The 56,361-nt window shown below is 61.5% G+C and carries 55 protein-coding genes and 1 pseudogene (2 of these 56 cut by a window edge); 37 read left to right on the top strand and 19 right to left on the bottom strand.

All coding sequences use genetic code 11. From position 1 onward, the window contains the following. The 7 genes from rseP to lpxB form a co-directional block, all read left to right on the top strand. A protein-coding gene (rseP, locus tag LH464_RS06575; RefSeq protein WP_226785568.1) for an RIP metalloprotease RseP crosses the window boundary here: on the top strand, window positions 1-423 show its 3' portion. 702 nt of this gene lie to the left of the window's left edge; 423 of the gene's 1,125 nt are visible here — the last part of the coding sequence; its start codon lies beyond the left edge, outside the window; the stop codon is at window positions 421-423. A 187-nt stretch (window positions 424-610) separates the two neighbouring features. Then, window positions 611-2,941: an outer membrane protein assembly factor BamA gene (gene bamA / locus LH464_RS06570; RefSeq protein ID WP_226785567.1), complete on the top strand. Its 2,331-nt coding sequence runs from the start codon at window positions 611-613 to the stop codon at window positions 2,939-2,941. 52 nt (window positions 2,942-2,993) lie between these two features. After that, window positions 2,994-4,058 (top strand): UDP-3-O-(3-hydroxymyristoyl)glucosamine N-acyltransferase, encoded by a 1,065-nt coding sequence (gene lpxD / locus LH464_RS06565; protein ID WP_226785566.1) that lies wholly within the window; start codon window positions 2,994-2,996, stop codon window positions 4,056-4,058. Next, the gene (fabZ, locus tag LH464_RS06560; protein ID WP_226785565.1) at window positions 4,051-4,518 is read left to right on the top strand and encodes a 3-hydroxyacyl-ACP dehydratase FabZ; all 468 of its coding nucleotides are present in this window, start codon (window positions 4,051-4,053) and stop codon (window positions 4,516-4,518) included. The genes lpxD and fabZ overlap by 8 nt, the downstream gene beginning before the upstream one ends. Then, window positions 4,515-5,330: an acyl-ACP--UDP-N-acetylglucosamine O-acyltransferase gene (gene lpxA / locus LH464_RS06555; protein WP_226785564.1), complete on the top strand. Its 816-nt coding sequence runs from the start codon at window positions 4,515-4,517 to the stop codon at window positions 5,328-5,330. The genes fabZ and lpxA overlap by 4 nt, the downstream gene beginning before the upstream one ends. Before the next feature lie 4 nt (window positions 5,331-5,334). Next, window positions 5,335-6,216 (top strand): LpxI family protein, encoded by an 882-nt coding sequence (locus LH464_RS06550; protein WP_226785563.1) that lies wholly within the window; start codon window positions 5,335-5,337, stop codon window positions 6,214-6,216. Continuing rightward, window positions 6,216-7,409, top strand: a complete 1,194-nt coding sequence (gene lpxB / locus LH464_RS06545) for a lipid-A-disaccharide synthase (protein ID WP_226785562.1) — start codon at window positions 6,216-6,218, stop codon at window positions 7,407-7,409. Before LH464_RS06550 ends, lpxB begins: the two co-directional genes overlap by 1 nt. A 31-nt stretch (window positions 7,410-7,440) precedes the next feature. Here the strand turns inward: lpxB and gltA are convergent, their stop codons facing one another. Then, on the bottom strand, window positions 7,441-8,730 hold the full coding sequence (gltA, locus tag LH464_RS06540; RefSeq protein WP_226785561.1) for a citrate synthase: 1,290 nt from the start codon (window positions 8,728-8,730) through the stop codon (window positions 7,441-7,443). A 387-nt stretch (window positions 8,731-9,117) separates the two neighbouring features. Here gltA and LH464_RS06535 point away from each other — a divergent pair, with 387 nt between their 5' ends. After that, window positions 9,118-11,502 carry a ComEC/Rec2 family competence protein gene (locus LH464_RS06535; protein WP_226785560.1) on the top strand — a complete coding sequence of 795 codons (2,385 nt, stop codon included), beginning with the start codon at window positions 9,118-9,120 and terminating at the stop codon, window positions 11,500-11,502. Here the strand turns inward: LH464_RS06535 and lexA are convergent. Beyond that, a complete protein-coding gene (lexA, locus tag LH464_RS06530) occupies window positions 11,483-12,202 on the bottom strand; it encodes a transcriptional repressor LexA (protein ID WP_226785559.1) in 720 nt (239 codons plus the stop codon). The two genes, LH464_RS06535 and lexA, sit on opposite strands and share 20 nt — an antisense overlap. 214 nt (window positions 12,203-12,416) lie before the next feature. Between lexA and kdsA the strand changes: the two genes are divergently transcribed. From kdsA to LH464_RS06470, 12 genes are all read left to right on the top strand, one after another. Further along, window positions 12,417-13,259 (top strand): 3-deoxy-8-phosphooctulonate synthase, encoded by an 843-nt coding sequence (kdsA, locus tag LH464_RS06525; RefSeq protein WP_390624932.1) that lies wholly within the window; start codon window positions 12,417-12,419, stop codon window positions 13,257-13,259. A gap of 103 nt (window positions 13,260-13,362) precedes the next feature. Beyond that, a complete protein-coding gene (gene eno / locus LH464_RS06520) occupies window positions 13,363-14,637 on the top strand; it encodes a phosphopyruvate hydratase (protein ID WP_226785557.1) in 1,275 nt (424 codons plus the stop codon). Between the two features lie 229 nt (window positions 14,638-14,866). Then, window positions 14,867-15,184 carry an FtsB family cell division protein gene (locus tag LH464_RS06515; RefSeq protein ID WP_226785556.1) on the top strand — a complete coding sequence of 106 codons (318 nt, stop codon included), beginning with the start codon at window positions 14,867-14,869 and terminating at the stop codon, window positions 15,182-15,184. Between the two features lie 150 nt (window positions 15,185-15,334). After that, window positions 15,335-16,393 (top strand): pyruvate dehydrogenase (acetyl-transferring) E1 component subunit alpha, encoded by a 1,059-nt coding sequence (gene pdhA / locus LH464_RS06510; RefSeq protein WP_226785555.1) that lies wholly within the window; start codon window positions 15,335-15,337, stop codon window positions 16,391-16,393. 19 nt (window positions 16,394-16,412) lie between these two features. Continuing rightward, window positions 16,413-17,801 (top strand): pyruvate dehydrogenase complex E1 component subunit beta, encoded by a 1,389-nt coding sequence (locus LH464_RS06505; protein WP_226785554.1) that lies wholly within the window; start codon window positions 16,413-16,415, stop codon window positions 17,799-17,801. A gap of 15 nt (window positions 17,802-17,816) precedes the next feature. Next, window positions 17,817-19,145: a pyruvate dehydrogenase complex dihydrolipoamide acetyltransferase gene (locus LH464_RS06500; protein ID WP_226785553.1), complete on the top strand. Its 1,329-nt coding sequence runs from the start codon at window positions 17,817-17,819 to the stop codon at window positions 19,143-19,145. Between the two features lie 13 nt (window positions 19,146-19,158). After that, complete coding sequence (locus LH464_RS06495; protein WP_226785552.1) at window positions 19,159-19,800, top strand: SGNH/GDSL hydrolase family protein; 642 nt, start codon at window positions 19,159-19,161, stop codon at window positions 19,798-19,800. A 58-nt stretch (window positions 19,801-19,858) separates the two neighbouring features. Further along, window positions 19,859-21,304, top strand: a complete 1,446-nt coding sequence (gene lpdA / locus LH464_RS06490) for a dihydrolipoyl dehydrogenase (RefSeq protein ID WP_226785551.1) — start codon at window positions 19,859-19,861, stop codon at window positions 21,302-21,304. A gap of 98 nt (window positions 21,305-21,402) precedes the next feature. Beyond that, window positions 21,403-21,648 carry a GlsB/YeaQ/YmgE family stress response membrane protein gene (locus tag LH464_RS06485; RefSeq protein ID WP_226785550.1) on the top strand — a complete coding sequence of 82 codons (246 nt, stop codon included), beginning with the start codon at window positions 21,403-21,405 and terminating at the stop codon, window positions 21,646-21,648. Window positions 21,649-21,683: 35 nt separating this feature from the next. Continuing rightward, the gene (gene lipA, locus LH464_RS06480) at window positions 21,684-22,658 is read left to right on the top strand and encodes a lipoyl synthase (RefSeq protein ID WP_226785549.1); all 975 of its coding nucleotides are present in this window, start codon (window positions 21,684-21,686) and stop codon (window positions 22,656-22,658) included. Window positions 22,659-22,723: 65 nt separating this feature from the next. Next, entirely contained in the window at window positions 22,724-23,293 is a 570-nt protein-coding gene (locus LH464_RS06475; protein ID WP_226785548.1) for an AAA family ATPase, read from the top strand. A gap of 9 nt (window positions 23,294-23,302) precedes the next feature. Next, window positions 23,303-23,752, top strand: coding sequence for a type II toxin-antitoxin system RatA family toxin (locus LH464_RS06470; RefSeq protein ID WP_226785547.1), 450 nt, complete (start codon window positions 23,303-23,305; stop codon window positions 23,750-23,752). Here the strand turns inward: LH464_RS06470 and LH464_RS06465 are convergent. Further along, window positions 23,737-24,243 carry a CinA family protein gene (locus LH464_RS06465; RefSeq protein ID WP_226785546.1) on the bottom strand — a complete coding sequence of 169 codons (507 nt, stop codon included), beginning with the start codon at window positions 24,241-24,243 and terminating at the stop codon, window positions 23,737-23,739. The two genes, LH464_RS06470 and LH464_RS06465, sit on opposite strands and share 16 nt — an antisense overlap. Next, window positions 24,243-25,430, bottom strand: coding sequence for a bifunctional 2-C-methyl-D-erythritol 4-phosphate cytidylyltransferase/2-C-methyl-D-erythritol 2,4-cyclodiphosphate synthase (locus LH464_RS06460; RefSeq protein ID WP_226785545.1), 1,188 nt, complete (start codon window positions 25,428-25,430; stop codon window positions 24,243-24,245). The genes LH464_RS06465 and LH464_RS06460 overlap by 1 nt, the downstream gene beginning before the upstream one ends. Window positions 25,431-25,587: 157 nt before the next feature. Between LH464_RS06460 and dusB the strand changes: the two genes are divergently transcribed. The 9 genes from dusB to hflX all read left to right on the top strand — a co-directional run bounded on the left by dusB (window position 25,588) and on the right by hflX (window position 37,087). Next, window positions 25,588-26,607, top strand: coding sequence for a tRNA dihydrouridine synthase DusB (dusB, locus tag LH464_RS06455; protein ID WP_226785544.1), 1,020 nt, complete (start codon window positions 25,588-25,590; stop codon window positions 26,605-26,607). After that, complete coding sequence (locus LH464_RS06450; RefSeq protein WP_226785543.1) at window positions 26,604-27,779, top strand: two-component system sensor histidine kinase NtrB; 1,176 nt, start codon at window positions 26,604-26,606, stop codon at window positions 27,777-27,779. The genes dusB and LH464_RS06450 overlap by 4 nt, the downstream gene beginning before the upstream one ends. Continuing rightward, the gene (ntrC, locus tag LH464_RS06445; RefSeq protein WP_226785542.1) at window positions 27,776-29,227 is read left to right on the top strand and encodes a nitrogen regulation protein NR(I); all 1,452 of its coding nucleotides are present in this window, start codon (window positions 27,776-27,778) and stop codon (window positions 29,225-29,227) included. Before LH464_RS06450 ends, ntrC begins: the two co-directional genes overlap by 4 nt. Window positions 29,228-29,386: 159 nt before the next feature. Then, the gene (locus LH464_RS06440) at window positions 29,387-31,660 is read left to right on the top strand and encodes a sensor histidine kinase NtrY-like (RefSeq protein WP_226785541.1); all 2,274 of its coding nucleotides are present in this window, start codon (window positions 29,387-29,389) and stop codon (window positions 31,658-31,660) included. Next, entirely contained in the window at window positions 31,650-33,014 is a 1,365-nt protein-coding gene (gene ntrX / locus LH464_RS06435; protein WP_226785540.1) for a nitrogen assimilation response regulator NtrX, read from the top strand. The genes LH464_RS06440 and ntrX overlap by 11 nt, the downstream gene beginning before the upstream one ends. A 43-nt stretch (window positions 33,015-33,057) precedes the next feature. Then, entirely contained in the window at window positions 33,058-34,434 is a 1,377-nt protein-coding gene (gene trkA / locus LH464_RS06430) for a Trk system potassium transporter TrkA (protein ID WP_226785539.1), read from the top strand. A gap of 18 nt (window positions 34,435-34,452) precedes the next feature. Continuing rightward, a complete protein-coding gene (locus LH464_RS06425; RefSeq protein WP_226785538.1) occupies window positions 34,453-35,316 on the top strand; it encodes a D-amino-acid transaminase in 864 nt (287 codons plus the stop codon). A 110-nt stretch (window positions 35,317-35,426) separates the two neighbouring features. Further along, window positions 35,427-35,669, top strand: coding sequence for an RNA chaperone Hfq (gene hfq, locus LH464_RS06420; protein WP_029620765.1), 243 nt, complete (start codon window positions 35,427-35,429; stop codon window positions 35,667-35,669). Between the two features lie 44 nt (window positions 35,670-35,713). Next, on the top strand, window positions 35,714-37,087 hold the full coding sequence (gene hflX, locus LH464_RS06415) for a GTPase HflX (protein ID WP_226785537.1): 1,374 nt from the start codon (window positions 35,714-35,716) through the stop codon (window positions 37,085-37,087). Between the two features lie 123 nt (window positions 37,088-37,210). On the opposite strand, the gene LH464_RS06410 is transcribed toward hflX, so the two are convergent. From LH464_RS06410 to LH464_RS06395, 4 genes and pseudogenes are all read right to left on the bottom strand, one after another. Next, on the bottom strand, window positions 37,211-37,762 hold the full coding sequence (locus tag LH464_RS06410; protein ID WP_226785536.1) for an FAD-dependent monooxygenase: 552 nt from the start codon (window positions 37,760-37,762) through the stop codon (window positions 37,211-37,213). 209 nt (window positions 37,763-37,971) lie between these two features. After that, window positions 37,972-38,337: pseudogene (locus LH464_RS06405) on the bottom strand (FAD-dependent oxidoreductase); the annotation flags it as partial. A gap of 62 nt (window positions 38,338-38,399) precedes the next feature. Then, window positions 38,400-39,233, bottom strand: coding sequence for a nucleoside triphosphate pyrophosphohydrolase (gene mazG, locus LH464_RS06400; RefSeq protein WP_226785535.1), 834 nt, complete (start codon window positions 39,231-39,233; stop codon window positions 38,400-38,402). Between the two features lie 15 nt (window positions 39,234-39,248). Beyond that, window positions 39,249-39,827 carry a deaminase gene (locus tag LH464_RS06395; protein ID WP_226785534.1) on the bottom strand — a complete coding sequence of 193 codons (579 nt, stop codon included), beginning with the start codon at window positions 39,825-39,827 and terminating at the stop codon, window positions 39,249-39,251. Between the two features lie 190 nt (window positions 39,828-40,017). Here LH464_RS06395 and cysG point away from each other — a divergent pair, with 190 nt between their 5' ends. The 8 genes from cysG to LH464_RS06355 all read left to right on the top strand — a co-directional run bounded on the left by cysG (window position 40,018) and on the right by LH464_RS06355 (window position 47,902). Further along, entirely contained in the window at window positions 40,018-41,457 is a 1,440-nt protein-coding gene (gene cysG, locus LH464_RS06390) for a siroheme synthase CysG (protein WP_226785533.1), read from the top strand. Then, the gene (locus LH464_RS06385) at window positions 41,454-41,768 is read left to right on the top strand and encodes a DUF2849 domain-containing protein (protein WP_226785532.1); all 315 of its coding nucleotides are present in this window, start codon (window positions 41,454-41,456) and stop codon (window positions 41,766-41,768) included. The genes cysG and LH464_RS06385 overlap by 4 nt, the downstream gene beginning before the upstream one ends. Before the next feature lie 7 nt (window positions 41,769-41,775). After that, window positions 41,776-43,446, top strand: coding sequence for a nitrite/sulfite reductase (locus LH464_RS06380; protein ID WP_226785531.1), 1,671 nt, complete (start codon window positions 41,776-41,778; stop codon window positions 43,444-43,446). A gap of 13 nt (window positions 43,447-43,459) precedes the next feature. Further along, window positions 43,460-43,969: a DUF934 domain-containing protein gene (locus LH464_RS06375; RefSeq protein WP_226785530.1), complete on the top strand. Its 510-nt coding sequence runs from the start codon at window positions 43,460-43,462 to the stop codon at window positions 43,967-43,969. Window positions 43,970-44,102: 133 nt separating this feature from the next. Then, window positions 44,103-44,930, top strand: a complete 828-nt coding sequence (locus tag LH464_RS06370) for a ferredoxin--NADP reductase (RefSeq protein ID WP_226785529.1) — start codon at window positions 44,103-44,105, stop codon at window positions 44,928-44,930. A gap of 371 nt (window positions 44,931-45,301) precedes the next feature. Next, the gene (locus LH464_RS06365; protein ID WP_226785528.1) at window positions 45,302-46,114 is read left to right on the top strand and encodes a chromate resistance protein ChrB domain-containing protein; all 813 of its coding nucleotides are present in this window, start codon (window positions 45,302-45,304) and stop codon (window positions 46,112-46,114) included. A gap of 148 nt (window positions 46,115-46,262) precedes the next feature. Continuing rightward, the gene (locus LH464_RS06360; RefSeq protein WP_226785527.1) at window positions 46,263-46,727 is read left to right on the top strand and encodes a PACE efflux transporter; all 465 of its coding nucleotides are present in this window, start codon (window positions 46,263-46,265) and stop codon (window positions 46,725-46,727) included. Next, window positions 46,724-47,902: an MFS transporter gene (locus LH464_RS06355; RefSeq protein ID WP_226785526.1), complete on the top strand. Its 1,179-nt coding sequence runs from the start codon at window positions 46,724-46,726 to the stop codon at window positions 47,900-47,902. Before LH464_RS06360 ends, LH464_RS06355 begins: the two co-directional genes overlap by 4 nt. A 143-nt stretch (window positions 47,903-48,045) precedes the next feature. Here the strand turns inward: LH464_RS06355 and LH464_RS06350 are convergent, their stop codons facing one another. From LH464_RS06350 to gcvT, 11 genes are all read right to left on the bottom strand, one after another. Continuing rightward, window positions 48,046-48,372: a flagellar basal body rod C-terminal domain-containing protein gene (locus LH464_RS06350; protein WP_226785525.1), complete on the bottom strand. Its 327-nt coding sequence runs from the start codon at window positions 48,370-48,372 to the stop codon at window positions 48,046-48,048. A gap of 151 nt (window positions 48,373-48,523) precedes the next feature. After that, window positions 48,524-48,664, bottom strand: coding sequence for a hypothetical protein (locus tag LH464_RS06345; protein ID WP_226785524.1), 141 nt, complete (start codon window positions 48,662-48,664; stop codon window positions 48,524-48,526). Between the two features lie 92 nt (window positions 48,665-48,756). Beyond that, a complete protein-coding gene (locus LH464_RS06340; RefSeq protein ID WP_226785523.1) occupies window positions 48,757-49,290 on the bottom strand; it encodes an SRPBCC family protein in 534 nt (177 codons plus the stop codon). A 1-nt stretch (window position 49,291) separates the two neighbouring features. Next, window positions 49,292-49,726, bottom strand: a complete 435-nt coding sequence (locus LH464_RS06335; RefSeq protein WP_226785522.1) for an ArsR/SmtB family transcription factor — start codon at window positions 49,724-49,726, stop codon at window positions 49,292-49,294. Window positions 49,727-49,874: 148 nt separating this feature from the next. Further along, window positions 49,875-50,009, bottom strand: a complete 135-nt coding sequence (locus LH464_RS24515; RefSeq protein WP_255648278.1) for a hypothetical protein — start codon at window positions 50,007-50,009, stop codon at window positions 49,875-49,877. A 78-nt stretch (window positions 50,010-50,087) separates the two neighbouring features. Further along, window positions 50,088-50,300, bottom strand: coding sequence for a hypothetical protein (locus LH464_RS06330; protein ID WP_226785521.1), 213 nt, complete (start codon window positions 50,298-50,300; stop codon window positions 50,088-50,090). 63 nt (window positions 50,301-50,363) lie between these two features. Continuing rightward, a complete protein-coding gene (gene rpsU, locus LH464_RS06325) occupies window positions 50,364-50,606 on the bottom strand; it encodes a 30S ribosomal protein S21 (protein ID WP_226785520.1) in 243 nt (80 codons plus the stop codon). A 330-nt stretch (window positions 50,607-50,936) separates the two neighbouring features. Continuing rightward, on the bottom strand, window positions 50,937-52,271 hold the full coding sequence (locus LH464_RS06320) for a solute carrier family 23 protein (protein WP_226785519.1): 1,335 nt from the start codon (window positions 52,269-52,271) through the stop codon (window positions 50,937-50,939). Window positions 52,272-52,629: 358 nt separating this feature from the next. Further along, window positions 52,630-55,494, bottom strand: coding sequence for an aminomethyl-transferring glycine dehydrogenase (gene gcvP, locus LH464_RS06315; RefSeq protein WP_226785518.1), 2,865 nt, complete (start codon window positions 55,492-55,494; stop codon window positions 52,630-52,632). Beyond that, window positions 55,491-55,853 (bottom strand): glycine cleavage system protein GcvH, encoded by a 363-nt coding sequence (gene gcvH / locus LH464_RS06310; protein WP_226785517.1) that lies wholly within the window; start codon window positions 55,851-55,853, stop codon window positions 55,491-55,493. Before gcvH ends, gcvP begins: the two co-directional genes overlap by 4 nt. 19 nt (window positions 55,854-55,872) lie before the next feature. After that, window positions 55,873-56,361 carry the final stretch of a glycine cleavage system aminomethyltransferase GcvT gene (gcvT, locus tag LH464_RS06305; protein ID WP_226785516.1) on the bottom strand. The gene runs 642 nt beyond the window's last position, so 489 of the gene's 1,131 nt are visible here — the last part of the coding sequence; its start codon lies off the right edge, out of view; the stop codon is at window positions 55,873-55,875.

Raw genomic sequence — 56,361 nt, 5'->3', positions numbered from 1 at the left:
GGCAATTTCCGGCAGGAAACGTTCTCGCCGCTGCAGGCGGTTGCCGAAGGCGTTCGCGAGACAGGCCACATCATCAGCGGCACGTTCAGCTACCTCGGCAACATCTTCACCGGACGGATGAGCGCCGATCAGATCGGCGGACCTATTCGCATCGCCGAGACGACTGGACAGATGGCCAGCCTCGGCTTCGCGGCGGTGCTGAATTTCGCCGCGATCATCTCGGTTTCCCTCGGTCTGATGAACCTCTTCCCGATTCCCGTGCTTGATGGCGGCCATCTGCTCATGTACGCGTTGGAAGCGGTGAGGGGGCGTCCGCTGAGCCCGCGGGTTCAGGACGTTGTATTCCGTTTCGGCCTGGCGATGATCCTTACTCTGATGGTCTTCGCCACATGGAACGACACCTTTGGACGGTGGATGGGTTGAATTTTATGAAAACTGTTTGTTTACCGTGTTTTGAACTACGCGTGGCGATCAAGTCACGCCCCATAAGGAAGTAAACAGAATTTAACGTCGTACCTTGCTTGTAAGGCAAAAGAAGGTAAAACGACACACGTGTGGCCGGAGTCGGGCTCCACCCGCCGAGGGACAACGGGAAAAGGTAAGAATTGAAATGAAGGCTGGTTCAAGGTTTTTGAACGCAGTGTCGGCGTTTGCGCTGTCTGCTAGTGTTGTTGCATCGGGTGCGGGCGTATCGGTACTTGCCTCAGTAACTGTCGCGGAAGCGGCGGTTATCCGTAATGTTCAGGTTCGCGGAGCTGATCGTGCAGGGGAGGAAGCTGTTCGCTCCAATCTTACGATCCGCCCGGGTGTCAGCTTTACCAATGTCGACATCGATGAATCGGTGAAGCGTCTTTACTCGACGGGTTATTTTTCAGACGTTCGGATCAGTGTTTCCGGCAGCACCCTGGTGGTTAGTGTCAGCGAGAATCAGCTGGTCAACCAGGTCGTGTTCAACGGCAACCGCAAGATCAAGGACGACAAGCTTCAGGCCGTCGTGCAGACTCAGCCGCTAGGCCCCTACAGCCAGGAGCTGATCGACGCCGATATTCAGCGCATCAGCGAAGCCTATGCAGCGATCGGCCGTAGCGATATCGAGGTCACCACGCAGGTGGTTCCCGTCGGTGAAGGTCGCGTCAATCTCGCTTTCGTGATCAACGAGGGCGACCGCACCAAGATTGCGGACATCAATTTCGTGGGCAATCAGGCCTATGGCGACGGCCGTCTTCAGTCAGTGATTCTGACGAAGGAGTCGGGTCCGCTTTCCTTCCTGACCCGCAAGGACGTCTACAGCCAGGACAAGCTGCGCGCCGACGAAGATGCGCTGCGTCAGTTCTACTACAATCACGGCTACCCGGATTTCCGCGTCATTTCCTCTGAGGCGGTTCTGGACGAGGGCTCGAACAAGTACAACATCACCTTCACGGTGGAAGAAGGGCAGCGGTATGCCTTTGGCGACGTTGTGGTCGAGTCGACCGTCGAGGGTGTCGATTCCGAAGATCTTCGCGGCCTGGTCCGCACGAAGGCCGGCGCGACCTACGATGCTGCCGAAGTCCAGAAGTCGATGGAAGCCATCTCGCAGCGCGTTGCTTCTGCCGGCTATCCGTTTGCCCGCGTAACGCCGCGTGGTAACCGCAACTTCGAAAACCAGACCGTTGGAGTTTCGTATCTCGTCGATCAGGGTGAGCGCGCCTATGTCGAACGGATCGAGGTTCGCGGCAACACCCGCACGCGTGACTTTGTCATTCGTCGCGAGTTCGACTTCAGCGAAGGCGATGCTTTCAATCAGCAGATGGTTTCCCGTGCCAAGCGCCGCCTTGAGGCTCTTGGTTACTTCACGACCGTCAATATCTCGACCTCGCAGGGTTCGGCAGCCGACCGTGTGGTCGTTATTGTCGATGTAGAGGATCAGCCGACCGGTTCGTTCGGTATCGGTGCTGGCTATTCTGCCGGCGGCGACGGCCTCATTCTCGAAGCTTCGATCGAAGAGAAGAACTTCCTTGGCCGTGGCCAGTTCATCCGCGTCGCCGTTGGTGGCGGTCTGGATGATGCCCGTAGCTACTCGCTGTCGTTCACCGAGCCATACTTCCTCGGTTATCGCCTGGCGGCCGGCTTCGACATCTTCAAGAACCAGACCTCGTCGGAAGACTACTACGACTATGACGAGCAGGGCGTAACGCTGCGCGTGACGGCGCCGATCACCGAAGATCTGGCGACGACCTTCCGCTACACTTACAAGGAATTCAACTACGACGGTGAAGGCGACTGGGAGACCAATCTGTCCGAGCCATTCCTTGACCTAGTCAGGGGAGGTACATTCGTACAGTCGTCGATCTCGCAGACGCTGACGTATAATACTCTCGACAGCACGACGCTGGCCCGCGAAGGTCTCTATGCGACGTTGACGCATGAATATGCCGGCCTCGGCGGTGACTCTGAGTTCTACAAGATCTCCGGTCGCGCCCGGTATTTCCATCTTCTGTCGGATGAAGCCGATATCATAGGCTCGCTTGCGGCCGGTGCTGGTCATGTCATCGGTACGGGCGACAATCTGAATGTCTTCGACCAGTTCACGCTCGGCGGACGCCAGATTCGCGGCTTCGAGAACAACGGTATCGGTCCTCGCATGCCGAACGGCGATGCTTTGGGCGGAACCACCTATTTCACGGCTTCGGCTGAAGTGACCATGCCGATGCCGGCCTTCCCGGAAGACTTCGGTCTGCGCGCTGCATTGTTCGCCGATGCCGGCACGTTGTACGGCAATGATGTCGCCAACAGCGCGGGCGTTGAGGGCACGAGCATGTCCTGGCGTGCGTCTGTCGGCGCCGGCATTCAGTGGGCTTCGCCGTTCGGTTCGATCCGCTTCGATTACGCGGTGCCGGTGGTCAAGGAAGACTTCGACGAGACACAGGAATTCCGGTTCAGCATGGCGAACCAGTTCTGATCCTCACGGATCGGACCTGCGGTCAATATCTGTTCTGGAGCTGATTGGCCTGATGGATTTGAATGATTTCTTTCCGCCCCATGACGGGATAAGCCTTCGCGAGTTGGCTGCCCGTCTTGGGGCCGAACTGCTTGACGATGCGGCGGGTGACCGGCGCATCCGCTCTGTCGCGCCGGTCAACCGCGCGGGTGAGGGGCAGATCTGTTACCTTCTTTCTCGCAAGGCTCGTCATGAGCTCGACACGTGCAATGCGTCTGCGATCCTTTGTGATGCAGCCATCCGCTCGGTCATCCCTGATCATATCCCAGTCCTGCTGACACGAACGCCGCACACGGCGTTCGCGCAGGCCGGCGCTCTGCTGCATCCGCAAGCTTTGCGCCCGTCACCTGTCGTATCCGGGGCTGGTGGTGTACATGCGGCCGCCTTTGTTGATCCGACAGCGCACCTGGAACCCGATGTTGAAATCGAGCCCATGGCAGTCGTTGGCGCTCGTGCCGAGATCGGCTCGGGAACACGCATCGGAGCTGGTTGCATCATCGGCGCGGACGTGAAGATTGGCCGCGATTGCACCATTGCGCCTGGCGCTTCTGTCGTCGCGGCATTGATCGGGAATGGTGTCATTATCCATAATGGCGCACGCATCGGCCAGGATGGCTTTGGCTATGCCCCGGGTCCCGCTGGCATGCTAAAGATCGTCCAGGTCGGGCGCGTGATCATTCAGGACAATGTCGAGATAGGTGCCAACACGACAATCGATCGCGGCACGATGGACGATACCGTTATCGGCGAAGGCACGAAAATCGACAATCAGGTCCAGGTCGGCCACAACGTGCGGATCGGCCGTCACTGCGGCATCGTCGCAGGTGTTGGGATTGCCGGGTCCACGACCATCGGCAACGGTGTGATGATCGGTGGCGCCTCTGGCGTCAATGGCCATATCAAGATTGGCGACGGCGTCCAGATTGCTGCCATGAGCGGCGTTATAGCAGATGTACCGGCGGGGGCCCGTTATGGTGGCGTTCCCGCGCGACCGCTCAAGGACTTCCTGCGTGATGTCGCCGAGGCGATGACGCGCTCTGACGAGCGGGCAAAGCGTAGAGGAGACAAGAATGAGTGAAGTGACTGGCGCCACGCTTGGAGCAGCTGATATCCTCGAAATCATGAAGCTGCTGCCGCATCGGTACCCGTTTCTTCTCGTGGACCGCATCATCGAGATCGACGGTGACGATTCGGCGATTGGCATCAAGAATGTGACGGCAAACGAGCCGCACTTCACGGGTCATTTCCCTGAGCAGCCCATCATGCCGGGTGTACTGCTGATCGAAGGCATGGCCCAGACGGCCGGCGCGATCTGTGCCCGCAAGCAGGGCGAAGGCGGCAATCTCGTCTACTTCATGACCATAGACAATGCGCGGTTCCGCAAACCGGTCGTTCCCGGTGATCGGGTCGAGTTTCATGTCAAGAAGCAGAAGCAGCGCGGCAGCATCTGGAAGTTCCATTGCGATGCGATGGTGGACGGCGTACTTGTTGCCGAGGCGGATATTGGTGCGATGATCCGCCGTAAGGACGGCCAATGAGCACGATCGCAAACACCGCCAGAATCCATCCGACGACCATTGCCGAAGACGGCGCCGTCATCGGTGAAAACGTCCAGATCGGGCCGTTCTGCACGATCGGCAAGGACGTGGTCCTGAAGGATGGCGTGCAGATCGTTTCGCATGCCGTTGTGAGCGGAAAGACCGAGATCGGGCGCGACTGCCGAATCTTCCCTATGGCGGTGATTGGCGGCACATCCCAGAGTCTTCACGAAGCAGGCGAAGATTCGACGCTAACCATCGGTGACAACTGCACCATGCGTGAGGGCGTCACCATTAATACGGGCACTGTGGGCGGCGGCGGAAAGACGGTCGTCGGCAACAACTGCCTGCTTCTTGCCAATTCTCACGTTGCGCACGACTGCATCCTCGGCAACGGCATCATCATGTCCAACAACGTGATGCTGGCAGGGCACGTGAGGGTCGATGACAAGGCAATCCTTGGCGGCGGCTCGGCTGTCCACCAGTTTTGCCGCATCGGCCGTCATGCGTTCATCGGCGGCCTCTCTGGCGTGGCCTATGACGTTATTCCTTATGGCATGCTGAACGGAAATCCGGGCATTCTCGCCGGACTCAATGTGGTCGGCATGTCGCGCTCGGGTATCGAGCGTGCGACGATCCACAGGGTCCGTCGTGCTTTCAAGCAGATCTTTGAGGGCGAAAGCAACATCCGCAACAATGCGGCGGCCGTTCGTGAGGAATATGCCGATTGCGCGGAGGCGATGGAGATCCTGGATTTCATCGCGGCCGAAAGCGACCGCGCGATCTCGTCGCCATTCCGCGGCAAAGCCTGAGCGGATGAATACCCTCTCGCGGCCTGGGGGAACGGGGCGGCTTGCAATCGTCGCCGGATGGGGACATCTGCCCGTCTACCTGGCCGACGCTGCACGTGCTTCCGGCGAGGATCCGGTGATCATCGCCCTGGCCGATGAAGCCAATCATGCTTTCGACGACTTTGAAACCATGACGACCGGCGTCGGCGATCTCGCCGGCATCGAGCGGTATATCCGCCAGAAGGGCGTCGACCGCGTGGTCATGTCCGGGGCGGTCAAGCGTCGGCCGGATTGGCGCGACATTCGCCCCACCCTCCATACTCTCGCCCGGGTTCCTGCCGTCATCCGCACGCTTCTGTCGGGTGGCGACGATGCAGTCCTGCAGATGGTCATAAAGCTTTTTGAAGGCATGGGCTGCCGGGTCATCGGCGCGCACGAGATTGCGCCGGGCTTGCTTGCGAGGACCGGTGCCTTGACGCCGGCCGCACCATCCGCCGAGGATCTGCGGGACATCGAGCAGGGCATAAAGGCAGCGCTGGCGCTTGGCCAACTGGATGTCGGCCAGGGTGCCGTCAGCGTCGGAGGCCGGGTCGTCGCGCTCGAAGGCGTGGAAGGAACCGACGCCATGCTGGATCGGGTTGCAAAACTCCGGGAAGAAGGACGCATTTCGCCCCGGCGCAAAGGCGTGCTCGTAAAACTGTGCAAGCCGCAGCAGGATGTCAGGGCGGACCTGCCGGCGATCGGGCTCTCGACCGTCACGAATGCTGCCCGCGCGGGCTTGGCGGGCATCGCCGTCGAAGCGGGCAGGGCCTTGGTTCTGGATGAGCAGGCGGTGACCAAAGCCGCAGGAGACGCCGGGCTGTTCGTCTGCGGCATCGATACGAAGCTCCCCAGGGGAGGTCTGTGATGACCGGCCAGAAGCTGGAAGGCCAGGTGCTCAAGGTGGCCGTAGTTGCCGGAGAGGTTTCCGGCGATCTTCTCGGCGGAGACCTGATTTCGGCGTTAAAACGGGCACATGCCGGACCGGTTGATCTGGTGGGCGTGGGCGGCGACGCGCTGCAGGCGCAAGGCCTCACATCGCTGTTCGACTTCTCCGAGCTTTCGATCATGGGCTTCACGCAGGTCCTCAAGCGTCTTCCGCAGCTCATTCGCCGGATCGGCCAGACCGCCGATGCCATCATTGCAGCGCGTCCGGACGTGCTGGTCATCATAGACAGCCCCGATTTCACCCATCGGGTTGCCAAGCGGGTGAGGGCAGCGCTGCCGTACCTGCCGATCGTGAACTACGTGTGCCCCAGTGTCTGGGCATGGAAGGAATACCGCGCCAGGGCGATGGTGCCATACGTGGACCATGTGCTGGCCATATTGCCGTTTGAGCCGGAGGTCATGGAGCGGCTTCAAGGTCCGCCGACGACATTCGTCGGTCATCGGCTGACAAGTGACCCCGCTCTTCTCAAGGTCCGGGCGATCCGGAGCCAGATGCCTGTAAAGCAATCGGGCGAGCCAAAAACAGTCATGCTGCTGCCCGGTTCGCGCTCTGCCGAAATTCGCGCATTGCTTCCGATCTTCGGGGCGACAGCCGCCGCGTTCGTGGAACGTAATGGGCCGACTCGCTTTCTACTGCCGACCGTTCCGCGGCAGGAGGCCATGGTGCGCGAGATCGCACAAACCCTGCCGATCGCACCCGAGGTGACGGTAACGGCCGAGAGCAAATGGAACGCCTTCGCGCAGGCGGATGTAGCACTTGCAGCCTCCGGCACGGTTCTCCTCGAGCTTGGGCTGGCGGGCGTGCCCGCGGTCTCTGCCTACAAGGCCGACTGGCTGATCACGATGATGTCGAAGCGCATCAAGATCTGGTCGGCGGCTCTGCCGAACCTGATCTCCGATTGCCCGATAATCCCGGAATATATCAACGAGATGGTGCGCCCGGGCAGCCTCTGCCGTTGGGCCGAGAGGCTCTCGTCGGACACGCTTCAGCGTCGGGCGATGATGGAGGGGTTCGATCTCACCTGGCAACGCCTGCAGATGCCGGTACCGCCCGGCGAGGCTGCTGCCGGTATCGTCCTGCAGATGCTGGAAAGAAAAAAGCCCGGTCATTGACCGGGCTTTTCCTTTTCGGGATCGTCGTCGCTTAACGCTTGGAGATCGGCATGTAATCGCGCTGCGGTGCACCGGTATAGAGCTGGCGCGGGCGGCCGATACGCTGCTGCGGATCTTCGATCATCTCGGCCCACTGGGCGATCCAGCCGACGGTGCGGGCGAGTGCGAAGAGCACCGTGAACATCGTCGTCGGGAAGCCCATCGCCTTGAGCGTGATGCCGGAATAGAAGTCGATGTTCGGATAGAGCTTCTTCTCGATGAAGTACTCGTCCGTCAGAGCGATGCGCTCGAGTTCCATTGCGACCTGCAGCATCGGATCGTCCTTGTGGCCGAGCTCGGCCAGGACTTCGTGCGTCGTCTTCTGCATGATCTTCGCGCGCGGGTCGTAGTTCTTGTAGACGCGATGTCCGAAGCCCATCAGGCGGAACGGGTCATTCTTGTCCTTGGCGCGGGCAACGTATTCCGGAATGCGGTCAACGCTACCGATTTCCGCCAGCATGTTGAGCGCTGCTTCGTTGGCGCCGCCGTGAGCCGGACCCCACAGGCAGGCAATGCCGGCCGCGATGCAGGCAAACGGATTTGCGCCGGAAGAACCGGCCAGACGAACGGTCGAGGTCGAGGCGTTCTGCTCATGGTCGGCATGCAGGATGAAGATACGGTCCATGGCACGCGCCAGAACCGGGTTCACCTTGAATTCCTCGCAGGGAACCGCAAAGCACATGTGCAGGAAGTTCGACGCGTAATCGAGGTCGTTCTTCGGGTAAACGAAAGGCTGGCCGACATGGTACTTGTAGGCCATCGCAGCGATCGTCGGCATCTTGGCGATCATGCGCAGAGAAGCCACCATGCGCTGATGCGGATCGGTGATGTCGGTCGAGTCGTGGTAGAAGGCGGAAAGCGCGCCGACGCAGCCGCACATGACGGCCATCGGGTGGGCGTCGCGGCGGAAGCCTGTGAAGAATCGCGTCATCTGCTCATGCACCATGGTGTGGTGCGTGACGCGATAATCGAAGTCCTTCTTCTGCGCGGCAGACGGCAGTTCGCCGTACAGGAGCAGGTAGCAGGTCTCGAGGAAGTCGCCGTGTTCGGCAAGCTGCTCGATCGGATATCCGCGGTGCAGGAGCACGCCTGCGTCGCCGTCGATATAGGTAATCTTCGACTCGCACGATGCGGTCGAGGTGAAGCCCGGGTCGTAGGTGAAGGCGCCGGTTTGCTTGTACAATGAGCCGATATCGATGACATCCGGACCGATCGTGCCGGACTTGACCGCGAACTCGACGCCCTTGTCACCCAATACCAGATTTGCGCTCTTATCCGTCATGCTGATCCTCCAACCTGTTGGCGGTGTGGCGTATCAAAACGCCACAAGAGTTAAGAGTAATGTGTAGCTATATGATCCGACGGCCGCTGCCAAGCGCTGCTGACGCCTAATTGTGCACTGCCGAAATCACTTCGGCCTCCTGCCCGTAAATGAGGTTAAAAATCGGTCACGGGCCAGCAGTCGGCGAGGTTGGTGTCCGCTTGAGAACACAGGTAGGAGTTGCAATTTCCCGATGGCGGTTGCATTCTCGTCGTGGAACCGGGGCGGGCCGCGATGCCGCAGGAGGGGGTGTTTTTCGAGCGATCGGGGCCGGACGAGAAAGCCTCTGTCCGGGTGGCGCTGCATGTTCCAGTTCCCGAACCTGAGGGAAGGGGCGGAAGAGGCCTCGTGCCGACTATTCGCTCCGGCACGCCCCGCCTTCGCATGCTCTTCCCGGGTGTCGGGTTTCGTCGCGACGGTCTTCGAAAACGTCTGCGGAGAATGGTGGACGAGGAACTGGCTCATGGCCATGGCTTCCTGTTCGTGCCGGTGCTCGTGGGATTGGGGGCTGCCGTCTGGTTTGTGCTCCCGCGTGATCCGCCAGCCGCTGCCATTGCTATACCTCTCCTGCTGTTTACCGTGGCGACGATGCTCCACCGCTACCGCTCCGAGCGCACGCATCTTGCTCTTTTCGCCATAACGCTGGTCTTCGCGGGCTGCTTGCTGGCGCAGCTTGAGACATGGCGAAATTCGACGGTGATCCTCGACTCACCCGTGACCACCACCATTACCGGTGAAATCCATCGCCGTGAGCCGGCGGGTCAGGGCCGCTGGCGCTATTTTGTTGAGCTTTCGGCGACGGAGCAGCCGGTTATCAGGCGGCCGCCCCGCCAGGTCGTCCTGCTGGCGCGCTCCAGGCACACGCCGTTCGAGGCAGGAGAAACTGTGAGCGGCCGAGCTCGTCTTTCGCCGCCGTCCGGACCGGCGCTTCCGGGTCTCAATGACTTCGCCTTCCGTGCCTATCATGACGGCATCGGGGCCATGGGCTTCTTCTACGGTGCGCCTGCGCGGGTGGCGGGGCAGCAGCCCTCAGAAGAAAGAGCGCTCAACCTTGAGCGGCGCATCTTCGAACTGCGGGGAACGATTGCGGATCGCATCCGGAAAACCGTGCCGGGGGATGCCGGCGCATTCGCTGCGGCTATTGTCACCGACGAGAGACGTGCGATCTCGGAGGAAACGACGGAGGCGCTACGCGTTTCCGGTCTGGCGCATATCGTCGCGATCTCAGGGCTCAACATGGCGCTTGCCGCAGGGATATTCTTTGTCGGGCTGAGATGCTGCCTTGGGCTGTTTACGGGGTTTGCGCAGGCCTGGCCTGTCAAGAAGATTGCCGCCTTCGGGGCACTGCTCATGGCGACGGCCTACTACCTCATATCGGGTTTTGCCGTGTCTGCGGAACGCGCCTATCTGATGATGGCCGTGATGCTGATCGCTGTCTTCTTCGATCGCGCTGCCATCAGCCTGCGCAATGTGGCGCTCTCTGCATTGATTATCATCGCGGTCTCACCCTCGCAAATCATGGGGCCAAGCTTCCAGATGTCCTTTGCCGCTACCGCCGCGCTGGTCGCCGGCTACGCGATCTGGAGCAGCTACGCCGCGCAGCGAGAGCATGAACCTTTCCCCTTTACGAGCGGGCGGTTGGCGCCGCTGGTCACGGGGTGGCATTTCATGGCCGGCATCTTCGTCACCTCGCTGATCGGAGGGCTGTCGACCGCCATCTACTCGATGGAGCATTTCCACCGCCTGTCGGGCTACGGGCTTGCCGCCAATATCGCGGTGATGCCGCTCATTTCCTTCGTCGTCATGCCGGCGGGTCTTGTGGGGATGCTGCTGATGCCGTTCGGGCTCGATGCACCCTTCCTGAAGCTCATGGGGCTCGGGCTCGAAGCGGTCATCGCCGTGGCGAAACATGTAGCGGGATGGGGAGGCGATGTCGGCGCGGGCCGTCAGCATCCGTGGTTCCTTGGCGTCGCTTCGGCAGGCTTCGTGCTGCTGGCACTGTTGCGAACGCGGCTCCGTCTGGTCGGCGTGCCGCTCATGGGGTTGGCATTCCTGCTGAGCTGGCAGGCACAGCGAGTGCCGCTGCCAGATCTGCTGGTTTCAGAGGACGGAGCGCTTGTGGCGCTTCTCGGCGCACCGGTATCCACCAATCGCACTCGGCCGCCGGACTTCATCTTCGACCAATGGCAGCGGGCGCTTCTGCTCGATGAACCCATCAAACCCACCACGTCACCGCATGGTGAGATCTTGGCTGCAAGCCTACCCGACGTCCGAAGCGGCGTGTCACTGGATCCGCAGGTGTTGGCCGCGGTGCGCAAGGACATGGCGCAAGCGGCACTGGCTGCAGCGGATGCAATCGGGAAATTCCATTGCCGGCCGAAAGCCTGGTGCCTGGTCGTGACCGAGGAGGGCGTGACGGTTGCGGTTGTGGAAGACGGGCGTATCGCCGGCATTGGCTGCGAGGTAGCCCTGATCGTCATTGCGCCGCGAGCGGGGTTCGACGAGTGCCGCTCCGGCGCCTTGTTGGTCAACGGCAGGACTTTGAAGAGAACGGGATCCTTGGAGGTCCATCTGAACGGCACGGATGACGTCCGCCAATGGCGGGTCGCCGCGGCCATGGCAGATGAAGACCGTCCATGGACGAAGCACCGATTCTACGATTGGCGCAAAGACCGATTCGACCACTCGATCCCGGGGCCGGTCGCCCGGCTGATCAATGATAGCGGCGAATGAGGCCGACGAGCTTGCCTTGAACCTTGACGCGATCCGAGGGAAGGATGCGTGTTTCGTAAGCCGGGTTTGCGGCTTCGAGCGCGATGGAAGCGCCGCGGCGGCGGAAGCGCTTCAGCGTCGCTTCCTCGTCATCGACCAGCGCCACGACGATGTCGCCGGGATTGGCTGTATTGCTATTGCGGATGATGACCGTATCGCCGTCGAGAATGCCGGCTTCGACCATCGAGTCACCCTTTACTTCGAGCGCGTAGTGGTCACCCGATCCGAGCATTTCGACCGGAACGGCAATGTCGTGCGTGTTGTTCTGGATCGCCGAGATCGGTACGCCGGCAGCGATCCGACCCATGACCGGAACGGAGATGGCGCCGGAGAGTTCGTCATTCGCAGGTTTGACCGATGCCGCTGGAGCGGGCTTCGTCTTGCCCAGGCTTCCCTCGATGACGCTCGGCGAAAACCCCCGGCGTGGCTGCAGGCTGCTGCTGTATGCTTCAGGCAGCTTGATGACCTCGAGTGCACGGGCACGGTTGGGAAGGCGGCGGATGAAGCCACGTTCCTCCAATGCGGTGATCAACCGGTGAATGCCCGATTTCGACGCCAGATCGAGAGCATCCTTCATTTCGTCGAAGGATGGCGGCACGCCAGATTCCTTCATCCGTTCGTGAATGAAGAGAAGTAATTCCTGCTGTTTGCGCGTGAGCATGCCGTCGCTCCTGAAAATGAAACAAATCCAGAACGAACTCTATATGTTCCATATGTGTTCCGCAAGTCCCTAAATCTGTCCGGGCCGGATCTCGCCGTGACAGAGGCCATGCTTGCTGCTAATGACGTCCCGTTCCGGCGTCTGGCGCGCGATTTTCGATCCACCGGCGAGCGGACAGACGTGATGGTTGCCCTCGAGGAGTAATGCGATGGACATGAGCCCCAATTCCGAAGTCTATGTCGGCGAGGGTGAAGGCCGGGTGCTGTTCTCCCAGAAGGCGCGTTTCTCGCTGATCGCCGGCCCCTGCCAGATGGAGAGCCGCGACCATGCCTTCATGATCGCCGGCGCGCTGAAGGAACTCTGCGACAAGCTGGGCATCGGCCTCGTTTACAAATCCTCTTACGACAAGGCCAACCGCACGTCGCTCTCCGGCAAGCGCGGCATCGGGCTTGAAAACGCGATGGAAATATTTTCCGATCTCAAGAAGGAGTTCGGCTTTCCGGTTCTCACCGATATCCACACGGAAGAGCAGTGCGCTCTCGTCGCGCCGACCGTCGATATTCTGCAGATCCCGGCTTTTCTCAGCCGACAGACGGATCTTCTCATTGCCGCCGCGAAGACCGGCCGTGTCATCAACGTCAAGAAGGGTCAGTTCCTGGCGCCCTGGGACATGAAGAACGTGCTGGCCAAGTTCACTGCAAGCGGCAATCCCAATATCCTGCTCTGCGAGCGCGGGGCCTCCTTTGGCTATAACACGCTCGTCTCCGACATGCGGTCGCTGCCGATCATGGCGGCCATGGGCTCGCCGGTCGTGTTCGACGCGACTCACTCGGTCCAGCAGCCGGGCGGGCAGGGCGGTTCGTCGGGCGGCCAGCGCGAATTTGTCGAAACCCTGGCGCGGGCAGCCGTCGCCGTCGGCGTTGCCGGGCTTTTCATCGAGACGCACGAGGATCCGGACAATGCCCCGTCCGATGGCCCCAACATGGTGCATCTGAAGGACATGCCGAGGCTGCTGGAAAAGCTGCTCGCATTCGATGCCGTGTCGAAAACGGCCTGACCTGTCCCCAAAAAGCCGCGAAAAACGGCTCGATTGTAATTTTCGTGTCATTGAGTATGAGACATTTTCAGTGACCTCATGACGTCCAACAAGGGAGAGACCTTTGACCGCCATCACCGATATCATTGCCCGCGAGATCCTCGACAGCCGTGGCAATCCGACCGTTGAAGTGGATGTGTATCTCGAGGACGGGTCCATGGGCCGTGCGGCCGTTCCATCGGGTGCCTCCACCGGCGCGCATGAGGCAGTCGAGCTGCGTGACGGTGGCAAGCGCTACGGCGGCAAGGGTGTCGAGAAGGCCGTCGAGGCCGTCAACACCGAGATCTTCGATGCGATCGGCGGCTTTGATGCCGAGAGCCAGATCCATGTCGACAGGACGATGATCGCGCTGGACGGTACGCCGAACAAGTCGCGTCTGGGCGCCAACGCCATTCTCGGCGTCTCGCTTGCTGTCGCCAAGGCTGCGGCCGAGGCCTCCGGGCTGCCGCTTTATCGTTACGTCGGTGGTCCGAACGCCCATATCCTGCCGGTGCCGATGATGAACATCATCAATGGTGGCGCGCATGCCGACAATCCGATCGACTTCCAGGAGTTCATGATCATGCCGGTCGGCGCCGATACGTTTGGCGAAGCCGTCCGTATGGGCTCTGAAATCTTCCACGTCCTGAAGAAGGAACTGTCGAGCCAGGGCCACAACACCAATGTCGGCGACGAAGGCGGTTTTGCGCCAGGTCTGAAGAGCGCCCCGGAAGCGCTGGACTTCATCATGAAGTCGATCGAAAAGGCCGGCTACACGCCGGGCGACGATGTCTGCCTCGCACTCGACTGCGCTTCGACCGAGTTCTTCAAGAACGGCAAGTATGAGATGGAAGGCGAAGGCCGCACGCTCGAATCTGTCGCCATGGCCGAATACCTTGCCGAACTCGTGGCCAAGTATCCGATCATCTCGATCGAAGATGGCATGGCCGAGGACGATTGGGATGGCTGGAAGGCCCTGACCGACCTCGTCGGCAACAAGTGCCAGCTGGTCGGCGACGATCTGTTCGTCACCAATTCGGCGCGCCTGCGCGATGGCATCAAGATGGGGGTCGCCAATTCCATCCTCGTCAAGGTCAACCAGATCGGTACGCTCACTGAAACCCTCGATGCCGTCGAGACGGCGCACAAGGCTCGCTACACGGCCGTCATGTCGCATCGTTCCGGCGAAACCGAAGACTCGACGATTGCCGATCTCGCCGTCGCCACCAATTGCGGGCAGATCAAGACCGGTTCGCTGTCTCGTTCGGACCGGCTGGCCAAGTACAACCAGCTGATCCGCATCGAAGAGATGCTCGGTCCGCAGGCGGCTTACGCCGGTCGATCGATTATCCGCACGTAATCCAGCGCGCCGAACCTGTCTCTTCAAAGCCCGGCTTGTCCGGGCTTTTTTCATGTCTGCGGTTACGTGTGCGCGGACTGGCAGATGTGCCTGTCGCCGAGAGCGACCCTGACGAAAATCCCTCGGACAGCACCATTCCATCGGCCGGGAAGGCTTTAGGTCAACGATTGTTTAAGCATGTTCTGCGAGTTTGAGATGTCGTAATGCGTTACTGAGGATGTCACGGGGCATGTGGACCAAGCACCATAAAGAGAGAAAACTCGGCCGTTTCGTTCTCCCGCTGATCACCGTCGCGTTCCTTTCCTATTTCGGATATCATTCGGTGAACGGCGAGCTTGGCCTTATGGCAACCGAGAAGTTCGAGCGGCAGCGTGTGGAGCGGGCCGCCGATCTTGCAAAACTCACGGAAAGGCGTCAGGCGCTCGAGCGTCAGGTGCAGCTATTGAGCGACGGTTCCCTCGAGAAGGACATGCTGGACGAGATCGCTCGCTATCAGCTGAACGTCTCGCGCGACGACGAAATTGTCATATTCAACAATTACTTCTAGATTAACCGAATTCGGTTAATATGATTTTTGTTATTAATTTCATGCTCTTGCGTGGAATGTGAGCCATGCATTTATGGCATTGCTGGGGTGCTCTTTCTTCCCTATGGTAGCCTCCTGAAATTAGACATGCAGCACATAAGGGAGGGATGAATGGCGCCTAGAAAATCCGCGTCTGTATCCGGCCGCAAACCTGCGGCAAAAACCGCCGCCAGGACTGCCACCAAGGAATTTACCGGCAAGAATACGCCTGATTTCGGCAAGGACGAGGAGCTGCATGCTTATCGCGAAATGCTGTTGATCCGGCGTTTCGAGGAGAAGGCCGGCCAGCTTTACGGCATGGGCTTCATCGGCGGCTTCTGTCACCTTTACATCGGCCAGGAAGCTGTCGTCGTCGGCATGCAGATGGCGCAGAAGGAAGGTGATCAGGTCATTACCGCCTATCGTGACCACGGACACATGCTCGCTTGCGGCATGAGCGCACGTGGCGTCATGGCGGAACTGACCGGACGTCGGGGCGGCTATTCCAGGGGGAAGGGCGGCTCGATGCACATGTTCTCCAAGGAAAAGCACTTCTACGGCGGTCACGGCATCGTCGGAGCCCAGGTGTCGCTCGGCACTGGCCTCGCCTTCGCCAACAGGTATCGCAACAATGACAGCGTCTCGGTCGCCTATTTCGGTGATGGCGCGGCCAACCAGGGCCAGGTCTACGAGAGCTTCAACATGGCTGCTCTCTGGAAGCTGCCGATCGTCTATATCGTCGAGAACAACCGCTACGCCATGGGCACGTCCACGGCCCGCGCCACGGCGCAATCGAACTACTCGCTACGCGGTTCCGGCTTCGGCATCCCCGGCATTCAGGTCGATGGGATGGATGTTCGCGCCGTAAGGGCTGCAGCGGATGAGGCTCTCGAGCATTGCCGTTCCGGCAAAGGCCCGATCATTCTCGAGATGCTGACCTATCGCTACCGTGGTCATTCCATGTCCGACCCGGCAAAGTATCGCAGCAAGGACGAAGTGCAGAAGATGCGCTCCGAACATGATCCGATCGAGCAAGTCCGTCAGCGCCTGCTTGAGCAGGGCTGGGCCAGTGAGGACGATCTGAAGGCGATCGACAAGGACATCCGCGACATCGTCTCGGATAGCGCCGATTTCGCCCAGAACGATCCCGAGCCGGATGCGTCCGAGCTCTACACCGACATTCTGCTTTGATCGCCGGGAGGGAACTATAATGCCAATTGATATCCTTATGCCCGCCCTTTCGCCGACCATGGAAGAAGGTACGCTCAGCAAGTGGCTGAAAAACGAAGGTGACAAGGTCGCCTCCGGCGACGTGATCGCCGAAATCGAGACTGACAAGGCGACCATGGAAGTGGAAGCCGTCGATGAAGGCGTAATCGGCAAGCTGCTGGTTGCTGCAGGCACCGAAAACGTCAAGGTCAACACCAAGATCGCTGTCCTTTTGCAGGATGGCGAGAGCGCCGACTCGATCGGTTCTTCCGCGCCGGCGGCTGAAGCTCCCAAGGCTGATGCTCCGAAGGTGGAAGAACAGGAAAAGCCGACCTCTGCTTCCGCGCCGGTCCCGGCTCAGCCGAAGGTCGAAACCGCTGCCGACCCGGATATTCCGGAAGGCACCGAAATGGTCATGACGACGGTGCGCGAAGCGCTGCGTGACGCGATGGCCGAAGAAATGCGCCGCGACGAAGACGTCTTCGTCATGGGTGAGGAAGTCGCCGAATACCAGGGCGCCTACAAGATCACTCAAGGCTTGCTGCAGGAATTCGGCGCCCGTCGCGTGGTCGATACCCCGATCACCGAGCACGGCTTTGCCGGCGTCGGCGTTGGTGCCGCCATGGCGGGCCTGAAGCCCATCGTCGAGTTCATGACCTTCAACTTTGCCATGCAGGCGATCGACCAGATCATCAACTCCGCCGCCAAGACGCTCTATATGTCGGGTGGCCAGATGGGTGCTCCGATCGTCTTCCGCGGCCCGAATGGCGCGGCGGCCCGCGTCGGTGCACAACACAGCCAGGATTACGCGTCCTGGTACAGCCAGATCCCGGGCCTCAAGGTCGTCATGCCGTACACGGCAGCTGATGCGAAGGGTCTGCTCAAGGCTGCCATCCGGGATCCGAACCCGGTCGTCTTCCTCGAAAACGAGATCCTTTACGGTCAGTCCTTCGAAGTTCCGAAGATGGATGACTTCGTCCTGCCGATCGGCAAGGCGCGCATCCACAAGACCGGCAAGGATGTCACCATCGTTTCCTTCGGCATCGGCATGACCTATGCCGTGAAGGCGGTGGCGGAACTCGAGAAGGAAGGTATCGACGTCGAGCTGATCGATCTTCGTACCATCCGTCCGATGGATCTGCCGACGGTGATCGAATCCGTGAAGAAGACCGGCCGTCTCGTCACCGTCGAGGAAGGCTACCCGCAGAACTCGGTGGGCACCGAAATTGCCACCCGCGTCATGCAGCAGGCCTTCGACTATCTCGATGCACCCGTTCTGACGATTGCCGGCAAGGACGTTCCGATGCCTTACGCGGCGAACCTCGAAAAGCTGGCGCTGCCGAATGTCGGCGAAGTCGTCCAGGCGGTGAAGACCGTCTGCTACAAGTAAGGGAGGGCTTATCCGATGCCGATCAACATCACCATGCCCGCCCTTTCGCCGACCATGGAGGAGGGTAACCTCTCTAAGTGGCTGGTCAAGGAAGGCGACAAGGTCAAGTCCGGCGATGTCATCGCCGAGATCGAGACCGACAAGGCGACCATGGAAGTGGAAGCCGTCGATGAAGGAACTGTCGCCAAGCTCGTCGTCCCGGCCGGCACCGAGGCCGTTAAGGTCAACGCGCTGATTGCGATCCTTGCCGAAGAAGGCGAGGACGTATCCGCGGCGGCCGCTGGCGCTGGTTCAGCTCCGAAGGCTGAGGCTGCCAAGGCGGAAACCACATCCGAGGCTCCGAAGGCCGAAAAGCCGGTCACTGATGCCGCTCCGGCGCCATCCACCCCGGCTCCGAAGGCCGACGGCAAGCGTGTGTTTTCCTCGCCGCTCGCCCGTCGCCTTGCCAAGGAAGCAGGGATCGATCTTTCGGCCGTATCCGGCTCCGGCCCGCACGGCCGGGTCGTCAAGGCCGATGTCGAGAAGGCTGCGGCCTCTGGCGGAGCCAAGCCGACTGCCGCTGCTGCATCTGCGGCTCCTGCCATGGCAAAGGGTCCGTCGGACGACAACGTGCTCAAGCTGTTTGCGGAAGGCTCCTACGAGCTGCTGCCGCATGACGGCATGCGCAAGACGATCGCTTCGCGCCTGACCGAGTCCACACAGACGGTTCCGTCCTACACCGTCTCGATGGATTGCGAACTCGACGCAATGCTGAAGCTGCGCGCCGAAATCAATGCATCCGCTCCGGTGAAGAAGACCGAGAAGGGCGAGGTTCCGGCCTTCAAGCTTTCTGTCAACGACTTCATCATCAAGGCGATGGCGCTGGCACTTCGCGACGTTCCGATGGCGAATGCCTCCTGGACCTCGACCGCTCGTGTCCTGCACAAGCATGCCGATGTCGGCGTTGCCGTGTCTATCCCGGATGGCCTGATCACGCCGATCGTACGCAAGGCCGAGGAGAAGTCGCTGTCGGTCATCTCCAACGAGGTGAAGGACCTTGCGAAGCGGGCTCGCGACAAGAAGCTGAAGCCGGAGGAATACCAGGGCGGCACGACATCCGTGTCCAACCTCGGCATGTTCGGCGTCTCCTCGTTTACTTCGATCGTCAACCTGCCGCAGGCCTCGATCGTGTCGATCGGTGCCGGCGTCGAGAAGCCGATCGTCAAGAACGGCGAGATCAAGGTGGGCACGGTGATGACGGCGACGTTTGCCTTCGACCACCGCGTCATCGACGGCGCGCTCGGCGCGGAACTCGCGTCCGCCTTCAAGCGCTACATCGAAAACCCGATGGGAATGCTTGTCTAAGCAGGGGGACGGCATGGTGAAGTCCGTCCTCTGTTATGGCGACTCGCTCACGTGGGGTTACGATCCTGAAGGACCCGGCCGGCATCTATTCGAGGATCGCTGGCCGAGTGTCCTTGGCGCCGCCCTCGGACCGCAGGTGAACGTCATCGCCGAAGGCCTGAACGGCCGCACGACGGGTTATGACGATCATCTCGCCGACTGCGACCGCAACGGCGTGAAGAGCCTGCCGACTGTGCTTCATACGCACATGCCGCTGGATCTGGTCATCGTCATGCTCGGAACCAACGACATGAAGCCGGCAATCGCCGGGACGGCGATAGCGGCGAGGCAGGGCATCCATCGGCTGGTCGGGCTCATCCGGCGCCACGACTATTCGTTCGACTACGATGCGCCCGATATCCTGATTGTTTCGCCGCCGCCGCTTTGCGAAACGGGCGATCCGGTCTTCGCGGCGATCTTTACCGGCGGTGTGGAGCAATCCGCGATGCTTGCGTCGCTCTACCGGGATCTCGCCGATGAACTCGGCTGCGGGTTTTACGATGCGGCATCCGTGGCGCGGGTAAGCCCGCTCGACGGCGTGCATCTGACGGCGGAAAATACCCGGGCGATCGGGCGAGGGCTGGAGCCCATCGTCCGGGTCATGCTCGGTCTCTAGACAATTCGTACCAAGGGCATGCCGCTATCGCGCAGCCCGTTGAAAAGGCAGGACAGCAATGGCTCAATCCTACGACGTCATCATCATCGGCTCCGGCCCCGGCGGCTATATTGCCGCCATTCGTGCAGCCCAACTGGGTATGAAGGTCGCGGTGGTGGAGCGCGAACACCTTGCCGGCATCTGCTCCAACTGGGGCTGCATTCCGACCAAGGCGCTGCTGCGCTCGGCAGATGTCCTGCACACTGCCCAGCATAGCAAGGACTACGGACTGACGCTGGAAGGCACGATCACTCCGGATATTAAGGCAATCGTCGCCCGTTCGCGCGGCATTGCGCACCGGATGAACAACGGCGTCGGCTTCCTTTTCAAGAAGAACAAGGTCGACATCATCTGGGGGGAGGCGAAAATCACCAAGCCCGGCGAAGTTGTCGTCGGCAAGCCGACCAAGAAGGCCGTCGAGCCTGTCGGTCCGGTTCCCAAGAACACGCTGGGTGAAGGCACCTATACCGCCAAGCACATTATCATTGCGACCGGCGCCCGTCCGCGCGCGCTGCCCGGCATCGAGCCGGATGGCAAGCTGATCTGGACCTATTTCGAGGCGATGAAGCCGGAAGAAATGCCGAAGTCCCTGCTCGTCATGGGCTCGGGCGCCATCGGCATCGAATTCGCCAGCTTCTACCGCACGATGGGCGTCGACGTGACCGTGGTGGAAGTGATGAGCCAGGTCATGCCGGTCGAGGACGCGGAGATTTCCGCGCTGGCCAAGAAGCAGTTCGAGAAGCAGGGCATGAAGATCCTGCTCGACGCCAAGGTCTCCAAGGTCGAGAAGGGTACCAACTCGGTCACCGCGACCGTCGAGATGAAGGACGGCAAGACGCAACAGATCACCGCCGACCGCATGATCTCGGCCGTCGGCGTGCAGGCCAATGTCGAGGGGATCGGGCTCGATGCCGTCGGCGTGAAGACCGACCGCGGCTTCGTCGTCATCGATGGCTATGGCAAGACCAACGTGCCGGGCATCTATGCGATCGGCGACGTCGCCGGCCCTCCGATGCTCGCCCACAAGGCAGAGCACGAGGCGGTCATCTGCATCGAGAAGATTGCCGGCCTGCCGAACGTCCACGCCATGGACAAGCTGAAGATCCCGGGCTGCACCTACTGCAACCCGCAGGTAGCGTCGGTTGGACTGACCGAGGCCAAGGCGAAGGAACAGGGCCGCGAAGTCCGCGTCGGCCGTTTCCCGTTCGTCGCCAATGGCAAGGCGATTGCGCTTGGCGAAGACCAGGGCCTCGTCAAGACCGTTTTCGACAAGAAGACCGGCGAGCTGCTCGGTGCTCACATGGTCGGCGCTGAAGTCACCGAACTGATTCAGGGCTTCGTCGTCGCGATGAACCTGGAGACGACGGAGGAAGATCTGATGCACACCATCTTCCCGCATCCGACGATTTCCGAAACGATGAAGGAAAGCGTGCTCGACGCTTACGGTCGCGCGCTGAACGCCTGAGAGGGCAAGATCCGAGGCGCATGACATCTCGGATCCTGTTGCGAACGGATAGGTAACCTCCCATATCGTCTGGCAGGTTTTAGGTAACGGAGACTTACATGGGCGTGGGCTGGTTTGCGGCAATCATCATCGGCGGTCTGGCGGGCTGGCTCGCCGGCAAGCTGATGGATGTGCGCTTTGGCATATTCATGAACATCGTGATCGGCATTGTCGGGGCTGTCGTGGCGAACGCGGCCTTCGAAAGCGCCAACATCCATGTCGCAGACGGATGGCTGGGTTACCTGGTGACAGGTTTCATCGGCTCCTGTGTTCTGTTATTCCTCGCAAAACTCGTCCGTCGTTGACGACAGCCGCTTGATGCGGCGAAGGCAGGTATTTGATGGTCACCATTCTCGATAGAACCGAAGCAGACGAGGTGAAGCGCGTCCGGCATCCGGAAAAGGCGCACCGCCCGGATACCGAGGTGTTGCGCAAGCCCGAATGGATCCGGGTCAAGGCGCCGGTTTCCAAGGGCTACGCCGAGACGCGGTCGATCGTGAAAGAGAACAAGCTCGTCACCGTCTGCGAGGAGGCGGGCTGTCCAAATATCGGCGAATGCTGGGACAAGAAGCACGCCACGTTCATGATCATGGGCGAGATCTGTACCCGCGCCTGTGCCTTCTGCAACGTCACGACCGGCCGCCCGAATGTACTTGACATGGATGAGCCGGAAAACGTCGCGAAGGCCGTCAGGCAGATGGGGCTTTCCCACGTCGTGGTCACATCGGTCGACCGCGACGACCTCGATGACGGCGGCGCCGAGCACTTCGAAAAGGTGATCTGGGCGATCCGCGCGGCATCCCCCGCGACGACGATCGAAATCCTGACGCCGGACTTCCTGAAGAAGCCTGGTGCGCTGGAGCGCGTCGTTGCCGCGAAGCCTGACGTCTTCAACCACAACCTGGAAACCGTCCCCGGAAACTACCTGACGGTTCGTCCTGGCGCCCGGTACTTCCACTCTCTGCGCCTGCTGCAGCGGGTGAAGGAACTGGACCCCACCATGTTCACCAAGTCGGGCATCATGGTTGGCCTCGGCGAGGAACGGAATGAGGTTCTGCAGCTGATGGACGACCTTCGCACCGCCGACGTCGATTTCATCACGATCGGCCAGTACCTGCAGCCGACCCGCAAGCACCACAAGGTCGAGAAGTTCGTTACGCCGGAAGAGTTCAAGTCCTACGAAACGGTTGCCTATACCAAGGGCTTCCTGATGGTCTCTTCCAGCCCGCTGACGCGCTCCTCGCACCATGCCGGCGACGACTTCGCGCGGCTGAGAGCCAATCGCGAAAAGAAGCTCCTGCAGGCGGCGGAATAAGCCGCAACCTCTCGCCTTTTATGAAAACCGCGGCGATCTTCGGCGCGGTTTTTCTGTGAGATCCCATGGCACAGGTGGACGATATTGCAGCGGCTGCTACCGCGCTACGGAGAGCCGAGCGCGTCATGGTGATCGGCTGTTCCGGTGGTGGAAAGTCAACGCTGTCGCAGGAGTTGGCCGCCGGCCTGGATCTGCCGTACGTGCCGATGGACCGTGAATTCTTCTGGCTGCCGGGCTGGGTCAAACGCGACAAGGCGGAGGAGCGCCGACTGATTGCCCAGACCGTTGCGTCGGAGCGCTGGCTCATGGATGGCAGCGGGCCATCGTCGTTCGATTTGCGCCTGCCGCGCGCGCAACTGGTCATCTGGCTGCGCCTGCCGCGATGGCAATGCGTTCTCGGCGTGGTGAAGCGCGGGGTTCGCTACTTCGGCAGGACGCGCCCGGATATGGCACCCGGTTGCAACGAGCGTTTTCCCGATTTTGAGTTCCTCGCCTACATCTGGACGTTTGAGCAGAAGTTCGTTCCGGCAATTCTGCACAATATCAATTTGCACGGTGCGCATGTGCCGGTCGTCCAGTTGAAGTCGCGTGCTGAAATGCGCAAATTCCTTGATCTTGCGGGCTTGCCTGCTTAAGTCCGATTCATGCCAAAGTTTGAAACCCATCGTCCCGTAAAGCACTCGGCAGAGCAGATGTACAATCTGGTCGCCGACATCGAAAATTATCCGCAATTCCTGCCGCTCTGCGAGGCGCTCGCCATCCGTTCCCGAAAGGAACGTGACGGCAAGACGTTGCTGATCGCCGACATGACCGTCGGCTACAAGGCGATCCGCGAAACCTTTACGACGCAGGTGCTGCTCAATCCGGCCGAACTGGCGATCGACGTCAAATACATCGAGGGACCGTTCAAGTACCTCGACAACCGCTGGCGGTTCGAGTCTGTGGCGGACGGCTCCAAGGTGCACTTCTTCATCGACTACGAGTTCAAGAGCATGATCCTCGGTGCGCTGATGGGCTCGATGTTCGACCGCGCCTTCCGCATGTTCGCCGAAGCATTCGAGACCAGAGCCGACAAGGTCTACGCGGCGGCCTGAGCCGCTTCCATCAGCATGTCGAGAGCTGTCCGAACCGTTGCAAGCCGGATTTCGCTGCGGCCGATATCGCCGTAGAGCATCTCGCGGTGGATGAGGCGCCCCGATCTTGCCTTTGCCGCGACATGCACCAGTCCGACGGGTTTTTCGAGTGACCCGCCGGTGGGGCCGGCAATGCCCGTTACGGCAACCGCGACGTCCGCCCGCGATCGATAGAGCGCTCCGTGAACCATCTGCAGGGCGGTTTCCTTCGAGACGGCACCGAATGCATCGAGCGTTGCCGCCGAGACACCGATCAGCTCCGCCTTGGCCTCATTGGTATAGGTGACGAAGCCCCTGTCCACGACGGCCGAGGAACCGGCAATTTCCGTCAGCGCCCCGGCGATCAATCCGCCCGTGCAGGATTCGGCCGTGGACAGCATCAGCTGCCGCTCCTTGTAGTGTGCGATGATGCGGGCTGCCTTGTCTTCGATATCCACCGGAAAGAGGGTCATCATGCCCGCCCACGGTAGACGACCGTGGCCGTGGCGATCGCGGCAATGCCCTCGCGGCGGCCGACGAAGCCGATCATCTCGTTGGTGGTTGCCTTTACCGAACAACGATCCACCGTGATGCCGAGGATATCGGCCATCGTCTCGCGCATCGTCTGCCGGTGCGGCCCGATCTTCGGCGCTTCGGCAATCAGGGATACGTCGGCGTTCATGATCGTGCCGCCATTCTCACGGACGATCTCTGCTGCGCGCGCGAGGAAGATGCGGGAGGCGGCACCCTTCCATTGCGGGTCGGACGGGGGGAAGTGATCGCCGATATCTCCAGCGCCACAGGTGGCGAGCAGAGCATCCGTCAGCGCGTGCAGGCCGACGTCGGCATCCGAATGACCCTTGAGCGTCTGGTCGTGCGGAATCAAGACGCCGCAGAGCGTGACGCCGTCGCCGGGCTCCAGCTGGTGGACGTCATATCCGTTGCCCGTGCGCACGTCAGGCAGGTCGTGAGTGGACAGGCGTTCATCGGCCATGGCTATGTCTCGCTTTACGGTAAGTTTGATATTGTCTGTCGATCCCTCGGCAAGGGTGACGGGAATGGCCGCCCATTCGGCAATCGAGCAGTCGTCGGTGAAGTCGTTCCTTCCGGCCGCAGCCGCGCGCTCATGGGCGTCGAGGATCGGCGAGAGCCTGAAACTCTGCGGCGTCTGCGCGGCGTAGAGGTCGGCCCGTGCGACCGTCTCCTGCACGCGTCCCTCGGTGCCCCGTTTCAGCGTGTCGGCAACGGCAAGGGCCGGCAATACCGCCTCGTTGCCCGCCTCCAGCAGCGTTGCAACGCGCTCGAGGAGGGGATGGTCGATGAAAGGCCTTGCTGCGTCATGGATCATCACATGCGTGGCGCCCGTTCCGGCCATTACCTTGAGACCGGCCAGCACCGACTGCTGGCGCGTCGCGCCGCCGAAAGTCGTCGTCACCCGCTCAATTCCGGCTACGGCTGCGGTGGCTCCGTTGAACAACCCGACATCGTCCCGGTGGATCACCACGACCACAGGCCCCGTCTTTGGCCAGCTTAGAAAGGCGTCAAGCGTGCGGGCAATCACCGGCCGGCCGCCGATCATGCGATATTGCTTGGGGCCTTCGGAGGGAGTGCCGGCCCGTTCGCCCCGGCCGGCTGCGACGATGACGACGCCTATTTGCATGATTTGGAAGCCCAGTCTCGCATTTGACACATACGGTTGACACTCGAGCACTATAGACTCACAACGCATTTTGCCAGCCGCGTCCAGCAATTGCGCTTTCTGCTCGATGGCTCTTGTGATCCATCAAAAGTCTGTCTAAAAATAATGCATTAATTCCATGTGCCCGAAAGATCACCAATTGCCTGTTCCGCATCTTGCTACATCCTTCAGCATCGGGCCGGTTTCCATCCGAAACAGAGTTGTCCTGGCGCCGATGTCCGGGGTGACCGACCTGCCGTTTCGCGAGATCGCCTGGCGCTGGGGGGCTGGCCTTGTTGTCACGGAGATGATCGCGAGCCGCGAGCTGGTGCTCAGCCGCGGCGAATCCTGGGCACGCCTGAAGCGGGCTGGCCTTGGCCCGCATATGGTCCAGCTTGCCGGCCGCGAGCCACAGTCGATGGCGGAAGCCGCCCGCATCTCGGCGGATCAGGGTGCCGATATCATCGACATCAACATGGGCTGCCCCGCCAAGAAGGTGACGGGCGGCTATTCCGGTTCGGCGCTGATGCGTGATCCCGAACTTGCCCTGTCACTCATCGAGGCAACGGTGAAGGCGGTCGATGTGCCGGTGACGCTCAAGATGCGGCTGGGGTGGGACGAGAACTCGATCAATGCGCCGGAGATTGCCCGCCGGGCGGAAGATGCGGGCGTCCAGTTGATCACCATCCACGGACGCACCCGCATGCAATTCTACGAGGGTCGGGCGGACTGGGATGCCATCCGAAAGGTGCGCGACGTCATTTCGGTACCGTTGATCGCCAACGGCGATGTCCAATCCGCTGCGGACGCGCATGAGATCCTCGCCCGCTCCGGTGCCGATGCGGTCATGGCCGGGCGCGGCGCGCAGGGCCGTCCCTGGCACGCAGGCGCACTTGCCGGGCATGCCGGCCCTTCGCGGCACGAGCAGGTGGAAATCGTCATCGAACACTACCGGGCCATGCTGGATTTCTACGGACGCGAGGCGGGCTTGCGGCACGCCCGCAAGCATCTCGGCTGGTATCTGGATCGGCTGGCGCCCGATGCGCCGTCGGAAGACAAGGTGGCCGTGATGCGTTCAACCGATGTCGAGGACGTGATGAAGCGCATGGAAATCCTGCTGAGAAGCCACATCGAAACATCCGTCAGGGAAGCAGCATGAGCAACGTCATGTCTCCGGCAAGTGACAACGCGCTTGCGCTTGCCGTTCTCAATTCCGTTCAGAACCCCGTCATCCTGGTGGACCAGGAAGGCTTGGTCGCCTTCGCCAATTGGGAGGCGGAAGCGTTTTTCGGCGCAAGTGCCTCGCAGCTCGCCAAGCACACCATCTCCACGCTGATCCCCTTCGGCAGCCCGCTGCTCGCGCTGATCGATCAGGTCCGCGAGCGCCGCGCTCCGGTCAACGAATACAGGGTCGATCTGTCGTCGCCACGTCTCGGTCAGGAAAAGCTGGTGGACCTCTATGTGGCGCCCGCATCGGGTGAGCCGGGCTCGGTGGTGGTCGTGCTCCAAGAAAGGTCGATGGCCGACAAGATCGATCGGCAGTTGACCCACCGCGCCGCGGCCCGTTCGGTGACCGGTCTGGCTTCCATGCTGGCGCACGAGATCAAGAACCCGCTGTCGGGTATACGTGGCGCCGCACAGCTCCTTGAAACCTCGGTGCCGGACGAGGATCGTGCGCTGACACGCCTCATCTGCGACGAGACGGACCGCATAGTCTCCCTCGTCGACCGCATGGAAGTATTTTCCGATGAGCGGCCGGTCGACCGGCTGCCGATCAACATCCATTCGGTGCTCGACCATGTGAAGGCGATCGCCAAGGCCGGCTTCGGCCGCGCCATCAAGATCTCGGAGAACTACGATCCGTCGCTCCCGCCGGTCTATGCCAATCGCGACCAACTGGTGCAGGTGTTCCTGAACCTGGTGAAGAACGCAGCCGAAGCGGTTGGTGACCAGCAGGATGGCGAGATCATGCTGACGACGGCCTATCGACCCGGCATTCGCCTGTCGGTTGCCGGAACCCGCGAAAAAATCTCCCTGCCGCTCGAATTCTGCGTCATCGACAACGGTCCCGGGGTCCCGTCGGATCTCGTGCCGAATCTCTTTGATCCCTTCATCACCACCAAGACAAACGGATCCGGCCTGGGCCTCGCGCTGGTCGCCAAAATCATCGGTGCTCACGGCGGTATTGTCGAATGCGACAGCCAGAACCGCCGGACTATCTTCCGCGTGCTCATGCCGATGCACAAGGAAGAGAGCACATCCGCAACTGCTGGCCATATCACGACAGGCCAGACCACCACAGGCAAGACCACCACAGGAATGTCCAAATGACTGCCACGATCCTTGTCGCCGACGACGATGCGGCCATCCGCACGGTCCTGAACCAGGCACTGACGCGGGCCGGCTACGATGTCCGGATTACGTCCAACGCAGCGACCCTTTGGCGGTGGATTTCGGCGGGTGAGGGTGACCTCGTCGTTACCGACGTCATCATGCCGGACGAGAATGCTTTCGATCTCCTGCCGCGGATCAAGAAGGCACGGCCGGATCTGCCGGTCCTGGTCATGAGCGCGCAGAACACGTTCATGACGGCGATCAAGGCATCGGAAAAGGGTGCCTACGACTACCTGCCGAAGCCCTTCGACCTGACTGAGCTCATCGCCATCATCGGTAGGGCGCTTGCCGAGCCGAAGAAGAAGCCGGCACGGCTTGACGACGACACGCAGGACGGCATGCCGCTGGTTGGCCGTTCGGCGGCCATGCAGGAAATCTACCGCGTTCTCGCCCGCCTGATGCAGACGGACCTGACGCTGATGATCACCGGTGAATCGGGCACCGGCAAAGAACTGGTTGCCCGCGCGCTGCATGACTACGGCAAGCGTCGCAATGGTCCGTTCGTGGCGATCAACATGGCCGCCATCCCGCGTGACCTCATCGAATCCGAACTGTTCGGCCACGAGAAGGGAGCCTTTACCGGCGCCCAGAACCGCTCCACCGGCCGTTTCGAGCAGGCCGAAGGGGGCACGCTCTTCCTCGATGAGATCGGCGACATGCCGATGGATGCGCAGACCCGTCTTCTTCGCGTACTGCAGCAGGGTGAGTACACCACGGTGGGCGGCCGCACTCCGATCCGCACTGACGTTCGTATCGTTGCCGCTACCAACAAGGACCTGAAGCAGCTCATCAACCAGGGGCTCTTCCGCGAAGACCTCTACTACCGCCTCAATGTCGTGCCGCTGCGCCTGCCGCCACTGCGTGACCGTGCCGAGGACATTTCGGATCTCGTCCGCCATTTCATGCAGATGGGTGAGAAGGAAGGCCTCGACGTCAAGCGCTTTGATAGCGAGGCTCTCGACGTGATGAAGGCCTACGCCTGGCCCGGCAACGTCCGCGAGTTGGAAAACCTGATGCGTCGGCTGATGGCGCTCTATCCGCAGGAGGTCATCACCCGAGAGATCATCGAGGTGGAGTTGCGGTCGGATACGCCCGACAGCCCGATAGACAAAATGTCGCCACGCGGTGAGGCGCTGACCATTTCGCAAGCTGTCGAGGAAAACATGCGGGCCTATTTTTCTGGCTTCGGCGATGGCCTGCCGCCTGCGGGTCTTTACGACAGGGTGCTGCGCGAAATGGAATACCCGCTCATCTTGGCGGCCCTGACCGCGACACGTGGTAATCAGATCAAGGCTGCGGACCTGCTAGGTTTGAACCGGAACACGTTGCGCAAGAAGATCAGGGAACTCGGCGTGTCCGTCTACCGCAGCTCGCGCACGGCTTGATCGCAGCTTGACACCTGCAGTAGATTCGTTGCATTTTCGCCACAATGCGTTGCTTAAACGCCACGCATGTCAGCCGTAGGATTCGTCCGGCAAATCACTGGATTCCGGGCTGTATTCCAACGGCAGCGATAATCTCGGTCACGCAAGGAGTTTGATGCAATGGTCGAGGGCGTTATCTCGCCCGGGGAGGAAGCCGAGCAGGATCTTGCTGTGCAGGACCGTCGCGCATCCTTTGCATTGCCCGGCCTCCTGCTGGCTGGCGGAGCGCTGATCTGCGCCATCCTGACGCTTTTCGTGCTCCTGGGACTGACACCCATCGCACCTGCCACCAACGTGGTCATCGCCTCGGCTGTGCTGAATGGCGTCTTTGTCGTCGGTCTGATCTATCTGATCGCTCGGGAAATCAACCGCCTGTCGAAGGCGCGAACGCGCGGCCGCGCCGCGGCTCGTCTCCATATTCGCGTTGTCGTGCTGTTTTCGATCGTGGCGATCACGCCTGCGGTGCTTGTGGCGCTATTCGCGAGTATTACCCTCAGTGCCGGCCTCGATCGGTGGTTCTCGCTCCGCACGCAGTCCATCGTGCAGTCCTCGATCGACGTGGCGCAGGCCTACATGCTGGAAAATGCGAGCTATCTTCAAGGCCAGACGGTATCAATGGCCAATGACCTCGAGCAGAACCGCTCGATGTTCTATCTCGACCGTACCGGCTTTGTGGATCTCATGACCCGCCAGGCTCGGGGCAGGGGCATGCTCGGGGCATTCCTGGTCCGGGAGGATGGAGCGGCGATATCCCAGGCCGACATCAAGACGGAACGTCCGCTCCCCGCCATCCCGCAGGACGCGTTGCAGAAGGCGGCAGCGGGCCAGCCGACGCTTATTCCGCCCGGCGTCACGAACCTCGTGGGCGCCATCATCAAGCTCGATGCAGTGCCTGGGTCGTTCCTCTACACCATTCGGGCCGTCGATCCGAAGGTGATGGCGGCCATGCGTCTGATGGAGGACAACGCCGCGGAATACCAGGCGATGGAGGCAGGGCGCATGTCCCTGCAGGTTGCTTTTGCAATTCTCTATCTCGGTTTCGCGCTCATCGTCTTGCTGGCGGCAATATGGACCGCCATTGCGGTGGCGGATCGTATCGTCAGGCCGATACGCCTGCTGATCACCGCGGCCGACAGCGTGGCATCCGGTGATCTGAACGTCGTGGTTCCCGTCCGTGCTGCGGACGGCGATGTCGGCAGTCTGGCCCGCACCTTCAACAAGATGATCTCGGAAATCCGCAGCCAGCGGGATGAAATTCTCGAGGCCAAGGACGAGGTGGACGATCGCCGCCGCTTCATCGAGGCGGTTCTGTCGGGTGTGACCGCGGCCGTCATCGGCGTTGAGGACGATCGGCACATCACGATCGTCAATCCATCCGCGGAAGCTTTCCTCGGCATGCCCGCCGATCAGCTTATGGGGCGCAAGCTGGAGGAGGTTGTGCCGGAGATCGACGGCGTCCTCACCGAGGCCGCGTCCCGATCCCGCGCCGATTTCCGCAAGCAGGTCAACCTGATGCGCGGAGGCAAGGAGCGCACTTTGAGTGTTCAGGTGACACGCGAAGAGCAGAGTTCGGCAAGGGATTCCTACGTCATCACTCTCGACGACATCACCGATCTGGTGATTGCGCAGCGTTCCACGGCCTGGGCGGATGTAGCGCGCCGCATCGCCCACGAGATCAAGAACCCGCTCACCCCCATCCAGCTGTCCGCTGAACGGCTGAAGCGCCGCTACGGCAAGCAGATCGCCGACGACGACCGCGCTGTCTTCGATCAGTGCACGGATACGATCGTGCGGCAGGTCGGAGACATCGGTCGTATGGTCGATGAATTCTCCTCCTTTGCGCGCATGCCGAAGCCGTCGAAGGAAGTGACCGATCTGCGCGATATCCTTCGCGATGCCGTCTTCCTCAGGGAGATGGGGACAACCCATATCGACTTCATTCGTGATCTTGGGGACGCTCCGCTCCGCGGCATGTTCGATGCACGCATGCTGGGCCAGGCGTTCGGCAATCTCGTCAAGAATGCGGTGGAGGCGATCGAAGCCGTGCCGAGCGATCAGGAACGCGAAGGCCGCAAGGTCTGGGTGAGAGCAAATTACGAAGAGGGCAGCGACAGCTTCGTCGTCGATATCATCGACAACGGCAGCGGCCTGCCGGCGGAAAACCGGCACCGGATTCTCGAGCCCTACATGACCATGCGCGAGAAGGGCACGGGCCTCGGCCTGGCGATCGTCAAGAAAATCATCGAGGAGCACGGGGGGCAGCTCGAACTGCATGATGCACCCTCCGATTTCGATCATGGCCGCGGTGCCATGATCAGGGTGCTGCTGCCGCACGTGGTGTCGGCGGGCGGCTCGGGAACTGGAAACGATAAGGAACTCGCATATGGCGTCTGATATTCTGGTCGTGGACGACGAGGCTGATATCCGCGAGATCGTCTCTGGCATCCTGTCTGACGAAGGGCATGAAACCCGCACCGCGCATGACAGCGACAGCGCGCTCGCTGCCATTTCCGACCGCGTCCCGCGTCTCGTCTTTCTCGACATCTGGATGCAGGGTTCGAGGCTGGATGGGCTGGCGCTGCTGGATGAGGTCAAGAGCCGCCACCCGGATCTGCCGGTCGTCATGATTTCCGGACACGGCAACGTCGAAACGGCAGTTTCCGCCATCAAGCGCGGCGCCTTCGATTTCATCGAGAAGCCGTTCAAGGCTGATCGACTCATCCTGATCGCCGAGCGGGCGCTGGAGAACTCCAAGCTGAAGCGCGAGGTCAGCGACCTGAAGAGACGCAGCGGTGATGCGGTGGAGCTTGTCGGAACCTCGGTCGCGGTCTCGCAATTGCGCCAGACGATCGACAAGGTCGCGCCGACCAACAGCCGCGTCATGATCCTCGGTTCCTCCGGCTCCGGCAAGGAACTCGTGGCGCGGATGATCCACAAGAAGTCCGCCCGCGCCAACGGCCCCTTCGTCGCCCTCAACGCCGCCACCATCACACCGGACCGGATGGAGATCGCGCTGTTCGGAACCGAAGGCGGACCGGGGCAGGCGCGAAAGATCGGCGCTTTGGAAGAGGCTCATCAGGGCATGCTTTACCTTGACGAGGTCGGGGAAATGCCGCGCGAGACGCAGAACAAGATCCTGCGTGTACTCGTCGATCAGCAGTTCGAGCGGGTCGGCGGCTCGAAGCGCGTGAAAGTCGATGTCCGCATCATCTCGTCGACGGCCTACAATCTCGAAAATCTCATCTCCGAAGGCATATTCCGGGAGGACCTTTATCACCGTCTTGCCGTGGTTCCCGTGAAGGTGCCGGCGCTTGCCGAACGTCGTGAGGATATCCCGTTCCTCATCGACATGTTCATGCGTCAGATTGGGGAGCAGGCTGGTATTCGGCCGCGCAAGATCGGTGACGATGCCATGGCAGTGCTGCAGGCACACGACTGGCCGGGCAATATCCGCCAGCTGCGCAACAATATCGAGCGGCTAATGATCCTCGCGCGTACCGACGGCCCCGATGCGGCGATTTCTGCGGACATGCTGCCGGCGGATCTCGGCGACATGCTCCCGAAGGTGTCGTCCAAGGGTGACCATCACATCATGACCCTGCCGTTGCGCGAGGCGCGCGAGATGTTTGAGCGCGATTACCTGATCGCGCAGATCAATCGCTTCGGCGGCAACATTTCCCGCACGGCGGAATTCGTCGGCATGGAGCGGTCGGCGCTTCATCGCAAACTGAAGTCCCTTGGCGTCTAACAACTGAAGCTGTCCGGCTCCTGCCCGCGATGAAAGAATAACGATGAAAGTCATAATTTGCGGGGCGGGGCAGGTGGGCTACGGCATTGCCGAACGCCTGTCGCAGGAGGACAACGACGTCTCCGTGATCGACACCTCCGCCTCGCTGATCAATGCGATCACCGAGACGCTGGACGTTCGCGGGTATGTCGGACACGGCGCGCATCCTGATGTTCTCGCTAAGGCGGGCGCCGAGCAGGCGGACATGATCATCGCCGTTACACTCTACGACGAGGTGAATATCGTCGCCTGCGAGGTGGCGCACGCGCTTTTCAGCGTTCCGACGAAGATCGCGCGCATTCGTGCGCAGAGCTACCTGCAACCGGAATACGCCGATCTCTTCAGCCGCCAGAACATGTCAATCGACGTGACGATCTCGCCAGAGATCGAGGTCGGCAAGATGGTGTTGCGGCGCATCTCGTTCCCAGGCGCGACGGACATCGTCCGGTTTGCCGAAGACAGCATTGCGATGGTTGCCATCGAATGCATGGAAGACTGCCCGGTCATCAATACGCCGCTGCAACAGCTCAGCCATCTCTTCCCGGACCTGATGGCGACGGTCGTCGGGATATTCCGCGACGGTCGCGTGGCGGTCGCCCATTCCGCCGATCAGTTGCAGGTCGGCGACCTTGCCTATGTCATCTGCCAGCGCGAACACGTGCGCCGCACGCTCGGCCTCTTCGGTCACGAGGAGCAGGAGGCCCGGCGCATCATCATCGCCGGCGGTGGAAATATCGGCCAGTACGTTGCCCGGACCATCGAGGAGCATCAGCCGAAGACGCGCCTGAAGATCATCGAGAGCGACCGCGACCGGGCGGCCCTGATCTCGGAACAGTTGCGAAACACCGTCGTGCTGCATGGTTCGGCGCTGGACCAGAACATTCTCCAGCAGGCGGATGTCCAGGATGCCGATCTCATCGTCAGCCTGACCAACAGCGACCAGATCAACATCCTCGGCTCGGTGATGGCGAAGTCGCTCGGCTGCAAGTCGAACCTCGTCCTGATCAACAGTTCGTCGCTCAACCAGGTGACCGAATCCCTGGGCATTGACGCGCAGATCAATCCGAGGGCGGTAACGATCTCGCGCGTCCTGCAGCACGTCCGCAAGGGCCGCATCCGCTCCGTCTACGCGGTGCAGCAAGGTTCGGCGGAAGTCATCGAGGCAGAAGCACTGGAGACGTCGCCCCTGGTGGGCAGGCCGTTCCGGGAGCTTGACCTGCCCGACGGTATCCGCGTCGGCGCGATTTATCGGGGTGGGGCGGTCCTGCGCCCCAACGGCGACACCAGAATCAAGGCGCGCGACCGCGTCGTTCTCTTTTCGACCACGCAGGCGGTCCGGAATGTCGAGCAGATGTTCCGCGTCTCCATTCAATATTTCTAGCCGAAGCGGAAACAAGCCATGTCGAGAATAGCCTATGTCAACGGCCGCTACGTTCAGCACGCGGATGCTGCCATCCATATCGAGGATCGCGGTTTCCAGTTCGCCGACGGCGTCTATGAAGTGTGCGAGGTTCGCGGCGGCCTGATTGTCGATCTGACGCGCCACCTCGACCGGCTCGAGCGTTCTCTAGGTGAGCTTCGCATGAGGAGCCCGATGAGCCGCGAGGCGTTGAAGATCGTCATCCGTGAAGTGCTGCGTCGCAATCGCGTCCGGAACGGCCTGTTCTATCTCCAGGTCACCCGCGGCGTCGCGCGGCGCGACCATTTCTTCCCGTCGGAGGACACATCGCCAACGATCACCATCACGGCAAAGTCCGTGGACCCGACGCCGATGCTGCGCAAGTACGAATCCGGCATCAAGGTCATCACCGTGCCTGAAAATCGCTGGGACCGCGTCGATATCAAGACCGTGGGCCTGCTTCCGAATGTCCTGGTCAAGCAGCAGGCCAAGGAAGCGGGAGCGCAGGATGCGGTGTTCATCGACACGAATGGTAACGTCAAGGAGGCGGCATCCTCGAACGTCTGGATCGTGACCAGGGAGGGCGTCCTGGTGACGCGACCTGCCGAGCACGGTATCCTGAGGGGGATTACCCGCACGACACTGCTGGATGTCGCGGCCCACCTCGGTGTCGGCTTCGAGGAGCGGGAGTTTACGGTCGAGGAAATGATCGCGGCGCGGGAGGTTTTCCTGACGTCGGCCACCGGATCCTGCGTCCCGATCGTCGAGGTCGATGGCAGGCCTGTCGCCAACGGCCATCCGGGCAGCGTTTCTGCCAAACTCCGCGGCGCCTTTTTGGACGTTGCGGAAAAGACGACGATTTGATAACGAGGACGTGAGTGGGGGAGGGAAGCACGGGGGCGCTTCCTAATCATCTCAAGAAGCGTACTCAAATCATCCCGGCATATGCCGGCAAAAAAGAAAGAAGCGGCGCTATGGCGGAACGTTCTCAAAACTTGCAGGATCTATTCCTTAATACTGTCCGCAAGCAGAAGATTTCTTTGACTATTTTCCTTATCAACGGTGTGAAGCTGACGGGCGTTGTCACCTCGTTCGACAATTTCTGCGTTCTGCTGCGCCGTGACGGCCATTCGCAACTCGTGTATAAGCACGCGATCTCCACCATCATGCCGGGTCAACCCATGCAGATGTTCGAGAGCGAAGAGACGGCCGCTTAACAGGACAATTACAGATTACAAATCGCGATACCTCGAATGAGTCGATGATCCCGGAGACCGAACGTCACCGGGATCATATGCGTGCAGTGGTGATCGTGCCGGTGCTCAAGCAAAGCCGCGCCGCGCGTTCCACGCAGGCAGATGCATCCATCCCGGGTGCCCAACGGTCTGACGAGGCACGGCTGGAGGAGGCGATCGGCCTTGCCCGGGCAATCGACTTGACGATTGCGCGCGGGCTTGTCGTTTCCGTTTCTCAGCCCCGTCCGGCAACGTTGATGGGCAGCGGCAAGATCGAAGAGATCAAGGCGCTGCTCGATGAACACGACGCCGGCCTGGTCATCATCGACCATCCTCTGACGCCGGTACAGCAGCGCAATCTCGAGAAGGAATGGAACGCCAAGGTCATCGACCGTACGGGTCTGATCCTCGAGATTTTCGGCCGCCGCGCCTCCACCAAGGAAGGCACGCTGCAGGTCGATCTGGCGCATCTCAACTACCAGAAGGGCCGTCTGGTTCGCAGCTGGACCCACCTTGAACGCCAGCGCGGTGGCGCGGGTTTCATGGGTGGCCCGGGTGAAACCCAGATCGAAGCCGACCGCCGGTTGCTGCAGGACCGCATCGTCAAGCTGGAGCGCGAGCTCGAGCAGGTCGTGCGCACCCGCCAGCTTCATCGGGCCAAGCGCCGCAAGGTGCCGCATCCGATCGTGGCGCTGGTCGGCTATACCAACGCCGGGAAATCGACGCTCTTCAATAGCATCACCGGCGCCGGCGTGCTGGCCGAGGACATGCTGTTTGCGACGCTCGACCCGACGCTTCGCCGCATGAAACTGCCGCACGGTCGCACGGTCATCCTGTCGGATACCGTCGGCTTCATTTCGAACCTCCCGACCCACCTCGTTGCTGCCTTCCGCGCGACACTGGAAGAGGTGCTGGAGGCGGATCTCATCCTGCACGTCCGCGACCTGTCGGACCCCGACAACGCCGCGCAATCCGCGGATGTTCTGCGCATCCTCTCCGATCTCGGGATTGACGAGAAGGAACGGGACGAACGGATCATCGAGGTCTGGAACAAGATCGATCGCCTCGACCCGGAAGCGCATGATGCTATTGCCGAAAAAGCGGAGGGCCGTCCCAACGTGCTGGCCGTGTCGGCAATTACCGGTGAAGGCGTCGATCTGCTGATGGCGGAAATCGCCAGGCGCCTCTCCGGTGTGTTGACCGAAACCACGATCACCATTCCTACCGACAAGCTGGCACTGGTCTCATGGATCTATGAGAACGCCATCGTCGACGAGCGGAAGGATCAGGAAGACGGTTCGGTGGAACTCGACGTTCGGCTGTCGGAAAGCCAGGCCGTAGAACTGGAGCGCAAGCTCGGCAATGGACCGAAGCCCGGCAAGGAAGATTGGGAGCGATAGGGCGCCGCCCCCGGCGTGCCCGTCCTCCTCGGCCTTGGCGGCTGGGGCGCAGTTCCATTGAAACCAGGAAGCCGGACGCAGGCCTGCTTCAGCTTGCTTGAACATCTCGGTCTCGTATCTGGCCTACGCGTCAGCGCGTGGCAGGACCTGGTTGAAGCCGATCCGCCCCACCGGGTCCAGAAACTCTCCCGTGACCAGTCGGCTGACGATCTGCCGCACGAGAGGCAGCCGTGTTGCCGGTCCTATGGCGAAGTCGCGCAGCGAGGGCAGCACGAGACTGTCGGACTGGTAGAACGGCGTCAGGACGAGACTCAGAGTCTGGTAGAGCCGGATATGCATCTGCCGCTGGCGAAGATGCGCCGCAAACGCCAGCTCCACTGTTTCCGATCGTTGCAGAGCCAGGGCGAGCGACGCCGCGTCCAGAAGCGCCATGTTGGCACCCTGGCCAAGCTGCGGGCTGGTCGCGTGCCATGCGTCTCCAATACGGATAACCCGCCGCCCGAGGGTCGGCTTACGCGTATGATGGCGATAGCGCGCATGCACCGGCTCGGCGATTTCAGCAAAGGGAACCGTTTCCGGCCACAGTGCCGCAACCTCGTCGATCCAGGCGGCGCGCCCCGCCGCCTGCCAGCGGTCGTAGTCACGGTTGCGCAGGCTCCAGAAGAAGGTCGCCATTCTCGGTGCGCCGTACCGACCGGCAGGACACCGGCCATGCGGCTGGCGCTATGGTAGCGCTGTTCCAGTTCATGCGGATGGAAAGGACCATTCTCAGGCCAGGGCACAGTCGCCCACAGGGCCCCATAACTCAGTTCCTTCGCCGCGATGTGGCCGATCGGGGAATTGGTGCCCATGGCATCCACAACGAGATCGGCGGCTGGTGCTTTGCGGCCGTCCTGAAGAACGATGCTGGGTCGACTGCCGTCCACAATATCGGTCACCCGAGCGGTGGTCTCGAAGCTTACGCCGGCAGAGATCGCCGCATCGAGCAGGAGATCGAACAGCGCGACGCGCTGGATGGCGATCCCTTGGACTGTCTTCCCGTAGCCGATTTCCAGAACGGTCGTGTCGGTGTGGGTAAGCTTGCCGTGCATCCGGTTGATGAACGACCCACGTCGCTTCACCTGATCGAGAAGGCCCATGTGAGCCAGTACGGCAGAGCCGGTGGGTTGTAGGACGAAGCCGGAGCCGACCGGCTGCGGCGCCACCATCTGGTCGTAGACGGCCACCGTCGCGCCCTGACGGGCAAGCATGGTGGCGAGCGAGAGCCCGCCAATGCCTGCGCCGGCGATGGTAACACTAAGGCTGTCGAGCTTCACGTCACCAACCGCTCGATAGCCTTTGCCGCCTGCCAGAGATCTTCCATCTGTTCCAGCGTTGCGGCCTCCAGGGTTTCACCCGATTTCTGAAGTTCCGTCTCGATATGGCTGAACCTGCGCCGAAACTTCGTGTTCGTGCCGCGCAGCGCGTCTTCCGGGTCGGCATCCACATGCCGGCCGATGTTGACGAGCGCGAAGATCAGGTCGCCGAGTTCGTCGGCTACCTTGGCCTGCTGTCCGCTGCGCAATGCTTCGCGCAACTCGCCGACTTCTTCCTCGATCTTGTCGAGGATTGGCTCGGCCTCCGACCAGTCGAACCCCACTTTGGCTGCTCTTTGCTGCAGCTTCTGGGCTTCGGTCAGCGCCGGTTGGCTTCGATGCACGGTGCCGAGAAAGCCGTCGCCGAAATCCTCGGTAATTCCCCGGTTTGCCCGGCGTTCCGCCCGCTCAAGCTTTTCTTGCGCCTTGATCTCGTCCCACTGCATCTTGACGGCACCCGGTGTCGAGGCCTCCGACACGGCAAAGACATGCGGGTGGCGGCGGATCATCTTGTGGGTCACCGCGTGGACGACATCGCCGAAGGAGAATTCGCCGGCTTCCTCTGCCATGCGGGCGTGAAAGACGACCTGCAGCAGGAGGTCGCCCAGTTCTTCGCAAAGATCGTCTAGATCGTTCCGTTCGATCGCGTCGGCCACTTCATAGGCTTCCTCGATCGTATAGGGCTTGATGGACGCGAAATTCTGCTGGGTGTCCCAGGGGCACCCCGTCACAGGGTCCCGCAGCGCCGCCATGATCTCGATCAGGCGCGAAATGTCTCTAGAGGCTTCCATGGGTTTCCTGCTTGGTCAGCTGAGCGGGATGGCGTTGTCGCCCTTGCCGGATTGATAGGCATCGGACAGCCGATCGTAGACGGCCCGGATTCGTGCCGATTGCTCCCGAAGCGCCGTGCGCTCCGGATCCTCGTCGCCCTCAACGAGATCGGCAAGCGCATGGGAATGCCAGAAGCCGTTCTGCCGGCGGTATCCGCCCGGTTCGAGCCCGAAGACGTCCTTGAGGATCTTCAAGTCATGCGGGATCGCGAAGGCGTCGCGGCTGTCTTCGTGGCTGAAGAAATAGTAGAAATTGTCGAACCCGGCCCAGGTGATCGCCGACATGCACATGGTGCATGGTTCGTGCGTCGAGAGGAAGATCAGGTCCTTGGTGTCGGGCTTCTCGCCCATCTCGTAGAAGCGCTTCAACGTATGCACCTCGCCGTGCCAGAGCGGGTTTTCCAACTCGTTGTTCGTCTCGGCGACGACCAGGGACAGATCCGATTTTCTGAGGATAGCGGCACCGAACACCTTGTTCCCCGCTGCGACACCAGCTTCGGTCAGGGGCAGGATGTCATGTTCGATGACGTTGAGAAGGCGGGCGGCAAGGCTCATTCGATCGGTCCTGTTCCAGCGCCGCCGCGTAGAATCGCATAGACGGCAACGGTTGGTCTTCGGTGGCTTTTACTCAAGAAACCCGGTGAGCGAGAATAGAAATGTTCTGCTCCAAGCCAAGTCGCACAACGGTTTCTTCTGTTTTTAAGCCCAATCGGTGATATTGAGCAGCTGAGATTGGGTAATCCGCATGTCCAGTAATCGATTGACAACATTTCCGATTTTCTTCCGCGTCAGCAGCAGGAAGGTGGCCGTCTTTGGCAATGGCGATGAAGCCTATGCGAAGACTCGTCTTCTGTGCAATACGGACGCGCGGATCGTTGCCTATGCCGGCGACCCGGCGCCAGACTATCGTCACTTCCTCGCTTCGAATGCCATCGAGATTGTCGATGGCGGCTTTTCGGTCGAGCAATTGGAAGGTGCGGCACTGGTCTTTGCGGCCACCGGCGATGCTGTCGAGGATCAGGCCATCGTGCGGGCCGCTCGCGACCTCAAGATCCCCGCCAATGCCGTCGATCAGCCGGAGTTCTGCGATTTTCTCACGCCGGCTCTCGTCAATCGGGCACCGGTCGCGGTCGCGATCGGCACCGAAGGTGCAGGCCCGGTTCTGGCGCAGATGATCCGTGCGCGTATCGACCAGATGCTGTCGCCTTCGCTTGGACGTCTGGCTTCACTCGCTGTCGAGTATCGCGATGCTGCCGAGAACCTTTTGCCGAAAGGTGTGTCCCGCCGGGTCTTCTGGCGCCGGTTCTTTACGGGCGCCGTTTCCGATAGCATCGATGCCGGCGACCAGTCAGGTGCGCGTCGGGCCGCCAACGTGCTGCTTTCTTCCTCCTGTCTCGTCGAAGGCCATGTCTGGCTGGTCGGCGCCGGTCCGGGTGCGGAAGACCTGCTGACGCTGCGCGCCCAGCGGGTGCTGATGGAGGCCGACGTGATCGTCTATGATGCGCTCGTGCCCCAGGCGATCGTCGATATGGGCCGCCGCGATGCCGAACGTCTGTCGGTCGGCAAGCGCAAGAACTGCCATTCGAAGTCGCAGGACGAGATCAATCGTCTGCTCGTCCGGCTGGGCCGTGACGGCAAGCGCGTCGTGCGCCTGAAATCGGGCGATCCGCTGGTGTACGGCCGCGCCGGCGAGGAGATGGCGGCACTCCGGGAAGCCGGCATTTCCTACGAGATAGTGTCCGGCATCACCTCGGCCTTTGCCGCTGCTGCCGATTTCGACCTGCCGCTGACGCTCCGTGGCGTCGCCTCGTCGCTGATCTTTACCACTGGCCACGACCTGACCGGCGACGTGCTGCCCGACTGGGCGAGCCTTGCGGTTTCCGGCGCGACCATTGCCGTCTATATGGGTCGCACGGTTGCCGCCTCCGTCGCAGGCCGGCTGATGAATGCCGGGCTTTCGCCGGATACGACGGTTGCCGTCGTGGAGAATGCCAGCCGCGATGACCGCCGGCTTTTTCACGGCGTTTTGAAGGAGTTGCCGGATCTTGAGGCGAGGGAAGACCTTGCCGGTCCGGTTATGGTAATCATCGGCGAGGCCGTCGCCGGTGCGAATTTCGAACGATCCGAGCCGCTCTCCGCATGGACGGTGGTAGCAGCTCGCGAGGAAGTGGGAACCGAAAGATGACAGACAAGGTTTTGACCGCCAACCGCCTGGGCGACGGCATCGCCGTCTGGCTGAACGCCAATGGCGAATGGACGGAACGCCTGCAGGATGCGCTGGTCGCTCGCCATCCAGAAGCCGTCGCTGCGCTCGAAGCGATCGGCAAGCGCGATTTCGCCGCCAACCGCGTGGTTGACGTTGCTGTTGTCGATGTGCAGGAAATCAACGGCCAGCTATGGCCGATCCGTCTGCGCGAGCGTATTCGCGCCGCCGGCCCGACCATGGAATATGCGACCGGTTACCGCCCGGCCGACGCAGCCTTTATCGCAGTCTGAGGAAGTCATGTACCGTTACGACGAATTCGACCACGCTTTTGTTCATGGCCGCGTGGAGCAGTTCCGCGATCAGGTGGAGCGTCGCCTTTCCGGCGAACTGGCGGAAGACGCCTTCAAGCCGCTGCGTTTGATGAATGGCGTCTACCTGCAACTGCATGCCTACATGCTGCGTGTGGCCATTCCCTACGGCACGCTGAATTCGAAGCAGATGCGGATGCTGGCCCATATCGGTCGCAAGTACGACCGCGGCTACGGCCATTTCACGACGCGCCAGAACATCCAGTACAACTGGCCAAAGCTGTCGGACACCCCGGACATTCTTGCCGAGCTTGCCAGCGTCGAAATGCACGCGCTGCAGACTTCCGGCAACTGCATTAGAAACGTGACTGCAGACCATTTCGCCGGCGCTGCCGCCGACGAGGTTGCCGATCCGCGGCCCTATGCCGAAATCCTGCGCCAGTGGTCGTCGGTCCACCCGGAATTCTCCTTCCTGCCCAGAAAGTTCAAGATCGCCGTCACCGGTGCTGAGCGCGACCGCGCCGCGATCCAGGTGCACGACATCGGCCTGCACCTGAAGAAGAACGACAAGGGTGAACTGGGCTTTGCGGTCTATGTCGGTGGCGGGCAGGGACGTACGCCGCTGGTCGCCAAGAAGATCCGCGACTTTTTGCCGGAAGAGGATCTCCTGTCCTACACGACCGCGATCATCCGCGTGTACAACCTCCATGGCCGGCGCGACAACAAGTACAAGGCGCGCATCAAGATCCTCGTGCACGAGACGGGCGTCGAGGAACTGACGCGCCAGGTGGAGGAAGAATTCGGCCACCTGAAAGGTACAGAGCTCAGGCTTCCTGATGCCGACATCCAGGCGATTGCTCGCTACTTCGCCCCGCCGACGCTGCCGGAACGGGCCGAGGGCTGGGCGCAGCTTGCCGGCTGGAAGAAGCAGGATGCCGGCTTCGCCCGGTGGGTGGACCAGAACGTCCAGCCGCACAAGCATCCCGATTATGGCATGGTGACGATCTCGCTCAAGCCTATCGGCGGTATTCCCGGCGATGCCAACGACGAGCAGATGGACGCGATCGCCGACATCGCCGAGGAATATGCCTTCGACGAGATCCGCATCAGCCACGAGCAGAACGTCGTGCTGCCGCATGTGGCGCTGGCTGACCTTGAGCCGGTCTACCGGGCGCTGGTGGTGCAGGGCCTCGAGACCGCCAACGCAGGCCTTATCACCGACATGATTGCCTGTCCCGGGCTCGACTACTGCGCCTTGGCGAACGCCCGTTCGATCCCTGTGGCGCAGGAAATCTCGACCCGCTTCGGCGATCCGGAGCGTCAGGCGGAGATCGGCGAGCTGAAGATCAAGATCTCCGGCTGCATCAACGCCTGCGGCCACCACCATGTCGGCCATATCGGCCTGCTGGGTGTGGAGAAGAAGGGTGCCGAGCTCTACCAGATCACTCTGGGTGGTTCAGCCGACGAGAACACATCGATCGGCGAGATCATCGGCCGCGGCTTCGAGCCGTCCAAGGTGACGGATGCCATCGAGACCATCGTCGATACCTATCTTGGCCTTCGCCTGTCGAAGGAGGAGATCTTCCTCGATGCCTATCGCCGCGTCGGACCGCAGCCTTTCAAGGATGCGCTCTACGGTTCGGCGGCGGAAGCGGCCTGAAGGGATAGCTGAAATGACCAAGATCTGGAGAGAAACCGGTTTCGTCGAGAACGATCCGTGGGTGATCGAGACCGAGGAGAACCAGGCAACCGGCGAGCAGAAGCTGCTTCTGTCGCTCGACGCGCTGATCGAGAAGGCGGATGCCAGCAACGATGTCGGGCTGGGCGTGCTGATCAAGCCGGGCGACGACGTGCGGCGTCTCGAACCCTATCTCTATCGCCTCGAGATCGTGGCGGTGGAATTCCCGGCATTCAACGACGGCCGGGCCTTCAGTCATGCCTCGCTGTTGCGCGACCGGCTGGCCTACAAGAACGAGTTGCGCGCCGTCGGCGACGTGCTGATCGACCAGATTCCGCTGATGCTGCGGGTCGGGGTGGACAGCTTTGCCGTCACCAATGAGACCGCGCTCCGCAGGCTCTCGGAAGGCCGGCTGCCGGGGATCGCCGTCCACTACCAGCCTACCGCCCGGCCTGCGGATGAGGGGCCTGCCTATAGCTGGCGCCGCCGCACCGTCGCTTCCTGACGGATAAAAGCGGAGTTCCCTGCACATATTTTCTGGGCGATCCGCGGCATAAGAACGCGGATGCCTTCAAATGCGGGAGCGGATAGTATATTTCGCTCCAGCAGACACCAGGATCAAGCGAGACGCGACCAGCATGAACGCTCCAGCAAAGACGGACGAATTCGTTGCCCAGCCAGCCGCGGCAAAGGTGCCGGACGGTGTTTATGCCGAGACGGTGCTTGCCGTTGAGCATTACACCGACCACATGTTCCGCTTTCGCATGACGCGGCCGGCAGGCTTCCGCTTTCGCTCCGGCGAGTTCGCGATGATCGGCCTGATGGTCGGCGACAAGCCGGTCTACCGCGCCTATTCGATCGCCAGCCCGTCCTGGGACGAGGAACTGGAATTCTTCTCGATCAAGGTGCCGGACGGGCCGCTCACCTCGCACCTGCAGAAGATAAAGCCCGGCGACACGGTGCTGATGCGCAAGAAGCCGACCGGAACGCTGGTGCTTGATGCGCTGACCCCGGGCAAGCGCCTCTACATGTTTTCGACCGGCACGGGCATTGCGCCCTTTGCCAGCCTGATCCGCGACCCGGAGACCTACGAGAAGTTCGACGAGGTCATCCTCACCCATACCTGCCGTGAGATCGCCGAGCTGAAATACGGCTTCGACCTGATGGAAGAGATCAGGAACCACGAGTTCCTGGCCGAGATCGTCGGGGACAAGCTGAAGCATTATCCGACCGTCACCCGCGAGGAATACGCCTACCAGGGCCGCATCACCGACCTGATCGACAACGGCAAGCTGTTTGCCGATCTCGGCGTGCCGCCGCTCGACCCGGCGGTGGACCGCGGCATGATCTGCGGCTCCACGGCGATGCTGAAGGACACCAAGGAACGGCTCGAGAATGCCGGCCTGACCGAAGGTGCCAACAGCAAGCCGGCCGAATTCGTCATCGAACGGGCGTTCGTTGGGTGAGATGCGACGGGCACAGCCCGGCAAAACGCTCCAGTGGAGCGTTTTGAGCGTCGAACGCCCTGAGCCCAAGCGAAGGGCCGGGGAGGCGGTGAGGCATATGCGAGTCCTTCGCAGCCCCGTGCCGATTGCCGACAAGACCTAGCATGTGGTCAAGGCTCCCGGAATACTTATCGAGAACCCTTGGCTAGTGTTGTCTTCGCTTGGGATGGCGGCGGAAGCAATGCTGGCGTGACAAGGCACAGGCCTGCTCTTCAGGCGCTTGACAACATGATGGCTGAGGCAAAAACTGTGGCTATGGGGTTGCGATCACCCCACGAGGCTCCGGCCGAAGAATCGCGTCCTTTGAACCCGAGCAAACGGAGGGACGCGTCATGCCATCATATCTTGAAATCACACCTGACAAACTCGCCCGCATTATTGGCAGTCCGAAACAGCCCGCGATCATCGACGTGCGGAACAAGGAGGATTTTGGAAGCGATCCCCGGCTGATACCGGGATCGATCCGCCGGGACTTTGGTAACGTTACCGAATGGGGTCCTGAAACATCGAGTCCCGCTATCGTCTTCTGTCAGAAGGGACAGAAACTGAGTCATGGCGTTGCGGCTCACCTCCGGGCGATGGGAAAAGAAGCCGAGGTTCTGGAAGGTGGCTTTGAAGCCTGGCGTGACAGTCAGGGAATGCTCGTTCCCGCAGACAAGGTTCCTCCTCGGGACTCCAAAGGCCGCACGGTCTGGGTGACCCGAGCGCGGCCGAAGATCGACCGTATCGCCTGCCCTTGGCTGATCCGCCGCTTCGTCGATCCCACTGCGGTCTTTCTGTTCGTCCCCGCAACCGAGGTGGCGCTGGTTGGAGATCGCTTCAATGCGACGCCTTTCGACATAGAGGACGTCTATTGGAGCCATCGCGGTGAACTGTGCACCTTCGACGTCATGGTCGAGGAATTCGGTCTGAAAACAGAACCGATGCTTCATCTGGCAAGAATTGTTCGAGGAGCCGATACCGCAAGGCCAGATCTTGCTCCGGAAGTGCCCGGTCTCCTCGCGGCGTCGCTCGGTCTTTCCCGCATGTTCAACGATGATATCGAGCAGTTGGATGCAGGTATGACGCTTTATGATGCCTTCTATCGCTGGTGCCGGGATGCGACGGATGAGACCCACAACTGGCCCAATCCAAGGAAGGGATGAAGGCCCGCACAAAGACCGTCGCTTGCGAAGGGCTGGCAGTCCATTGCAATCGCCCCGGTCGGCTTATATGTTGGCCGCGTGAAGCGGGGACGACCTCCACCCTTGTCGGGTAAGTCACTCGGGACGACCCGAGTACGTTGGAGGTAGAATGCGTATCGTTGGCGACCGTATCCGTCACGCCATCAGCTTCGAGATCATCGGCCTCCTGTTGGTCGTACCGCTCGGGGCGTGGGTCTTCCACATGCCACTGCATGACATCGGCATGGTCGGCATCGTGAGTGCCACCATCGCGACTGCGTGGAATTTCGTCTACAATTACGTGTTCGACCTGTTTTTGCAGCGGACTGCCGGCACAACCGAGAAAAGCGGTTTGGCACGTGTCTGTCACGCGATCCTGTTCGAGGTCGGCCTGCTGGTTGTGCTCATGCCGTTCATTGCCTGGTATCTCGGCGTCTCGCTCTGGCAGGCGTTCGTGATGGACCTGTCTTTTGCGCTGTTCTACATGTTCTACGCATTCGGCTTCAACTGGGCCTATGACCGCATCTTTCCGCTCGCCGAGTGGAAGCCCCAATCCCAGGGCCAACTCCAGGGCCAACCCCAGGGAACGCAATGACCAGCGATCACGACGCCCTTGCTCGCGGCTCCGATGTCCGGTCGGCCAATGGGTCAGCCAGTCGATGGCCGCTGCTTCGCTGGTTCCTGTCCTCCGCCACGTTAAGCGTCCCGCAGGCAGCGGGGCCTGTCGCATTTTCACTGGTTGCCCTCAGCCTGACTGGCGAAACCAGTGGCGGCGCTGCCATGATCCTCGCAATGACCCTTGCCCAAGTGGTCGGCGCCATCCCGCTAACCCGGCTGGGCAGGAACCTGCCTTCGGCGACCGTGTTGAAGCTGCTGGTCACCTTTCGCACCCTGGCGCTCGCTTCAATTGTGCTGTGCGCAACATACGAAGTATCGTTCATATCGCTCATTTTGTGTGCGGCGATCGCAGGCTCGGTCAACGGCGCGGCTTATGGGTATCTTCGCTCCGTTCTCAACCAGTTTGCGCCGGCTTCGAAGTTGCCGCGAGCGCTCGGCATATCGGCCACGCTCAACGAGGTGACCTTCGTGTTGGCTCCGGTGGCCGCGTCGGGTCTGAGCATCGTCTCGCCCATCGCCGCGCTCCTGGCGCTCACCGTCCTTGGTGCAGTGCCGGCCTTGCTGGTCCCAAGTGCGGCCTCGATCCACATTGAGGACGTACACCATACGGGCGGCTCGGTCCTTAGCCCGGCCATCCTGTTGTGGCTTGCGTGTGCAGCCGCAGGTGGCGCCGCTGTTGCGGCCATCGAGATCGGCGCCGTCGCGCTGGCGCTGAACTTCGGTTATGAGCCCGTTCTGGCAATCCTGTTCACCGTTCCCCTGTGTCTGGCCTCGGTAGCGGGCGGCATATGGATCAGTGTGCGGAACCGCATGGCAACGCGGAAGGCCGTGCTCGTCCAGCTCTCCATCATGACCGTGGGAGCAGCCCTTGCTGCGCTCGATCACTCCATCACCATGACTGTTGTCGGAGCTGTGCTGATAGGTTCAGTTCTGGCACCTTTGGGCACGCATTACTCACTTGTCCTCGACACGCTTGCTCCTGCGCATCGACGACCGGAAGTGTTCGCCCTGCTGCGCACCGCAAACGCGGTGGGTGTCATCTTTGCAAGTGCGGTGCTGACCGTGGTTTCTCTGTCGATGGCGTTGATCGTCGTCACCGGTTTGATGCTCACCGTCACCTTGGCGGTTGCAATGGCATCTCTCAGGCGCTGAACGACCAGCGGCGGAAGTAGCGCCACGCAGATGGGTTCCGTTGCAGTGGAAGAAGGGCGTGCTGATCAGCCGCGATCAGCGACGCAGGGCATTTCTCACCCTCGTGATGACGGTCGCGGCTTGTGGGCTTGAGGTCTGAAAAGTCAGTCGCGGACGACGAGCTTCAAGATATCCCAGAGCTCGGCGCCGGTCTCGAATACCGCGGCATTGGCCTTGAAGGCGGTTGCGGTCGAGACGAGGTCAAGCGTCTCGCTCGCCATGTCGACATTGGAGGTTTCGGAGGATGTGGGCGCTCCCGAAGGCGCGGCGGAAGCGGAAACGCCGCCGCCGAAGAGGGATGTCGAGCGGGTCGCCAGACGGTCATAGCCCGGCGTCGAAGCATTGGCGATGTTGCTGGCGGTGGCGTGCGCGCCTTTGGCGGCTGCCTGCATGCCGGAAAGGGAATTCCCCATCATTGCTGAAATGCTCATGTCCCAAAATCCCCTCTGGATGAGACCAATACTACCCGTTCCGGTTGAACGAAGGGTGAAGCTTCAGGGTTAAGACGTGGTGCTCAGCCGTCAGGACCCGTGTCGGAATGGGATTGTCGTCGAACGATCCATGAGGGCGGGAGGCATGTTTTCAGCCTTTTCGCGTCCGGTAGTAGGAGCCGACGGCCACGCCCATCGCAATACCGAAGGCAACGCCAATGCCGATACTGTCGAAGACGGTGGTGCCGAGCGTCGAGCCGATCGCGACGCCGATTGCGATCCAGAGAGCCATGCGGAGAGGATGGCCAACGGGGATGGCGATTTTGCGGCCAGGCGGGAAACGAAGGGGAGGCGGGGCCGCTGCGACGGCTCCGCCTCCGTGGGTCAGGCAGGAATGCGGGTTTCGTATTCAGCGCGCAGGCGCTGCCAGCCGCTCCAGAAGTCGTCCGGCTTGCGACCGCCAAGCTTGGCGGCCATGATGTCGAGATGCATGTGCCAGCCGGCGCTGACCCCTAGCAGGTTCGGGCGGTCGGAAATGCGGCGGTGGACGATCGTCAGGAGAATGTCCGGCCCGACCTCCTTCAGGCGGAACGTGACCTCGCCATCCTTGCCCCAGACGAAGGACAGCGTCTTGCCTGGATCAAGTTCGGTGATGCGGCTCTGCATGCGGTCCTCTTCCGCAAAGCCATCCGGCCGCTTGGAGGGGGTGGCGTTGAGCTCGTCGTTGCGCCAGACGAGTTCGAAGGGCGCACCGACCGTGAGGTCCATGTCGCCGGCGGCAAGCCACTGGCGGCGCAGTTCGCTTTTCGTCAGCCAGTCCCAGACCCGCGATGCCGGGCCGGGCAGGAGGCGTTCGATCCTGATGGTGGCGGGTGCTATGACTTCGCCATAGGGGTCAATGGTCGTCATGTCGTTCATGTCACTTCTCCTCACTCTTTCTCTCGGGCGTTGAAGGCTTTGCGGGTTTGCCGGTCCCGGCAGGCTTTTTGGGCTTGCCGGCAGTGTCGGGCCGGGTGACGCGGGCCGCGTCTTCCTCGCGCAGCAGCTTTTCCAGCGCCGCGAGGCGGTCGTTCCAGAAGCGTTCGTAGAAGCTCAGCCACGCATGGGCGCTGGCGAGCGGGCCGGAATCGAGCCGGCAGACGTGGCTTCGGCCGCGCACCTCGCGCCGGATGAGGCCGGCCGTCTCCAGCACCTTGATGTGCTTCGAAGCGGCCGCCAGCGAGATCTCGAAGGGCTCCGCCAGTTCGCCGACCGTGCGCTCGCCACTCGCAAGAGCGTGCAGCATGCGCCGGCGCGTGCCGTCGCCGAGTGCGTGGAAGACCGTGTTCATCTGTTCTGCGTGTAATTCAACCATGTGGTTGAATATGCGCCTTGGGGATTTGATTGTCAACCGATTGGTTGAATGATTTTGGAGGCAAGGAAAATGGGTGCCGAAAAGCGAAAGGCCCGCGCGAGGCGGGCCTTTTCAATGCGGGCTGAAATGTCGGTCCGGTGGTGGTGGCCTATCCGAGCAGCCAGGACACTGCGCCGCCGATAACGACGAAGGCGACGACGAGGGCGATGAAGCGGCCGGTTCCCGCCTGCGAGTCGACGTCAAAGACCTTGTTCCAAAGCCCGTTCTTGTTATGGTTTTCCATCTGCTTCTCCTGTGCGTGCCGTGGCTCCGCAATAGACCGTCCGGCGCTGGTGTCAATGGAGATGCGAGATTGGCGCCCTCAGGTCGCTACAGCCGCCTTGCGGCCGCGCTTCTTCGGGGGCTCTTCGGCGACTGGCTGCGCCAGGCGCAGCGCCTTCAGCTTTTCAGTCTTCTTCTCGCGGGCTATTGCTTCCGCAGAGAGGATATCCTTGACGACCGTATTGGTCTGCTCGGCCTTGGCCTGGGCAGACATTTTGGCGGGCTTGAAGAATTCTTCCTTGGTGGCTGTCATGGGATGCTCCTCTCTAGTCTCACAAAGAAAACGCGGCCCGGAGACCGCGTTACACCAGCACCGTCAGCGAGCGGCGCCGAAGACCTTTTTCTTCGGAGCGGGCAGCAGGCCTTCGCGCTGCGCCTGCTTGCGTGCCATCTTGCGCGCGCGGCGGATGCCCTCGGCCTTCTCGCGAGCCCGCTTTTCCGACGGCTTTTCGTAGGCGCTGCGCGCACGCATTTCCCGGAACAGGCCTTCGCGCTGCATTTTCTTCTTCAGGACACGAAGGGCCTGATCGACGTTGTTGTCTCTGACGAGTACCTGCAAAAATATCTCCTTTCCGGCTTTCGGCCGGCAACTGCTTTATGTTGATTGCCTTCAAAACGACCGAGTGGCCGAGACAATGGATAGATGTCGCCGGCACGCTGGCGCGACCGCGAGGGTCGCCGAAACCATGCCGGATAGATAGTGCGGCGCCTGCGCCCCGAACGAGATCGAGGCGATGCGGCAGGTGCGGTCGTGCTCCGTGAGAGAGACTTGAAAGCCCGGGCGGGCTGCAAAGGCCGCAGGCGACGCATAGTAAGCCTAACATAGTGCGCGCACGCCGACAGGGCAAGGGCGGTGACGCAACCGCCGGTGCAAAGTGTGGCCGATCCCTTAACCGTTCTGCTCCGGCCTTTCGGCTGGCTTCGTCCACCCGAGTACGTGGTAGAGGACAATCGCCCCGATTGTCGCGGTGCCGATCCCGTCGAGCGTGAAGCCTGCGACGTCGAGCTTGAAGTTGCCGGCACCCAGTACGAGCGCGACGCCGACGGTGATGAGGTTGCGCGGCTCGGAAAAGTCAACCTTGTTCTCGACCCAGATGCGACCGGCGGTGGCCGCGATGAGGCCGAACACGACGATCGAAAGCCCGCCGAGAACGGGTCCCGGGATCGTCTGGATGACTGCGCCGAATTTAGGCGAGAAGCCGAGCAGGATTGCGATTGCGGCCGCGACGAGGAAGACGAGCGTGGAGAAGATGCGCGTTACCGCCATCACCCCCATGTTCTCCGCATAGGTCGTCATGCCCGTGCCGCCGAAGGCGCCGGAAAACATGGTCGCGACACCGTCGCCGATAAAGGCGCGACCGAGATAGGGGTCGAGATTGCGCCCCGTCATCGCGCCGATCGCCTTGATGTGTCCGAGGTTTTCCGCAACGAGGATGACAACGACGGGCGCGATCAGCGTGATCGCAGACGCCGAGAACACCGGCGTGGTGAAGGTGGGCCAGCCGAACCATGGTGCGGCCGCGACGCCGGAAAAGTCGATCGGCGCGCCGTAGCCTAAGCCGTTCGCCAGCACGAGATAGAGAATGTAGGCGAAGGCACCGCCGAGCAGGATCGGCAGGCGACGGGTCATACCCGGCGCATAGACGGCGACGAGGCCGACGGCCGCAACCGTGAGCATCGCTACCCAGCGCGACAGCTGGCTGCCGTCCGGGCTCGCCGAGCCAATGCCCGAGGCGCTGGCTATGGCGATCGGCGCAAGCACGAGGCCGATTGCGGCAACGATTGCGCCGGTGAGGACGGGCGGCATCAACCGTTCGATCCAGCGATGGCCGGCAGCCATGACGATGACGCCGATCAGCGCATAGATGGCACCTGCGGCGATGATACCGCCGAGCGCCAGCGCGATGTTCGGGTTAGGTGCACCGGCGGCGGCGGCCGTGGCCACGAGAACGGGGCCGATGAAGGCGAAGGAGGAGCCGAGATAGCTCGGCACGCGCCCGCCGACGGCGATGAAGAAAATCAGCGTCGAAAGGCCGGAAAACAGGATCGAGACGTTCGGATCGAACCCCATGAGGATGGGGGCAAGGACGGTGGAGCCGAACATGGCCACGACATGCTGGAGCCCGAGTACCATTGTCTGGCCCGCCGGCAGCCGCTCGTCGGGCAGGATACGCCCTTCCGTCTTCAGCTTCCAACGCGGAAAGTAGCCACCTGTATCGCCCATGATTCGCCCCATACCGTTCGATCCCGCCAGACCGACCTTGAGGAGTTCTCCCGCTACAGGTCGAAGGCGTGAAGTAAAATTGTCGGGTATCCGGGCACTTGAACGTCGCTAGGCTTCGATTCGTTTTCCCGGCTCACCCACGTCTTCGATATTGATATCGATTGCCGCTGTCATCGGGGCGGACGGCTTTCCCACAACACTCGATCACCGAATGATGCCGATCTTAGCTCTTCAAGTCTCAAAGAGGGGATGGAGGCCTCTCCCGACTGCCGGGAGAGGCTGTTGTTCGCGTCTGTCTCCTGCGTCCATTTCTCCGTCCATACGGGGAGAAGGTGCCGGCAGGCGAAGAGGGCGGACGTTACTCCGCTGCCTCGGCGTAATCTTCCAGCGGCGGGCAGGTGCAGATCAGGTTGCGATCGCCATAGACGTTGTCGATGCGGTTGACCGGCGACCAGTACTTGTCGACGCGGAAAGATCCGGGCGGGAAGCAGGCCTGCTCGCGGGAATACGGACGATCCCATTCGCCGACCAGGTCTTCCACCGTGTGCGGCGCGTTCTTGAGCGGGTTGTTGGTCTTGTCCATGCGGCCGTCCTCGATGGCGCGGGCTTCCTCGCGGATCGCCAGCATCGCATCGCAGAAGCGGTCGATTTCCGCTTTGGTCTCCGACTCGGTCGGCTCGATCATCAGCGTACCGGCAACCGGCCAGCTCATGGTCGGAGCATGGAAACCGCAATCCACCAGGCGCTTGGCAACATCGTCCACCGTGACGCCGGCCGAAGCGTTGAGCGGGCGCGTGTCGATGATGCATTCATGCGCCACGCGGCCGCTTGCCGACTTGTAGAGGACGTCATAGGCGCCCTTCAGCCGGGCGGCGATGTAGTTGGCGTTGAGGATCGCCACCTTCGTTGCCTGCGTCAGGCCTTCGCCGCCCATCATCAGGCAGTACGACCAGGAGATCGGCAAGATAGACGGCGAGCCGAACGGCGCGGCCGAAACTGCACCATCACGGCCGTCCCATTGCGGGTGGCCGGGCAGGTGGGTTGCCAGATGCGCCTTGACGCCGATCGGGCCCATGCCGGGACCGCCGCCGCCATGCGGAATGCAGAAAGTCTTGTGGAGGTTGAGGTGGGAGACGTCCGAGCCGATGTCGCCGGGGCGTGACAGGCCGACCATGGCGTTCATGTTGGCGCCGTCGAGATAGACCTGGCCACCATGGCTGTGGGTGATCTCGCAGATTTCCTTCACCGTTTCCTCGAACACGCCGTGCGTGGACGGGTAGGTGATCATGCACGCCGAGAGGTTTTCTGCGTACTGCTCTGCTTTTGCACGGAAGTCTTCCAGGTCGATGTCGCCGTTTTCACGGACCTTCACGACCACGACCTTCATGCCGACCATCTGAGCGGAGGCCGGGTTGGTGCCGTGCGCCGACGTCGGGATGAGGCATACGTCGCGATGGGCGTCGCCGTTGGCGATGTGGTAGTTGCGGATCGTGAGCAGGCCCGCATATTCCCCTTGAGCACCCGAATTCGGCTGCATGGAGAAGGCGTCGTAGCCGGTAATCTGGCAAAGCTTGGCCGACAGATCGTCGATCATCTCCTTGTAGCCGAGTGCCTGATCGGCGGGCACGAAGGGATGGATGTCGGAGAATTCCGGCCAGGTGATCGGCAGCATTTCGGCGGTGGCGTTCAGCTTCATGGTGCAGGAGCCGAGCGGGATCATTGCGCGGTCGAGCGCGAGATCGCGGTCCGACAGGCGGCGGATGTAGCGGGTCATCTCGCTTTCGGCGCGGTTCATGTGGAAAATCGGATGGGTCATGTAATCCGATTTCCGCAAGAGCGCGTTCGGCAGACGGTATTCCGGCTCGAAATCGGAGACCTTGAAATCGCCGCCAAAGGCGCGCCAAACGGCTTCCAGCGTCGCCGGACGGGTGCGCTCGTCGAGCGACATGCCGATCTTCGTGTTGCCGACCTTGCGCAGGTTGACGCCTTCCGCGACGGCTGCGCGCAGGATGAGGCCCTGCATGTGACCGACATCGACGGTGATCGTGTCGAAGAAGGTGTCGGGCTCTATTCGGTAGCCAAGCTTTTCGAGGCCCTTGGCCATCAGCACGGCCTTCTTGTGGACCTGCTGGGCGATGGCCTTCAACCCCTGAGGCCCATGGAACACGCCGTACATGGAGGCCATGACGGCGAGGAGGACCTGCGCGGTGCAGATGTTCGACGTCGCCTTTTCGCGGCGGATATGCTGTTCGCGGGTCTGCAGGCTCAAGCGATAGGCGCGGTTGCCGCGGGCATCGACGGAAACGCCGACGAGGCGGCCGGGCATGGCGCGCTTGTGGGCATCTTTGACAGCCATGTAGGCGGCGTGCGGACCGCCGTAGCCAACCGGAACGCCAAAACGCTGCGACGAGCCGATGGCAATATCGGCGCCCATTTCGCCGGGAGACTTCAGAAGAGTTAGCGCCAGAAGGTCGGCGGCGACGGCGGCGACCGCACCCGTCTGGTGCAGGCGGGAGATCAGGCCGGTGAAATCACGGACTTCGCCATGCGTGCCCGGATACTGGAATATCGCGCCGAACACGTCGACCGGGTCGAGATCGGTCATCGGGTCGCCGATGACGACACTCCAGCCGAGCGGTGCGGCGCGGGTTTCGATCAGCGCGATGGTCTGCGGGTGGCAGGCCTTGTCGACGAAGAAGGCGGTTGCCTTCGATTTTGCCTGACGCTGGCAGAGCGCCATGGCTTCGGCAGCCGCGGTCGCTTCATCGAGCAGCGAGGCGTTGGCGACGTCGAGGCCGGTCAGGTCCGTAATCATCGTCTGGAAGTTCAGGAGAGCTTCGAGACGGCCTTGCGAAATTTCCGGCTGGTAGGGCGTGTAGGCGGTGTACCAGGCGGGGTTTTCGAGGATGTTGCGCTGGATGACCGGCGGCGTGACGGTGCCGTAATAGCCCTGGCCGATCAGCGAGACGAGGACCTGATTCTTGTTGGCGGTCTCGCGCAGCTTGTCGAGCGCCTCGCGCTCGGTGAGTGCCGCACCCCATGTCAGCGGGTTCTGCTGACGGATCGAGGGCGGCACTGTGGCGTCGATCAGCGCATCGAGCGACTTGTAGCCGACGATCTTCAGCATATCCGTCATTTCGGCCGGCGAGGGGCCGATATGGCGACGGTTGGCGAAGTCGTAGGGCTGATAGTCGGTGAAATGGAAATCGGTGTTGTCGGTCATCCGATCAGGTCCTTGTAGGCGGATTCGTCAAGCAAGCCATCGGCATCGGATGGGTTCTTGAGCTTCAGCTTGAAGAACCAGCCCGCGCCCTGCGGATCCGAATTGACGACGGCTGGATCATCGACGATGGCCTGGTTGACTTCGGTCACTTCGCCGTCGAGCGGACAATAGACATCGGATGCGGCCTTGACGGATTCGACAGTGGCGGCATTGCCGTCCTTGGTCAGTTCCGCACCGACTTCCGGAAGCTCCACGAAGACGAGATCGCCGAGCTGCTCTGCGGCGTGGATGGTGATGCCGATGGTGGCGACATCGCCGTCAAGCTTCAGCCATTCGTGATCGGGTGTGAATTTCAACATGGTTCTCTCCGGAGGATTTTTAGCGTTTGTAGGTCGGCTTGATGAAGGGCAGGATGGCAATGGTGACGGGCAGGTACTTGCCGCGGACCTCCGCATAGATCTGTGTGCCGGGCTCGCGGTAGAAGCTTGGGACATAGCCCATGGCGACGGGGCCTTCGACGGATGGGCCGAACGTGCCGGACGTGACTTCGCCGATATGGCGCTGTCCCGCGGCATCGGCGAAGAGCTGCGCAGGGGCGCGAACCGGCGCCTTGCCTTCCGGCTTCAGGCCGACGCGATGGCGCGTGGTGCCGCTGTCAAGTTCCTCGAGGATACGGCCGGCCCCCGGAAAACCGCCGGCGCGCTCGCCGCCGGTGCGCCGGATCTTCTGGATGGCCCATTCGAGGGAGGCTTCGACCGGCGAGGTATCGGTATCGATGTCGTTGCCGTAGAGGCAGAGGCCGGCTTCCAGACGCAGGCTGTCACGGGCGCCGAGGCCGACGGGCTCGCAGTCAGGGTGGGCAAGGAG

It is taken from the genome of Pseudorhizobium xiangyangii, from assembly GCF_020531965.1.
GTDB classification, from domain to species: Bacteria; Pseudomonadota; Alphaproteobacteria; order Rhizobiales; family Rhizobiaceae; genus Neorhizobium; species Neorhizobium xiangyangii.
Note: the sequence above shows the minus strand (reverse complement) of the source record. Positions and strands in the feature narration are given on the sequence as shown.

What these genes read in the sequence shown, in the direction of transcription:
- LH464_RS06375 (WP_226785530.1), top strand. Translation starts at nt 43,460, where the DNA reads ATGACCAAGATCTGGAGAGAAACCGGTTTCGTCGAGAACGATCCGTGG.
- LH464_RS24515 (WP_255648278.1), bottom strand. Translation starts at nt 50,009, where the DNA reads ATGGAAAACCATAACAAGAACGGGCTTTGGAACAAGGTCTTTGACGTC.
- LH464_RS06465 (WP_226785546.1), bottom strand. Translation starts at nt 24,243, where the DNA reads ATGACCCTCTTTCCGGTGGATATCGAAGACAAGGCAGCCCGCATCATC.
- hflX (WP_226785537.1), top strand. Translation starts at nt 35,714, where the DNA reads ATGATCCCGGAGACCGAACGTCACCGGGATCATATGCGTGCAGTGGTG.
- ntrC (WP_226785542.1), top strand. Translation starts at nt 27,776, where the DNA reads ATGACTGCCACGATCCTTGTCGCCGACGACGATGCGGCCATCCGCACG.
- gltA (WP_226785561.1), bottom strand. Translation starts at nt 8,730, where the DNA reads ATGACGGATAAGAGCGCAAATCTGGTATTGGGTGACAAGGGCGTCGAG.
- LH464_RS06355 (WP_226785526.1), top strand. Translation starts at nt 46,724, where the DNA reads ATGACCAGCGATCACGACGCCCTTGCTCGCGGCTCCGATGTCCGGTCG.
- LH464_RS06365 (WP_226785528.1), top strand. Translation starts at nt 45,302, where the DNA reads ATGCCATCATATCTTGAAATCACACCTGACAAACTCGCCCGCATTATT.
- LH464_RS06320 (WP_226785519.1), bottom strand. Translation starts at nt 52,271, where the DNA reads ATGGGCGATACAGGTGGCTACTTTCCGCGTTGGAAGCTGAAGACGGAA.
- LH464_RS06345 (WP_226785524.1), bottom strand. Translation starts at nt 48,664, where the DNA reads ATGGCTCTCTGGATCGCAATCGGCGTCGCGATCGGCTCGACGCTCGGC.
- LH464_RS06335 (WP_226785522.1), bottom strand. Translation starts at nt 49,726, where the DNA reads ATGGTTGAATTACACGCAGAACAGATGAACACGGTCTTCCACGCACTC.
- fabZ (WP_226785565.1), top strand. Translation starts at nt 4,051, where the DNA reads ATGAGTGAAGTGACTGGCGCCACGCTTGGAGCAGCTGATATCCTCGAA.
- LH464_RS06385 (WP_226785532.1), top strand. Translation starts at nt 41,454, where the DNA reads ATGACAGACAAGGTTTTGACCGCCAACCGCCTGGGCGACGGCATCGCC.
- LH464_RS06395 (WP_226785534.1), bottom strand. Translation starts at nt 39,827, where the DNA reads ATGAGCCTTGCCGCCCGCCTTCTCAACGTCATCGAACATGACATCCTG.
- lpxB (WP_226785562.1), top strand. Translation starts at nt 6,216, where the DNA reads ATGACCGGCCAGAAGCTGGAAGGCCAGGTGCTCAAGGTGGCCGTAGTT.
- lpxD (WP_226785566.1), top strand. Translation starts at nt 2,994, where the DNA reads ATGGATTTGAATGATTTCTTTCCGCCCCATGACGGGATAAGCCTTCGC.
- lipA (WP_226785549.1), top strand. Translation starts at nt 21,684, where the DNA reads ATGGTCACCATTCTCGATAGAACCGAAGCAGACGAGGTGAAGCGCGTC.
- LH464_RS06460 (WP_226785545.1), bottom strand. Translation starts at nt 25,430, where the DNA reads ATGCAAATAGGCGTCGTCATCGTCGCAGCCGGCCGGGGCGAACGGGCC.
- lexA (WP_226785559.1), bottom strand. Translation starts at nt 12,202, where the DNA reads ATGCTCACGCGCAAACAGCAGGAATTACTTCTCTTCATTCACGAACGG.
- LH464_RS06380 (WP_226785531.1), top strand. Translation starts at nt 41,776, where the DNA reads ATGTACCGTTACGACGAATTCGACCACGCTTTTGTTCATGGCCGCGTG.
- gcvP (WP_226785518.1), bottom strand. Translation starts at nt 55,494, where the DNA reads ATGACCGACAACACCGATTTCCATTTCACCGACTATCAGCCCTACGAC.
- trkA (WP_226785539.1), top strand. Translation starts at nt 33,058, where the DNA reads ATGAAAGTCATAATTTGCGGGGCGGGGCAGGTGGGCTACGGCATTGCC.
- cysG (WP_226785533.1), top strand. Translation starts at nt 40,018, where the DNA reads ATGTCCAGTAATCGATTGACAACATTTCCGATTTTCTTCCGCGTCAGC.
- LH464_RS06340 (WP_226785523.1), bottom strand. Translation starts at nt 49,290, where the DNA reads ATGAACGACATGACGACCATTGACCCCTATGGCGAAGTCATAGCACCC.
- mazG (WP_226785535.1), bottom strand. Translation starts at nt 39,233, where the DNA reads ATGGAAGCCTCTAGAGACATTTCGCGCCTGATCGAGATCATGGCGGCG.
- gcvH (WP_226785517.1), bottom strand. Translation starts at nt 55,853, where the DNA reads ATGTTGAAATTCACACCCGATCACGAATGGCTGAAGCTTGACGGCGAT.
- LH464_RS06500 (WP_226785553.1), top strand. Translation starts at nt 17,817, where the DNA reads ATGCCGATCAACATCACCATGCCCGCCCTTTCGCCGACCATGGAGGAG.
- pdhA (WP_226785555.1), top strand. Translation starts at nt 15,335, where the DNA reads ATGGCGCCTAGAAAATCCGCGTCTGTATCCGGCCGCAAACCTGCGGCA.
- LH464_RS06370 (WP_226785529.1), top strand. Translation starts at nt 44,103, where the DNA reads ATGAACGCTCCAGCAAAGACGGACGAATTCGTTGCCCAGCCAGCCGCG.
- LH464_RS06475 (WP_226785548.1), top strand. Translation starts at nt 22,724, where the DNA reads ATGGCACAGGTGGACGATATTGCAGCGGCTGCTACCGCGCTACGGAGA.
- dusB (WP_226785544.1), top strand. Translation starts at nt 25,588, where the DNA reads ATGTGCCCGAAAGATCACCAATTGCCTGTTCCGCATCTTGCTACATCC.
- LH464_RS06425 (WP_226785538.1), top strand. Translation starts at nt 34,453, where the DNA reads ATGTCGAGAATAGCCTATGTCAACGGCCGCTACGTTCAGCACGCGGAT.
- LH464_RS06360 (WP_226785527.1), top strand. Translation starts at nt 46,263, where the DNA reads ATGCGTATCGTTGGCGACCGTATCCGTCACGCCATCAGCTTCGAGATC.
- LH464_RS06495 (WP_226785552.1), top strand. Translation starts at nt 19,159, where the DNA reads ATGGTGAAGTCCGTCCTCTGTTATGGCGACTCGCTCACGTGGGGTTAC.
- LH464_RS06515 (WP_226785556.1), top strand. Translation starts at nt 14,867, where the DNA reads ATGTGGACCAAGCACCATAAAGAGAGAAAACTCGGCCGTTTCGTTCTC.
- LH464_RS06440 (WP_226785541.1), top strand. Translation starts at nt 29,387, where the DNA reads ATGGTCGAGGGCGTTATCTCGCCCGGGGAGGAAGCCGAGCAGGATCTT.
- ntrX (WP_226785540.1), top strand. Translation starts at nt 31,650, where the DNA reads ATGGCGTCTGATATTCTGGTCGTGGACGACGAGGCTGATATCCGCGAG.
- LH464_RS06485 (WP_226785550.1), top strand. Translation starts at nt 21,403, where the DNA reads ATGGGCGTGGGCTGGTTTGCGGCAATCATCATCGGCGGTCTGGCGGGC.
- lpxA (WP_226785564.1), top strand. Translation starts at nt 4,515, where the DNA reads ATGAGCACGATCGCAAACACCGCCAGAATCCATCCGACGACCATTGCC.
- lpdA (WP_226785551.1), top strand. Translation starts at nt 19,859, where the DNA reads ATGGCTCAATCCTACGACGTCATCATCATCGGCTCCGGCCCCGGCGGC.
- kdsA (WP_390624932.1), top strand. Translation starts at nt 12,417, where the DNA reads ATGAGCCCCAATTCCGAAGTCTATGTCGGCGAGGGTGAAGGCCGGGTG.
- bamA (WP_226785567.1), top strand. Translation starts at nt 611, where the DNA reads ATGAAGGCTGGTTCAAGGTTTTTGAACGCAGTGTCGGCGTTTGCGCTG.
- LH464_RS06550 (WP_226785563.1), top strand. Translation starts at nt 5,335, where the DNA reads ATGAATACCCTCTCGCGGCCTGGGGGAACGGGGCGGCTTGCAATCGTC.
- hfq (WP_029620765.1), top strand. Translation starts at nt 35,427, where the DNA reads ATGGCGGAACGTTCTCAAAACTTGCAGGATCTATTCCTTAATACTGTC.
- LH464_RS06470 (WP_226785547.1), top strand. Translation starts at nt 23,303, where the DNA reads ATGCCAAAGTTTGAAACCCATCGTCCCGTAAAGCACTCGGCAGAGCAG.
- LH464_RS06505 (WP_226785554.1), top strand. Translation starts at nt 16,413, where the DNA reads ATGCCAATTGATATCCTTATGCCCGCCCTTTCGCCGACCATGGAAGAA.
- LH464_RS06450 (WP_226785543.1), top strand. Translation starts at nt 26,604, where the DNA reads ATGAGCAACGTCATGTCTCCGGCAAGTGACAACGCGCTTGCGCTTGCC.
- LH464_RS06330 (WP_226785521.1), bottom strand. Translation starts at nt 50,300, where the DNA reads ATGACAGCCACCAAGGAAGAATTCTTCAAGCCCGCCAAAATGTCTGCC.
- LH464_RS06410 (WP_226785536.1), bottom strand. Translation starts at nt 37,762, where the DNA reads ATGGCGACCTTCTTCTGGAGCCTGCGCAACCGTGACTACGACCGCTGG.
- LH464_RS06350 (WP_226785525.1), bottom strand. Translation starts at nt 48,372, where the DNA reads ATGAGCATTTCAGCAATGATGGGGAATTCCCTTTCCGGCATGCAGGCA.